Origin of the sequence: Peptoniphilus rhinitidis 1-13, assembly GCF_000246925.1 — a bacterium.
Classification (GTDB): Bacteria; Bacillota; Clostridia; order Tissierellales; family Peptoniphilaceae; genus Peptoniphilus_A; species Peptoniphilus_A lacydonensis.
This window is the reverse complement of sequence record NZ_BAEW01000008.1, coordinates 1-57,671: the sequence shown is the minus strand read 5'-3', so window position 1 is coordinate 57,671 and position 57,671 is coordinate 1. Positions and strand designations below refer to the sequence as shown.

Genomic DNA, 57,671 nt, shown 5'->3' with positions numbered 1-57,671 from the left:
TTTAATAAAAGATAATGTATTTAATAAAAGATAATGTATTGATAATAAAGGACAAAAAAATTGCCGAGATAACTCGGCGTGTAAAAGGAAATTAATTAAAAAGTGTATTAAATAATCTGTTATAAGTTTAGCATAATAAATTTATAAATACAAGGAAAAATTTAAAAATTATAAAAAAATTAAAAAAGGAGGAACTTTTTGTCCTCCCTATGTAAAACTAGAATATTTTATTATTTTTGTTGAGATAATTCTTCTGCCTTTGCAATAAAGGATTTATAAAGATTTAGAGCGTCTTCATTGTTATCGTCCATAATTAATTCTTCGGGATGAAATTGTAATCCCAAGAAATAGGATTTGTCAGTTCTAACTATTGCTTCAATAGTTCCATCGGAAGCTGTTGCTACAACTTTTAAATTATTCCCCAAATCTTTTATTGCTTGATGGTGCCAAGAGTTTACTTCGATAGTACCTGTTTTTCCAAAACCATCAGCTAAAATATTATCTGGCAAAACATCTATATCGTGTTTCACAAAAACTTTTCTTTCAGGATCTCTATGAATAATATCAGTAGGTCTTTGTGCTATTATATCTTGATATAAAGTACCACCTGATAAGATATTTGTAAATTGCATTCCTCTACAAGTTGCTATTGTAGGCTTATCTTCTTCCAATAAAGCTTTAAGTAAAAATTCATCAGATTTATCACGTCTAGGGTTTATATCTTCTAAAGTTGGAATTGGTTCTTCGTTGTAAAGTGCGGGATTTAAATCATCTCCTCCAGTTACTACGACTCCATCAACTTTTTTTATCTCTTCTTTTGCTTCGTCAAGAGATGTCATTTCTTTTAGAAATACAACTTTAGCTCCAGCTTTTCTTAAAGCATCAGCATACATTTGTGTATCTTCATCAACTTTGTCCTTAGAATTTTTATCAACTTTATCTGTTGACCAAGAAACGCCAATAGTTGGTGCATTTTTGTCTTCTTTATTAGAGCAAGCTGTAAACGTTAATATTGCAATTAATAAGAAGAGAATAGACATAATAATATTTTTTGTGTTAGTTTTTCTCATATTAAGCTCCTTTTTAAATATTATTTTCTAGTTCTACAAAGATAGTATATCGTTTTCAAAAAAATCTCGCAATAATTATGTTGAAAAATTATAAAATAATTAGCAGATAACTTGCAAGAGTGCTAAAAATATTGTATAATTTAATAGTCAAAGATAGTCAAATGATATTTTTAGAATTTAGAATTTTATTAAATATTTGAATTATTTATACTAAAAAACTAATTAAAATATATAATATAATTAGTTAATTTTATTTATAGAGATTAAATAATTTTTGATGGAAAAATAAAATATTTTAGAATTTTTGACAGTCCACGTGAGGAGGTTATTAGTTGAAATATAAAGATTATTATGAAATCCTTGGAGTTTCTAAAAACGCAGACGAAAAGGAAATAAAAAGTGCTTACAGAAAGCTTGCAAAGAAGTATCACCCAGATCTTCATCAAGGAGATGATGCTGCAGCAGAAAAATTTAAGGAAATTTCTGAAGCTTATGAAGTTTTATCTGATAAGAGTAAGAGAAAAAAATATGATACTTTTGGTTCTAATTATGATTTTAGTTCTGGATATGATTTTGACCCTTCTCAATATGGTTACACATACACTACGGGGGGAAGTGGAGCAGATTTCTCAGACTTTTTTGAAACTATTTTTGGTTCTAGTAGGTCAGGAGGAAATTTCTCCGGTGGTTTTAATATAAATGATATTTTTGGAGATTTATCTGGAAGAGGAAATGGAAGGACTGCAAACAAGACCAGAAATAAATTTGAGTCCGAGCTTTCTATTTCTATTAGAGAAGCCTATGAAGGAACTACAAAAAATGTAAATTTAACTTACAAACAAAAGGAATATGATATTGTTGTTAAAGTTCCAAAGGGAATAACTCGTGGGAAAAAAGTTAAGGTAAAGGGAGAAAAATTTGGACTTCCTGGAGATATTCTTTTTAAAATAAATATTCGCGATGAAAAGGATATGTCTTTAGATGGACTTGATATTACAAAAAAAGAAGACATTTATCCATGGGAAGCAGCCTTTGGAAGTAGCAAAACTGTTGAAACTTTAAATGGGAAGTTAAAATTAAAAATACCCGAAAATTTTGTTGGAGGAAATAAGATGAGAATTCCTTCAAAGGGATTTAAAGATTTAAAGGGAAATAAGGGAGATCTTTATATTTCTTTTAATATTGTAAATCCTAAAGATTTATCAGAAAAGCAATTAAAATTATATAAAGAACTTGAAAAAATTAGTAAATGAGGTGTTTAAATGAATTTTGAAAAATTTACTCAAAAGTCCCTTGAAGCTGTTCAAGGAGCATATAATATCGCTAAGGAATATGGCAATCCTGAGGTAAAAGAAATTCACATTAATTACGCACTTTTAGATGACAAAGAAGGACTTATACCAAGGGTCTTGACATATATGGAAAAAAATCCTGAGATGATTAAAGCGGATGTCTTAAAAATTATTGAAAGACTTCCAAAACAATCAGGTTCAGAAGTTTATGCAGATAATTCTTATAGAGAATTATTTACAAAGGCTGAAGATTTTATGAAGAAGATGGGAGATGAATATCTTTCTGTTGAACATATTTATCTTGCACTTTTAAATATGAAGGGAACTGGTTCCTCATCTATTTTTAACAAATATAAAATTGATGCAGATAGTTTTCTAAATTCTCTAAAAAAAATTAGAGGAAATCAACATGTAACAACTGACAATCCAGAAGGAACTTATGATGCTCTCAAAAAGTATGGTCAAGATTTAACTGAACTTGCAAGAGATGGAAAGTTAGATCCCGTTATTGGTCGTGACGAAGAAGTTAGAAATGTAATTAGAATTTTATCTAGAAGAACTAAAAACAATCCTGTTTTAATTGGGCCTCCTGGAGTTGGTAAAACTGCAATAGCAGGTGGACTTGCACAAAGAATTGTGTCTGAGGATGTGCCTGAAGGATTAAAAAATAAAACAGTATTTTCACTTGATATGGGTGCACTTATTGCAGGCGCAAAATATCGTGGAGAATTTGAAGAAAGATTAAAGGCTGTTTTAAATGAAGTGAAAAAATCTGAAGGAAATATTATTTTATTTATAGATGAAATTCACAACATTGTTGGTGCAGGAAAGACTGATGGGGCAATGGACGCATCAAATTTGTTAAAGCCAATGCTTGCTCGTGGAGAACTTCACGCAATTGGCGCAACAACTCTTGATGAATATAGAAAATATATTGAAAAAGATCCTGCTCTCGAAAGAAGATTTCAAAAGGTTTTGGTTAAAGAGCCGACAGTGGAAGATACAATTGCAATTCTTCGTGGTCTTAAAGATAAATACGAAATTTATCATGGGATAAGAATTGCAGACTCAGCTGTTATTGCTGCTGCAACTCTTTCTGATAGGTATATTACTGATAGATTTTTGCCAGATAAAGCCATTGATTTGATGGACGAATCCTGCGCAATGCTTAGGACAGAAATTGACTCAATGCCAACAGAAATTGACGAAGTTAGAAGAAAAATTTTGCAACTTGAAATAGAAAATCAAGCACTAAAAAAAGAAACTGATGAAGCGAGTATAGAAAGACTAAAAAAATTGCAAGTTGAGCTTTCTGAAGAAAAAGATCTTTTTGACAGATTGAAATCTAAATGGGAATCTGAAAAAAAGGCCCTTGATTCCACAAAAGATATAAAAAAACAAATTGAAGAAACAAATCACTCAATTGAAGAGGCCGAAAGAAATTATGATCTTGAAAAACTTTCTGAATTAAAATACGGAACTCTTCCAAAATTAAAGGAAGAACTTGCTAAAAAAGAATCGGAAACAAAAGATGAATCTACATCAATGGTAAAGGAACAAGTTACAGAAGATGAAATTGCTTATGTTGTCAGCAGGTGGACGGGAATACCAGTTGAAAAATTAAATAAAACTGAAAGAGAAAAACTTTTAAATCTTGAAGATATTTTGCACAAGAGAGTAATAGGGCAAGATAATGCAATTGAAGTTGTATCTGATGCAGTTTTAAGAGCAAGAGCTGGACTAAAAGATAGAAATAAACCAATTGGATCTTTTATATTCTTGGGGCCAACAGGAGTTGGTAAAACTGAAACAGCAAAGGCACTTACAGAAACGCTTTTCGATGATGAAAGGAATTTAATAAGGATTGATATGTCAGAGTATATGGAAAAACATTCTGTGTCAAGACTTGTGGGATCTCCTCCGGGATATGTTGGTTACGATGAAGGAGGACAACTTACAGAAGCAGTTAGAAGGAAGCCTTATTCTGTAATTTTGTTTGACGAAATCGAAAAGGCTCATCCAGATGTTTTTAATATTTTACTTCAAGTGCTAGATGATGGAAGACTTACTGATAATCAAGGAAGGACTGTTGATTTTAAAAATACAGTTATAATTATGACTTCAAATATTGGATCACACTTCTTAATTGATGGAATCGGAGAAGATGGTCAAATAACAGAAGATGCAAGAGAATCTGTAATGGGAGATCTTAGGGCGTCTTTTAGACCAGAATTTTTAAATAGAGTTGATGAAATAGTTTTATTCAAACCACTTCAAAGAGAAGAAATTTACGACATTATAAAACAAAGTATAAGAGAAGTTGAAAATAAATTAGAGGACAGAGATATAAAAATTGAAGTCACAGATTCTGCTCTTGAATTTATTTTAAATGCATCCTTTAGCCCTCAATATGGAGCAAGGCCAGTTAAGAGATATATTGAGCACGCTCTTGAAACAAAAATTTCAAAATTAATAATTAAGGGTGATGTTATGGATGGAGATACTATTTTAGTAGATGTGTATGCGGATGATTTATCTATAAAAGTAAAATAATTTTATTTTGGAACTTGCTAAATTTATTTTAGTGAGTTCTTTTTGTTTCTATATTGTTACAAAATATTAAAAAAATGTTAAAAAGAAAAAAGTTATTCTAGTTATCACTTTATTATCACAAAAGGGCTTTAAACTCAATCATAGTATAAATTAATAATTAATTTTATTAGGGGGAATTTAAATGAAACCATATAGTAAGAAATATTTAGCACTTGCACTTGCAGGTGTGCTTGTGACGTCAATGCCAGCTTCTATTTTTGCATCAAGTGGAGATTTATTAAAAGAGGCACAAAATGAAAAGTACTATAATTCAAAAAATGATAAAGACGATGATGACGAAAAAACTACTGAAGCCGATAGAAATAGAAGTAGAGTAAGAGATACAAGAAAAACTCTTGAAAAAGGTAAGAGATATGACATTGAAGATATAATAGACTTTCCTAGTGGAGCTAGAGTAGTTGAAGGAGAAACATCATTTAAATACAATGAAACTGGAAAACAAACAGAATATGTTACAGTAAAATTTAAAGATGGTTCTAAAAAAGAAATAACACTCACTTTTGATGTAGAAAAGAAAAGTGGTCGTTACGACGATGTTGACATCTCAAATGTAAAATACAATGGAAGAGAAATCACAGGTAAGACAGAACCTTATGCAGATATTTATATCGAAAGAAGTAGAAAAGATGACAGACATATTGGTGAAGCAGATAGAAATGGACGTTTTTCAATAAAATATGATATTTCAAAAGATGAAATTGTTTATGTTTATGCAGAAAAAGATGGAGATAAATCTAAAAGAGTAAAAATTGCTGGAGAAGAAGACGATTATATTAAAGGATCTGAAGTTGAGGCAAATGGCCTTAGTATAATGGGAAAAACTTTGACAGGATTTATTCGAAACCATCCTTATGAAAATATAAAAGTTTATTATGATGGAGAACTTTATGGAACTTTTAGAACTGATAAAAATTCATATTTTTCAGTTAAATTGAGAGATGATATTTCAAAAAGTGATTTTGACGATTTAAAATTCTACAAAGATAAAAAGACAGCAGAAAATGATAAATTGACTATTACTGAAGCTAAAGAAGGACAAAAACTTGTAAAAGGTAAAGCAAATGCAAAAGATACAATTACTGTTTATGATGCAAGTAATAGAAAATTAGGTAGCATTGAAGTAAATAACTCTGGAGTATTTACAGTATTCTTAGATAGAGAATTAATTGCAGGAGAAACTATAAAAGTTGAAGCAAAGACAGATGATGACGATGTAGAAAAACTTGACTACAAAGTTACAAAAAAAGCTATTCAAGATGAAAGAGTAATTTCATATATCGAAGGCTACCCAGATGAAACATTTAAACCACAAAATAATGTAACTAGAGCAGAAGCGGCTCAAATGTTTGCTACACTTATAAATGGTGGAAGCGGATTTGGATTTGGGGACAAGACAAAATTCTCTGATGCAAATGATGAATGGTATTCCGCTGCAGTAAATTATGTTGTTGAAAAGAAACTTATAAGTGGCTATCCTAATGGAACATTTAAGCCAAATGAAAGCATTACAAGAGCAGAGTTTGCACAAATGATTTCTGGATATATTAAAACAGAAAAGACAAATAAATCTGATTTTAATGACATAAAAGATCACTGGGCAAAGGATGCAATTGACAAATTAAATGGAAACAAAAATGTTAGTGGTTACCCAGACGGAACATTTAAACCAAATGAAAAAATCACAAGAGCAGAAGCTGTTACAATTTTGAACTCTGTATTTGACAGAAATACAAATAAGGATTCACTTAAAGATATTAATGTTTCATCTTTGACAAAATTTAGCGATGTAAAAGAAGATTTTTGGGCTTATTACAATATCCTTGACGCATCAAATGCGCACAATAGAGAAAGAGCAAATTCAAATTCTGAAGTTGATGTTTGGGTAGAAAAATAAATAAAAGATTTTTGACAAAAATTTAAGAATATAAATAAAAAGTGCAAGTAGAAAAATTTCTGCCTGCACTTTTTTTAATAAAATGTTAAAAGAGAATAAGAAAACAGCTATAAAAAACAATTAATACAATACTATGATATTTTATTTAGATAATTAAATGTATAATGGATATGTCAAAAATCAATTGATTATTGCAAAAGGCGTTACAGACATTTCATGAAATTGATTTTATAGAGTAATTCAGTTATAATTATTTTAATAAATAATAGTAGAAACTTATCAGAATATTGACAGATTCTGCCAAGGCCTTATCCAAATGGATTAGGTTTTTTATGGAGGTTTTATGAATAAGAAGTTTTATATTACAACGCCAATATATTATCCAAGTGATAATCTTCATATTGGTCATACTTACTGCACTGTTGCAGTAGATTGCGTAAAAAGATTTAAAAAAATGCAAGGATATGATGTGTTTTTCACAACAGGAACTGATGAACACGGTCAAAAAATAGAAGAAAAAGCAAAAGAATTTGGTATGGAGCCAAAAGAATATGTTGATGGCATAGTTAAGAATATAAAAAAACTTTGGAAAATTATGGACATAGACTATGATGCTTTTATCAGATCAACTGATGAGGATCACGAAAAAAATGTTGCAGATATTTTTCAAAAACTATACGATAAAGGTGACATTTATAAAGGAGAGTATGAGGGTTATTATTGTACTCCTTGTGAATCTTTTTGGACAGAAGCACAACTAGGAGAGGGACACACTTGTCCTGATTGTGGAAGAAAAACAGAAATTACTCACGAAGAATCTTATTTCTTTAGATTATCAAAGTACAAAGATAGACTTTTAAAATATTACGAAGATCATTCAGAGTTTATTGAACCTGCCTTTAGAAAAAATGAAATGATAAAAAGCTTTTTTGAAGATAAAGATGGATTAAGTGACCTTTCTGTTTCTAGATCAAGTTTTGATTGGGGAGTAAAAGTTCCCTTTGATGAAAAACATGTTATATATGTTTGGATAGATGCATTATCCTGTTACTTAACTGCAATTGGATATGGAAAGGACAAAGAACATTTTAATAAATTTTGGCCAGCAAATGTTCACTTCGTAGGAAAAGAAATTATTAGATTTCATGTAATTATTTGGCCTGCAATTCTGATGGCACTAGATCTTCCTCTTCCTGATAAAATTTTTGGACATGGTTGGATTTTATTTGATAATGACAAGATGAGTAAATCAAAGGGAAATGTAGTTTATCCAGAGCCAATTATAAAACTTTATGGAGTAGATGCTTTAAAATATTTTCTACTTCGTGAATTTTCTTTTGGTTCAGATGGTTCTTTTAATATAGAAAAATTCATGCAGAGATTAAATTCTGACCTTGCAAATGACCTTGGGAATTTACTTTCAAGAACAGTTTCCATGATTGGAAAATACAATGATGGAATAATTGAAGATAAAGGTGTCAGAGAAGAAGTAGATGATGATTTAGAAAATCTTGCAGTTTCTTTAATAGATGAAGTTGAATCTGCTATGGAACATTACGAATTTTCTGTAGCTCTTGAATCAATTTGGAGATTGATAAGAAGGACAAATAAATATGTTGATGAAACTGAACCTTGGAAGCTTGCTAAAGAAGAAGATAAAAAGGATAGACTTAATACGGTTTTATATAATTTGAGCGAAAGTCTTAGAATTGTATCTGTTTTAATCCATCCTTTTATCAAAGATACTTCACTTAAAATAAGAGAACAACTTGGCATAAATTCAGAAATAAACTTAGATGATGCAAGAGTTTTTGGTCTTATAGAAGATGGAACTAAGGTAAACAAAGGCGAAGTTATTTTCCCAAGACTTGACATAGAAAAGGAAATTGAAAAGTTTAATGAAGAAAATACTGCTCTTATAAAATCTAGAACAAATATAAATGCCAAAAAAGATACAGAAGAAGACATAAAAAAAGAAGTAGACATTGAAGATTTTGCAAAACTTGATATTAGAGTTGCAGAAATAATTGACGTAGAGGATCATCCAAATGCAGATAAACTTTATGTTTTAAAATTAAAAGTTGGCGATATAAATAGACAAATTGTATCTGGAATAAAAGAGTATTACAATAAAGAGGAATTAATTGGAAGAAGAGTTTTAATTATTGTAAATTTAAAACCAATTAATTTAAGAGGAGTTGAATCCAATGGAATGCTCCTTGCTGCCATAGATGATAAAGGAGATATATCCCTTGCATCAACTTTATCTGATATTAATTCAGGTGCAAAAATTAGTTAGGAGATAATATGATAGATTCTCATGTACATCTCGATGACGAAGCTTTTGATGAAGATAGAGATGAACTTATAAAAAATTTAAATGAAAATGGAATAGAAATTGTAGTAAATAATTCTTCAGATCTTAGTTCTTCAGAAAATTCTGTAAAACTTGCCAATAAGTATGAAAATATTTATGCTTCTATTGGAGTGCATCCTCATGAAGCGGAAAGCTATAATGACGATGTGGAAAAAAAACTTATTGAACTTTCAAAAAATAAAAAAGTTGTGGCAATAGGAGAGATTGGTCTAGATTATTACTACGATAATTCTCCCAGAGATATTCAAAGAGAAGTTTTTAAAAAACAAATTGCTCTTGCAGCGAAACTCAAAAAAAATATTGTGATTCACTCTCGTGATGCTTCAGAAGAAACTTTCGAGATTTTAAAAGAAGCTCATGAAAAATATGAATTCGTAGCACTTATCCATTGCTTTTCCCAATCTGTGGAGATGATGGAGAAGTATTTAAAGATGGGCGATTATATTGCCCTTGGAGGGGCTGTTACTTTTAAAAATTCAAAAACTCCAAAAGAAGTGGCAAAAAAGGTGGACCTTGAAAGACTTCTTTTAGAAACTGACTGTCCTTATATGACGCCAGTTCCATATAGGGGCAAGAGAAATGAACCTAAATATGTGAAATTCACTTGCAACTATATAGCAGACCTAAGACAGATAGAAAGTTCTGAGTTAGAAAAAATTACGGCGGCGAATACTAAGAGGTTCTTTGGGATATGAAAAAAGTAATTAAAGAGGTTATTGTAGCAGAGGGCCGTGATGATGAAATTCAAATAAAAAAAGCTGTTGATGCAGAAGTCATCACGACTCATGGATTTGGTTTTGGGAACAAATTAATTAATTTGTTAAAGGAGATTAATGAAAAAAGAGGAATAATAATTTTCACAGATTCTGACTATATGGGTTCACAAATAAGAAAGAGAATTGCAAAAGAAATCCCAAGTGCAAAACACGCTTATCTCTCCCAAAGTGTGTCGACAAAAGATGGAGATATTGGTGTAGAGAATGCAAGCCCAGAAGAAATTTTAAAGGCATTAGAATCGGCAAGAGCTACAAGTACTAATATGAACCAAGAATACACAATGAAAGATTTAATAGAAAATAATTTAATTAATTCTCCTGAATCAAGATATAGGAGAGAAAAACTTTCAGATATTTTAAAAATAGGATATGGAAATGGGAAAAAAACTCTTCACAAATTAAACTCCTTTGGGATTACTAGGGAGGAATTTGAAAAAGCCATGAAGGAAGTGAATTCTAATAGATAGATTATATAAACCAAAAAAGCTTTCAGAAGTTTTATCTAAATATGGATTTAGATTTACAAAGTCATTGGGACAAAATTTTTTAATAGATGGGAACATAGTTAGGAAAATTGCAGATGCTGCCGAAATAGATGAAGAGGACAATGTCATAGAGATTGGGCCAGGAGTGGGAACTCTAACAGAAGAACTTGCTCTTCGTGCCAAAAAAGTTGTGGCAATTGAAATTGATGAAAAATTAAGGGAACTGCATAAAGAAACTTTAGCACTAGAAAACGTAAAAGTTATTTATGGGGATTTTCTAGATATAGATTTAAAAGTACTTACTGAAAAAGAATTTGGGGATGAAAGCTTTAAAGTTGTAGCTAACCTCCCTTATTATGTCACTACACCTATTATTGAAAAGCTAGTTTTATCTAATACAAACTTAATTTCAATAACAGTTATGGTTCAAAAAGAAGTTGCAAAAAGACTTTCAGCAGGGCCTGGTGGTAAAGATTATGGATCTTTATCTGTTTTTATAAATTATTACACAGATTGCAAATATAGATTTCAAGTTCCAAGATCTGTATTTATGCCAAAGCCCAATGTAGATTCGGCAGTTTTAAGTTTAAAAATGAAAGATAGAGAAGAAGTTGATACGGATTTTTTATTTAAAGTAGTTCGTGCAGCTTTTACAACAAGGAGAAAGACAATTTTAAATTCTCTTTCCAATTCAAAATTAAATTACACAAAAGACGAAATAAAAAAAGCACTTGAACTAAGCGGCGTAGATGAGAGAAGAAGGGCAGAAACGCTTGATCTCAGGGAATTTATTGTCTTGAGTGTAAATTTTAAAAGCGTGGGGTAAATAAAAAATGAAGGAAAAATATATAGACGAAGTTTCGAAGAATGTTGAAGAAGACATATTAAGTTTTAACGAAAAAGAAAAGTTAATAGATTTGATTTCACAAATATTTAAAGCATTATCAGATCCAACTAGGATAAAAATAATCTATGCGTTGATGAAGGGACCACTTTGCGTTTCCGACATTTCAGTTTTGCTTGATATGAGTCAATCTTCAATATCGCATCAACTTGCATTACTTAGAAGCCAAAGCTTAATAAAGGTCAAGAGAAGGGGAAGACGTGCATATTATTCTCTTGACGATGAACATGTTCTTTCCATATTTAAAGATGGATTGGAACATGCAGAACATAAAATATAATAAAAATATTAAATTATTTGATTTAAATTCAAATATTAGAGTATAATAAGTTAATATAAGGAGGAATAAGAATGAGTAAAGTAACAGTTTATACAAGCAACACTTGCCCATATTGCACAATGGCAAAGGATTATTTAAAGGAAAAAGAAGTAGACTTTGAAGAAAAAAATGTGCAAACAGACAAAGAAGCTAGAAACGAACTTATGGCAATGGGTTACACAGGAGTTCCAGTAATCTGTGTAGATGACGAACAAATTGTTGGCTTTGATAAAAATAGATTAGATGAATTATTAAAATAATTTAAATTTTAGAATAGATGCCTTGAGCATCTATTTTTTTGGGAGTGAAGATGTGGATTTGGTATCAGTAATTTTAATTGGAGTTGGATTGTCCATGGATGCCTTTGCAGCTGCTATTTGCAAAGGTCTTTCAATTAAAAAAATTTTTTGGAAAAATCTTTTATAATAGCGCTATTTTTTGGAATATTTCAAGGATTAATGCCTTATATTGGTTATCTTTTGGGTTCTCTATTTGCAGAAAAGTTGCAATCAATAGATCACTGGATAGCTTTTGTTCTCTTATTTATAATAGGATCTAATATGATAAGAGAATCAAAAGACAAAACTTGTGAAATAGAAGATGATAAATTAGATATAAAAAACTTATTAATGCTTTCTATTGCAACATCAATTGATGCCCTTGCTGTTGGAATTTCATTTGCTTTTTTAAATATAAATATTGGAACAGCAGTTTTTATAATAGGAATTACAACTTTTTTAATTTCATTTATTGGAGTAAGAGTAGGTAGAGTTTTTGGCGTTGCCTTAAAGGATAAAGCAGAAATAGTTGGTGGATTAATTTTAATTTTTCTTGGGACAAAAATATTAGTTGAGCATCTCGGTCTTTTAGCTATTTAAAAAATTATATAAAATTTAGAACTCTCCAGATTATATATAATCTTTTGCCATTTGTATAGTAAAGAGCTTATATATAATTTGGAGAGTTTTTTCTAAAAGTTACTAAAATAAAATTGGAAAAATTTTAAAATCTAAATTATTATTACAAGTGAACTCATTCATTATATATAAGGATAAAAGCGCAAATCGAGTCGAAAAACATATTCCAAAAATATAAATTTAGAAAAAATTAATTTTAAAAATATGAAAAAATTTTACTTTCATTTAGTCAAAGATTTTGCCTCAAAAATATATTTTTTTTGAAAAATTAATAATAATGCTATCTTCTTTTAACAAATGTAATTTTTAGTTAAGAATTTTCACTATTTGTATTTTTATACAAATAAAACAAAAAGGCTTTCCTTTATTTTACTGTAATTTTCATGTATAATTAATTTGCAAAAGATTTAGATTAATTAATCATACATATAGATTTTAATTGAATTAATTTTAGGTCTTTGTTATAATGTTCTTAAAAGTTGGAATGGATTCCACAATATGAAACCACATTGGGAGGTGTGATAATGCTAGGAGATGTAAATCTTACCATGGGAGAAGCCTTAGGGGTAGCCTTGACTGGTTTTTGTGTAGTTTTCTTAGCTTTGATAGCTTTACTAATTGCAATAATTTTAATTAGTAAAATAGTTAATGCTATTGAAGGGAAATCCGCATCAGGAAAGTCTAACGATAAAAAGGCACCTGCACCAGTAGCAAAAAAAGCTGCTCCAGTTGATAATTCTATGGATCCCGCACTTTTAGCGGCGATAGTTGGAGCAATCAGCATGCAAGAAAAATCAAGAGTTGAAAGTTTTAGAATTGTTTCTATAACTGAAAAGAAGTAAAATTAAAATTTGAAATTATTCTATTATTTATACAAAGGAGAAATTAATGAAATATCAAGTTAAAGTAGATGGAAAAGTTTTTGAAGTAGAAGTTGAAAAAGTTGGCGGAGGATATCAATCTCTTACTCCTGGATCACTTACGGCAGCACCACAAGCACCGCAAGCACCAGTAGCACAACCACAAGCTCAACAAGTAACACCTGCACCAGCACCAGCGGCTCCTGCAGAACCAGCACCAGCACCTGTAGCTCCAGCAGCAGCACCAGCCGCATCAGGTGGAAGTGGAGATGTAGTTGCACCAATGCCAGGAACTGTTTTAAAAGTTAATGTCAATAGTGGAGATACAGTAGCATCAGGGGATGTAATTCTTATTCTTGAAGCTATGAAGATGGAAAACGAAATCGTAGCTCCATGTGCAGGTAAAGTTACACTTAATGTAAAAGCGGGAGAAACAGTAGATACTGACGCATTACTTGCAAGTGTAGAATAATTAGGAGGTCGAAACATGTTAAAAGAAACATTACAGGGGATACTCGCCGAATCAGGGTTTGCAGCCTTGCAATGGCAAAATGTCGTAATGTTTATCGTATCCTTTATTCTAATTTATTTAGCAATAAAGAAAGAATACGAACCACTATTACTTCTTCCTATTGCATTTGGTATGCTTCTTAGAAATCTACCATTAACAGGCTTAATGGACGTGGCAGATCCTTGGCAAAGTTCAGGTGTTCTTGCCATTATGTATAATGGGGTTAAGTCAAACTTATTTCCATGTTTAATTTTTATGGGCGTTGGTACAATGACTGACTTTGGACCACTTATTGCAAATCCAATTTCATTGATACTTGGATCAGCAGCTCAATTTGGTATATATGTTGCATTTTTAGTTGCGATAAAATTGGGCTTCACAGGATCAGAAGCTGCATCAATTGGTATTATTGGTGGGGCGGATGGGCCAACAGCTATATTTACAACATCACAACTTGCACCACATTTACTAGCACCAATAGCAGTAGCAGCTTATTCATATATGGCACTTATTCCAATGATTCAACCGCCAATTATGAAGGCACTTACTACTGAAAAAGAAAGAACTACAGTTATGAGTTCTTTGAGAAAAGTATCTAAATTAGAAAAAGTTATTTTCCCAATTGTTGTAGTAACTTTTACATCACTACTTCTTCCAGATGTAGCACCACTTCTTGGTATGCTAATGCTTGGAAATTTATTTAAAGAATCAGGAGTAGTTAATAGATTGTCAGACACTGCACAAAATGCGTTAATGAATATTGTAACAATTATGCTAGGAACAACAGTAGGAGCCACAGCTGATGGAACAACTTTCCTACAATTATCAACACTTAAGATTATTGCTCTTGGTTTAATTGCATTTTGTTTCGCAACAGCAGCAGGTGTACTTTTTGGAAAAATTTTATACGCAGCAACAGGTGGAAAGATAAATCCACTTATTGGTTCAGCTGGTGTTTCAGCAGTACCAATGGCAGCACGTGTATCACAAGTTGAAGGTAGAAAATATAACTCTACTAACTTCTTACTAATGCACGCAATGGGCCCTAATGTTGCGGGAGTTATTGGATCAGCCGTAGCAGCAGGTGTATTCTTAATACTATTTGGTCATTAATATATTCAGCTCCATTGTGGGCTGAATATTTATGTAATTCAAGTTATATGTTTATAAAGGAGGTTTTAACTTGAGTAAAGTAATGGAACTTAAAGACGCCATAGCAAAATATGTAGAAGATGGCGATGTAATTTCACTAGGTGGATTTACAACTAACAGAAAGCCTTACGCAGCAGTAAATGAAATTTTGCGTCAAGGACAAAAAGATTTTATCGTTGAAGCAGGCCCTGCAGGAGGCGACTGGGATACATTAATAGGAGCTGGCAGAGTAAAAGCATATATTAACTGTTATACTGCTAATTCAGGATATACAAATGTTTCAAGAAGATTTAGAGCAGCAGTTGAAAAGGGAGAACTTCTTATGGAAGACTACTCTCAAGATGTTGAAATGCAAAGAATTCATGCAGCTGCACTAGGACTTCCATATTTACCTGTTAGACTAATGATGGGTTCAAGTTTAGTGGACGAATGGGGAATATCTAAAGAAGATAGACAAAAAGTTGATAAACTTCCAAATGATAAATTTATATATGTAGAAAACCCATTCAAAGAAGGAGAAAAACTTGTTGCAGCACCAGTTCCTGAAATTGATACTGCAATTATTCACGTACAAATGGCTTCTCCAGATGGAACTACAAGAATTCTTGGAAACACATTCCACGATGTTGACATTGCCATAGCAGCTAAAAAAGTTATCGTTACTTGCGAAGAACTTGTAAGTGATGAATACATTAAAAACTACGATGCAGCTGACAATAAAATTCCTGGTTTTTGTGTTGACGCAGTAGTTCATGCACCATTTGGAGCTCACCCTTCACAATGTTATGATTATTATGATTATGATGCAGACTTCTACAAAATGTATAATGTAGAATCTAAAACAGAAGAAAACTTTAATGCATTCTTAGACGAATGGGTATACGGAGTTAAAGATCATGAAGAATATCTTAACAAACTTGGTGCAACAAGATTAATTGGTCTTAAGAATGTTCCAGGATTTGGTTATTCAACAGATGCACTAAAGAAGGGAGAAGATAGATAATGGCTAGATATGATAATTATACAAATAAAGAAATGCAAGCAGTTACAATTGCTAGACAAATTAAAGATGGTCAAATAGCAATTGTAGGAACAGGATTACCACTAATTGGTGCTTCTCTTGCAAAAGCAGTTTATGCTCCTAATTGTTACCTAATCGTTGAATCAGGACTTATGGATTGTGATCCAATAGAAGTTCCAAGATCAGTTGGTGACAACAGATTTATGGCACACTGTGGAGTTCACTGGACAAACGCAACTTATGTTGGATTCCAAGCAAATGAATGGAAACATGACAAGAAGAGAATGATTGCATTTATCGGTGGAGCTCAAATTGACCCTTATGGAAATGTTAACTCAACTGTAATTGGTGATTATCACCATCCTAAAACTAGATTTACGGGATCAGGTGGAGCTAATGGTATTGCAACTTATGTAAATACAATTATTATGATGCAACATGAAAAGAGAAGATTTATGGACAAAATTGACTATGTAACTTCTCCAGGTTGGATTGATGGTCCTGGTGGAAGAACTAGAGTTGGTATTCCTGAAAATGTTGGACCACAAATGGTTGTAACTGACAAGGGTATATTAAAGTTTGATGAAGAAACTAAGAGAATGTATCTTGCAGGATATTATCCTTCTTCATCTCCAGAAGATGTAATAGAAAACACAGGATTTGACATTGATGTATCTCGTGCAGTTGAACTTGAAGAACCAGATGAAGATGTAATCAAATTAATAAGAGAAGAAATAGATCCAGGCGAAGCTTTCATTAAAAGACCTGTTGAAGAATAAGAGGAGGATTTATGGGCCAATACTCACTTGCTTCATATTTTCAAAATATGAAGACAATTGGAAATCCATTAAAAGCAGTTGACGAAAATAACTTTAATGAATTAAGAGAAGTTGAAGAAGAAATAAGAGAATTTGCTGAGAAAGCTCTTGCTGCCGGCAAACCAGATGAAAAAGTAAATGAACGTGGAGAAATGACAGCTCTTCAAAGAATTGCTGAACTTATCGACGAAGGTACTTGGTGCCCACTAAATACAATTTATAACCCTGGTGACAATGATCACGGAACAACTGGTGTTGTTAAGGGACTTGCAAAAGTTGACGACAGATGGGTTTACATCGTTGCATCAGATAACAAGAAACTTGCAGGCGCATGGATTGCAGGACAAGCTGATGACCTTCTAAGAGCATCAGATACAGCTGAAAGACTTAGAATTCCACTAGTATATATACTAAACTGTTCAGGTGTAAAACTTGATGAACAAGAAAAAGTATATCCAAACAGACGTGGTGGCGGTACTCCATTCTACAGAAACTCAAGACTTAACCAATGTGGAGTTCCTGTAATTGTTGGCATCTATGGTACTAACCCAGCTGGTGGTGGATACCACTCAATTTCACCTACAATTATAATTGCACATAAAGATGCAAACATGGCTGTTGGTGGAGCTGGAATCCTTGGCGGTATGAATCCTAAGGGATATATAGATGAAGAAGGAGCAAATCAAATAGCAGATCAAACTGCTAACGCTAAGAAAACTACTCCTCCGGGATCAGTTGGAGTTCACTTTGCTCAAACTGGTTTCATGAGAGAATGTTATGTTGAAGAAGAAGGCGTACTTGAAGGTATTAGAAAATATCTTTCTATGCTTCCAAAATTTGATAGAGAATTCTTTAGAGTAGACGATCCAAAGAATCCACTATATGATCCTAACGACATGTATTCTTTAATTCCACTTAATGGTAAAAAAGCTTACGATGTTTATGACGTAATTGCAAGACTTTTTGACGGTTCAGAATTTATGGAATACAAAAAGGGTTATGGTAGAGAAATGGTAACTGGTCTTGCTAAAGTTAACGGACTTTTAGTTGGTGTTGTAGCTAACGTTCAAGGTCTATTAATGGGCTATCCAGAATACTACAATGATCCAAAACACATCTCAATTGGTGGTAAACTTTATAGACAAGGTCTTATAAAGATGAATGAATTCGTAACACTTTGTGCTAGAGATAGACTTCCTATAGTATGGTTACAAGATACTACTGGTATCGACGTTGGTGACGATGCTGAAAAGGCAGAATTACTAGGACTTGGTCAATCACTTATTTATTCAATCCAAAACTCTGATCTTCCACAAATGGAAATTACAATGAGAAAAGGTACTGCAGCAGCTCACTATGTACTTGGTGGACCTCAAGGTAATGACACTAACGCATTCTCACTTGGAACTGCAGCAACTGAAATCAACGTAATGAACGGAGAAACAGCAGCTACTGCAATGTACTCTAGAAGACTTGCAAAAGATAAAAAGGCTGGCAAAGATCTTCAACCTACTATTGACAAGATGAACGATTTGATTCAAGATTATGCAGAAAAATCAAAACCATTCTCTTGTGCTAAGTATGGACTTGTAGATGAAATAATAAACATGAACTTATGGAGAAACTATATTATTGCTTTTACAGAAAGTGCATATCAAGATCCAAAGTCAATTTGTCCGGTTCATCAAATGCTTACACCAAGAATAATTAGAGATTACGACAGATTAAATAATATTAAATAATATTAAATATATGACAATTTATTGGATAATCTTACAAGGATTATCCAATATTTTTGTATATGTACTCTGAGGTTACCATAAGTAAAAAATAACAACAAATATATATAAATAGTAAAGCCTAAAATCTCTTGAAGCCTTGTATATTCTTGTTTTAAGGGTTATGTCTTTTGACAAAGGTACATAATTATAGTAGAATTAAATACAGTAAGATATTAATATTAAAATAAAGAGGAGATTGTATGGCAGAAGCTATTTATACAATGGGGGTTGATATTGGTTCAACTGCCTCAAAAAGTATTATTTTAAAAGATGGCAAGGAAATTATTTCTACTTCTGTTATTGATGTTGGTGCAGGGACGAGTGGTCCTTCTAGGACAATTACTAAAACACTTGAAAAGGCAAACATGAAAAGAGAAGATATTTCCTATGTAATGGCAACAGGATATGGGAGAAATGCACTCCCTGGAGCAGATTTTCAAATGTCTGAACTTTCCTGTCACGCCAAAGGTGCTTATTTCTTATTTCCAAATGTTAGCACAATAATTGATATTGGTGGACAGGATGCAAAGGCTCTTAAAATAGGAGATAATGGAATGCTTGAAAATTTCGTAATGAATGACAAATGTGCTGCTGGTACTGGAAGATTCTTAGATGTTATTGCTAGAGTACTTGAAGTTGACATCTCTGAACTTGAAGAATTAGATGCGAAATCTACAAAAGATGTAAATATTTCTTCTACTTGTACAGTTTTTGCTGAATCAGAAGTTATTTCACAGCTTGCAAGTGGAGCAAAAATAGAAGATATAGTAAAGGGCATTCATGACTCCATTGCTGCAAGAGTTGGCTCTCTTGCAAAAAGAGTGGGATTAAATGATGATATTGTATTTACAGGTGGAGTTGCCTTAAACAAGGGCATGATAAGAGCTCTCGAAGAAAATACTGGACACAAGATCCACACTTCACCTTTATGTCAACTAAATGGTGCTCTTGGAGCAGCACTATTTGGATATCAAAAATGTAAATTGGAAAAATTAAAAGATAAAAAGGCTAATGCATAATTTATTTTAGGAGGTAAACTATGGCTGATAAAATTCAAAAAATACCAGGTAAAAAACCAAGACCAATCGAAGGAAATATTCCTGCAGCTCAAGCTCTAAGAAATGTAGTAGATAGAGTTTATGGAGCAGCATGGGATGCAAAAAAAAGAGGAGAATTAGTTGGATGGTCATCATCTAAGTTCCCAATTGAGTTAGCTAAAGCTTTTGGACTTCACGCAGTATATCCAGAAAATCATGCAGCAACAACAGCAGCTAAAAAAGACGGACTTAGACTTTGTCAAACAGCTGAAGACATGGGATATGACAATGATATCTGTGGTTATGCAAGAATTTCACTTGCTTATGCAGCAGGGGAACCTACTGACTCAAGAAAGATGCCACAACCAGATTTTGTACTTTGTTGTAACAACATCTGTAACATGATGACAAAATGGTATGAAAATATTGCAAGAATGCATGACATTCCAATGATCATGATAGATATTCCTTTCCAAAATACTGTTGATGTACCTGAAGAAAAAGTTGATTACTTAATGGGACAATTCGAATATGCTATTCACCAACTTGAAAAATTAACTGGAAAGAAATTTGATGAATCTAAATTTGAAGAAGCTTGTAAGATTGCAAATAGAACTGCAGCAGCATGGCTTAAAGCTTGTTCTTACATGGCTTATGAACCATCTCCACTTTCTGGATTTGATCTATTTAACCACATGGCAGACATTGTAGCTGCAAGGTGTGAAATTGATGCAGCAGAAGGATTTGAACTTTTAGCAGCAGAGTATGAACAATCTGTTAGAGAAGGTACTTCTACTTGGGAATATCCAGAAGAACATAGAATTCTATTTGAAGGAATTCCTTGCTGGCCAGGTCTAAGACACTTGTTCGAACCATTAAAACAAAATGGAGTAAACGTAACAGCAGTAGTATATGCACCTGCTTTCGGATTCCAATATACAACTGTAAGAGAAATGGCAGCAGCTTATTGTAAAGCTCCTTGTTCAGTATGTATTGAAGATGGTGTTGAATGGAGAGAAACAATGGCAAAAGAAAATGGTGTTTCTGGAGCACTTGTTAACTACAATAGATCATGTAAACCATGGTCAGGGGCAATGCCTGAAATCGAAAGAAGATGGAGAGAAGATCTTGACATCCCAGTAGTTCACTTTGACGGTGACCAAGCTGATGAAAGAAACTTCTCTGAAGAACAATACAAGACTAGAGTCCAAGGTTTAGTAGAAATTATGAACGAAAGAAAAGCAGATAGAATCGCTAAAGGCGAAGAAGTTTACACTAATTTCGAAAACACTAAAGAAACAGACTGGTCTAAGACTACAATTTAATAGAGGTGCAAAATGACTGATATACAAAATTTATTAAAAGAATTTAAAAATATAGCAGAAAGTCCAAGAGAACAACTTGACAAATATCTTGCAGAAGGTAAAAAAGCAGTTGGAGTATTCCCTTATTATGCACCTGAAGAAATTATTTATGCAGGTGGACTTGTTCCAATAGGAATATGGGGAGGACAAGGTCCAATAGATAAAGCTAAAGAATATTTCCCAACATTTTATTATTCACTAGCACTAAGATGTTTAGAAATGGGACTTGATGGAAGTCTTGACGGACTTAGTGCGTCAATGTTAACTACACTTGATGACACATTAAGACCACTTTCTCAAAACTACAAAGTTTCTGTGGGAAGAAAAATTCCAATGGTATTCTTGAACCATGCACAACACAGAAAAGAAGACTTTGGTAAAACTTACAATGCAAAAATCTTTAAACAAGCAGCAGAAAGGCTTGAAGAAATTTGTGGTGTAGAAATTACTGATGAAAATTTAAAGAAAGCTTTCGAAGTTTACAATGAAAACAGAGCTTTAAAGAGAGAGTTCATTAAATTATGCGGAGATTATTCAGAAACCATAAAAGCATCTGACAGATGTTATGTATTAAAATCTTCATATTATATGCTAAAAGATGAACACAACAAGATGCTTAAAGAACTAATTGAAGCTCTAAAAGCTATGCCAAAAGAAGAATGCAAGGGACCAAGAGTTGTTACATCTGGTATAATTACAGATAACCCAGCACTTCTTGAAGTTCTTGACAAATTTAACATTTGCGTAGTTGCAGATGATGTTGCAAGTGAATCAAGAGGACTAAAAGTTGATGTTGATACTTCAATTGAAGATCCATATATGGCTCTTGCAGATCAATTTGCAAGAATGGACGAAGATCCAATTCTTTACGATCCAGATATTTGGAAAAGACCAAAATATGTTGTTGACTTAGCAGTAAATAACGATGCAGATGGATGTCTATTGTTTATGATGACTTTTAATGACACAGAAGAAATGGAATATCCATCACTTAAAAAAGCTTACGAAAAAGCTGGTATTCCACTAATCAAAATGGGTTACGATCAACAAATGACTGACTTTGGTCAAGTTAAAACTCAACTTGAAACATTTAGTGAAATGGTAGAACTTAATAGAAACTGATTAAATAAAATTTAATTTAGATAGAGATCTCAATTGCGAAAGTAGTTGAGGTCTTTTATTTTGCAAAAAATAAAAAGTGCGGGATTGTAATATTTTACACTTAAAAAAAGTGCGGGATTATGATATTATTAAGATATAAAAAGTGCGGGATTGTAATGTTTTGCACTTAAAAAAAGTGCGGAATTACAAAATAAGGCTTATAAGGAGGATTTATGTTTAGAAGAAAAATATATAGAGAACTTTTAGAATGGAAAAATTCTTCAAAGTCGAAAACAGCACTCCTTATAGAAGGAGCAAGACGCGTAGGGAAGTCTACAGTCGCAGAAGAGTTTGCAAAAAATGAATATGAAAAATACATTTTGATTGATTTTGCTTATGCTACAGATTCGGTGAGAGATTTATTTAATGATTTATCAGATTTGGATTATTTTTTCTTGCAACTTCAATTGCAGTATGGAGTTAATCTCGTTGAAAAGAACTCTCTTATAATTTTTGATGAAGTTCAATTCAATCCAAAAGCTAGACAGGCAATAAAGTTATTGGTAGCAGACGGAAGATATGACTATATTGAAACAGGATCTCTAATATCAATTAAAAAGAATGTAGAAAACATTTTGATACCAAGTGAAGAACATAAAATTAATATGTATCCAATGGACTTCGAAGAATTTTTATGGGCAACAGGAGATATAGAAACTTCACAATTGTTAGAAAAAATTTATAAAAATAAAATTTCTATTGGACAAGAACAAAATAGAAATATGATGAGAAAATTTAGACTTTATATGCTTATAGGAGGAATGCCTCAAGCTGTACAAGAGTATATAAGTTCAAATAATTTGGAAATGGTTGATCGAGTAAAAAATGAAATAATAGAACTTTACGAAAAAGATTTTTACAAAATAGATTATACAGGACAGATTTCAGAATTATACGACAGTATACCTTCCGAACTTAACAAGCATTCATCAGCTTATCAAATAACAAGTGTCATAAAAAATGGCAACAAAGAAAGTATAATGTCGAAAATATCAGAATTGAAATCATCAAAAACAGTTTTAACTTCTTACAATGTTCTAGATCCCAATGTAGGACTTTCAAGCATGGCAAATAGAAATAAATTTAGGCTTTATTTAAGCGACACAGGTCTTTTAGTGTCACTTATGTTTAAAGATCGAGAGTTTACAGAAAATATAATTTATAAAAAACTTTTAAGTGATAAATTACAAACAAATTTAGGTATTTTGTATGAAAATGCAGTTGCACAAATTTTAGTGTCAAAAGGCTACAAACTTTATTATCACACATATCTTGATAAAATAAAAAAGAGAAATTATGAAATCGACTTTATTATTCCAAAAGAATCAAAAATATCTCCCATAGAAGTAAAATCATCTGGATACAAGGCGCATAAGTCTTTGGATAATTTTTCTGTCAAATATTCCAATAGAATAAAAGAAAAAATAGTAATATACACAAAAGATTTAAAGATAGAAAATAATGTGACATATCTTCCTATTTATTTAACTATGTTCTTGTAGATAAAAAAACTGTTGCCAAAAAAAGCAACAGTTTTTTGTTAAAGTTTTTTAAATCTTCAGCCTTTTTTTACAACAGTATTTTCTTCGAAAGCTCTATCGTCAAATTTTTCAATTCCAGCTGGCACATTTACTTCCATAATGTTATTTTTTCTGAAAGCATACATGTCAATTTTCTTAATGTTTTCTGGCAATTTAACTTCAGTTAAATTATTTTTGTAGAAAGCACTAACTCCAATAAATTCAACAGTGTCTGGAATATTAATTTCGCCAATTTGATTTAGAGAAAAAGCATTATCGCCAATGTATTCTACTTCTTTAGGCATTTTAACATCAGTTAATTTATTTCTGTAAAATGCATAAGAGTCAATCTTTTTAACAGCATCAGGGATAATAACTTCAGTTAAGTTATTTACGCCAAAAGCTTCATACTTAATTTCTTCAACAGTTTCTGGAATTACAACTGAATTAAGCTTTCTTCTAAAGAAACATTGTTCTCCAATAACTCTAATTTTTGTTCCATCAGGGCCTTCAGTAGGCACTACCATGTCAAAGTATCCATTTTCTTTTATTTTGTCTTTGCCTTTTCTTGTCATTCCTTTTAGAACATCGCCATCAAATATAAAATCGTCAAACTCCCAAGGTTTTTCCATAGTATGTATGTCCTCCCCTACATAAAATTTTTCTTATCTACATTATAACATAGTGTGCACAAATTATAAAGGAAGCTTGTAAAACAGACAAAGATGAACATTTTTTATTAATAAAGAAAACTTATTTACTAAAAGTTTGAATTAATTAAAATATCTTACTAAATATAAATAATATCTATTTAGTTGGGTAACAATATAATAAGAGAAATGAAAGAAGAATAAAATAGGAATAAAAATAAAGAAAAATTAAATAAGTAGTAAAATTTTCGTAAAATCCGCAGGAAAAGGTAATCTTGAGTTGACCTTATTTTATTTTGATATTATAATCTACTAAAGCAAAACAAAAATAAAGACTTTAAAGTGGAATGGTTAAATGCAAGAACTAAAAATAGGAGGAAGTAATGGATAATAAAAATTTTTTTGAAGATATGTTAGAAATGCAAAAGAATATTTTTGACAATCAAAAGGAAGCTTATAGTAAGTTTATGGAATCTTTCAATTTTGGAAATTTCAAATCCTTTGGACCAGATATGTTTGTAAATAGTTTTAAAAATCCAATGGAATTTTTCACTGATTATAAACAAATGAATCAAAAGTTTGAAGATAATTTCAAAGACTTTTTCAATCAAGTGCCTGGATATAAGGAATCAATGGAAAACTACAACAAGAATGTTGAATTTTTAAACAGACTATATCTTGCTTATGGCGACTTTTATAAAGATTTAGACATTGTTTCAGCACAAAATAAATTAATTGAATTATTTGAAATTTATAGCGACGAGTTAGTTGATATGTCTAAAAAGTATTTCTACAAGTTGATACCAGATAGTTATTACAGAATTGTGGAAAACTTCAATTTAGAAAAGTTTGTAAGACCAGTGGTTCAAAATTCTAAGAAATCAATTGACTTTTATGAAGAAGCTATTAAAAATAGACCTGAACTATTAGTTAAAGATGTAAGAGATTTTTATCAAGGAATTCTGGATAAAATTTTTGAAATGCCAACTATTGGTGTAAGTGATGGGGAAAAGATAAAGTCTAAAAAAGAACTTGAAAATTATCTTGAACTTGAATTAAAGCTTCTTGAATTTAATTTATTCTTGGAAAAGAAAAATCAAGAAACAGCACTAAAGGCTCAAAGGAATTATATTGATGGTCTTGAAACTGAAGCATCATTAGAAGATTTTTCTGATTTCTTCAGATTCTATATGAGAAATTTTGAAAGAGCTTATAAGGATCTTGTAAATTCTAGTGAATACAAAGAAAAGGCTCAAGAAATTATAGATATAGTTGAAAAAAATAAGGATGCTTACAGAGAAAGATTGGCAGAAAAGCTAAAAGACATTCCAGTTGCAACAGCAAAAGATGCTGAAAAGTTCTTAGGTGAAGTTGAAGATCTTGCAAGGGAATTTGAAAATGAAAAGCTTGCTAAGTCAAGTCTAGAAAATATTGTTACACAAAATAAGATCGATTCCGAAAAGGAAATTAGAGAACTTAGAGAAGAAGTTAGAAAATTAAAAGATGAAAATGCTAAGGTTAAAGCTGGACAAAATTTAGAAGTTAATAAAGAAATCGAAGATCTTAAGAAAGAATTAAAAGAAATAGAAACATTAAGAAAAGAAGTTAAAGAAGTAGAAGTTCTTAAAAAAGAAATAGAAGCTTTGAAAAAGTCAAACAACAACACTAAGACTAAATAAAAGTGAATAAATTAACTGGTGATATTTTTCATAAAACCATCTCCTTAAAATCTGCAGGGAAGTCTGCAGATTTTTTCTGCAAAAAATGGTTATAAATTTAAATCTTATATAGTATATAAAGTAATTAGATTAAGAGTTAAAAAGTTTAGAGGACAAAATGATATATTTAGATAATTATAAATCTCCATTAGGAAATATTTTAATAGCATCAGATAAATGCGGTTTGACAGGCCTTTGGTTTGAGAATCAAAAATATTTTAAAGAAAATTTAAAAGAAGATGTTATTTTTAAGGAAAATAATTTTATAAAAGATACTAAGGACTATCTTGATATTTATTTTTCTGGGAGAAATCCAAGTTTTACGCCAAAAGTTCACATGATGGGTACAGACTTTAGAAGAGATGTTTGGAAAATTTTACTTGATATACCTTATGGAAAGACTACAAATTATAAAAGTATTGCACAAAAACTTGTTGAGGAAAAAGATTATAAGAAAATGTCTTCTCAAGCAGTTGGTGGTGCAGTATCACACAATCCAATTTCTATAATAATCCCCTGCCACAGAGTTGTTGGAAAAGATGGCAATTTAACAGGATATGCTGGAGGAATAGATAGAAAAATTAAACTTCTCGAATTGGAAAAGATTGACATAGAAAATTTCTTTTTGCCTAAATAGAAGTGGAAAATTTTAAATTTTAATTTTGTTTTTATACTTGAAAAAATTTTTTATTTGAGTTATTATAATAGTGTTAGCAGAATAGAACAATGAGTGCTAATTATTTATTGGAGGTTGAAATAGATGAAACTTAGACCACTTGATGATAAGATCGTCATTAAAAAAATTGAAAAAGAAGAAACAACTACTTCAGGAATTGTACTTCCTTCTTCAGCAAAAGAGGAATCAAATATAGCAGAAGTTGTTGCAACAGGAAATAAACTAGATACAGATGAAGATATGAAGGGCCTTGTAAAAGTGGGCGACAAAGTTATTTTTTCAAAATATGCAGGAAATGACATTGAACTTGATAAGGAAAAATACACAATTATTAAATTCCAAGATATCTTGGCAGTAATTGAATAAGGAGAGATAAAATGGCTAAGGAAATTAAATTTTCAGAAGATGCTAGAAAAGGATTAATTAAAGGAATAAATACTCTTGCAGATACAGTTAAAGTTACTCTTGGACCTAAGGGTAGAAATGTAATTTTGGACAAAGAATATGGAACGCCACTTATTACTAATGATGGTGTAACTATTGCAAGAGAAATTGAATGCGAAGATAAATTTGAAAACATGGGAGCTCAACTTTTAAAAGAAGTTGCCACTAAAACAAATGATGTAGCCGGTGATGGTACTACAACAGCAACTCTTCTTGCACAAGCAATTATAAGAGAAGGAATGAGAAACCTTGCTGCAGGTGCAAATCCAATGGTTCTTCAAAAAGGAATTGAAAAAGCAGTTGATAAGGCAGTTGAAGAAATCAAAAACTTTTCAACAGAAGTTTCTTCAAAAGAAGCTATTGAACAAGTAGCATCTATATCTGCTGCTAATGAACAAGTTGGAAAACTTATTTCAGAAGCAATGGAAAAAGTTGGAAATGATGGTGTAATCACTGTTGAAGAATCAAAATCAATGGGAACAAGCCTTGACGTAGTTGAAGGTATGCAATTTGACAGAGGGTATCTATCTCCATATATGGTTACAGATTCTGATAAAATGGTTGCAGAATTAGAAGACCCATATATTTTAATTACGGATAAAAAGATTTCAAATATTCAAGAAATTTTGCCACTTCTTGAACAAGTTTTACAAGAATCAAAACCACTTTTAATTGTAGCTGACGACATTGAAGGTGAAGCACTTGCTACACTTGTTGTAAACTCACTTAGAGGAACATTAAATGTTGTTGGAGTTAAAGCTCCAGGATATGGCGACAGAAGAAAAGATATGTTACAAGATATAGCAATCTTAACTGGTGGACAAGTTATTTCTTCTGACCTAGGTCAAGATCTTAAAGATGCAACAATTGATATGCTAGGGTCAGCAGCAAAAGTTAGAGTTGAAAAAGAACTTACAGTTATAGTAAATGGAAATGGCGAAAAATCTGAGCTTGACAACAGAATCAGCCACATTAAAAATCAAATTGAAGAATCTGATTCAGAATTTGACACAGAAAAATTACAAGAAAGACTTGCAAAATTATCTGGTGGAGTTGCAGTAATTCAAGTAGGTGCAGCAACAGAAGTTGAACTTAAAGAAAGAAAACTTAGAATCGAAGATGCACTTGCAGCAACAAGAGCAGCAGTAGAAGAAGGAATTGTTGCAGGCGGCGGAACTGTATTAATTGATTCAATAGATGCAGTATCAAAGGTAGTTGACGAATTGGAAGATGACGAAAAAACTGGTGCAAATATTATCTTGAAGGCATTAGAAGAACCACTAAGACAAATAGCAGAAAACGCAGGGTTAGAAGGCTCAGTAGTAGTAGAACAAGTAAAAACAAAAGAAAATGGAATTGGATTTGACGCATATAAAAAAGAATATGTAGATATGAAAAAAGAAGGAATAGTTGATCCAACAAAAGTAACAAGATCAGCACTCCAAAATGCAGCAAGCGTAGCATCAATGATATTAACAACAGAAGCAGCAGTAGCAAATATAAAAGAAGACGAACCAGAAATGCCAGCAATGAATCCAGGCATGGGAATGATGTAATTAATGGTAGTTTCAATCGTGACTGGTCACGATTGAAACGGTTTTTAAGCTGAAGGCGACAGAAGGGAGCCTAAAGCTATGAAGAACCTTATTCAGAAAAATAAGGGAATATAGATTTTTGGCGAGCAAAAATCTATGGAAAGACTTATCACGATTTCTGAGAAATCGGATCAAGTCTTAGTCAAAAATGTGACCAAGTAGGAAACATTTTTGAGTGATTTGGATATAAAGAAGTTAACTAAATAAGAGTAGGAAGTAGTCTTAAAAATAAGGCTACTTTTTTATATTCATACTGAGAGGGCGACTGCAAAAAACGACTGAAATGGAGTTTATTTAGAGAAATGAGATATTAAGAAACAAAAACTTAAACAAATAAGCTATGAAAAATCACTGTCTTTTAAATTATTTTAAGTAGTGTTTAAATCTAGTAAAGAAGAGTACTTATATTAAGAGGTGTTATATGTTTATTAATTATATAAAAGCTTTTGATGACAATTATATTTGGACAATTGAAAAGGACTATAAAATTATTGTGTTTGACCCTGGCGAAGCAAGTCCTGTAATAAATTATTTGAAAGATAAAAATCTTGATTATATTCTTTTAACTCACAAGCACAGTGATCATGTAGGTGGAGTGGCTGAACTTAAAAATAAATATGGATCAAAAGTTTATGGGCCCATTGAAACTAAAGAGTACAATAATGTTAATTTAAAAGATGGCGATGAATTTGAACTCTTGAGTGAAAATTTTAAAGTGATTTTAACAGGTGGACACACGAAAGGACACATTTCTTATTTGATGGGAGATAATTTATTTTGTGGAGATGCACTTTTTCTTGCGGGTTGTGGTAGAGTTTTTACAAAAAATTATAAAGCATCCTACGATGGACTAAGGAGATTAAAAAAGCTTGATGATAATACAAAAGTTTATGCTGCTCATGAGTACTCTCTTAATAATTTAAAATTTGCAAAATCTGTGATTTCTAATGAAGACTTGGATAAGGAATATGAAGAAGTAAAAAATTTGAGAAAAGAGGATAAAATTACACTTCCTTCAACAATTGGAATAGAGAAAAAAATAAATCCTTTCTTCATAGCAAAGGATTTAGATGAATTTATAGATTTTAGAAATAAAAAGGATAATTTTTAAATTAAAAGATAAGTTAAAAGTATAAAAGTGTTGGCGACAAACCAACACTTCTTATATTGCATAAAATTATATTAGCCAATTCCCCCTAGGATTGCTCCTGCAATGAGAGCCACAAGAGCGGCTGTTACATATACATATTTAGCTAGAGGATAATACCAACTGCCAATTTTTTTGCCAGAACCTTCATTTACTGCGTCAAGGGCATAATCTTTTCCTGCAACCCATAAGAACATTATTCCAGCAAGAGCAGCTCCAAGTGGACAAATATAGATTGAAATGAAATCCATCCAACCACTTACTATTGCTTGGATAAGTATTGCTACAATACATCCTATTACGTGAATTATAATTGTAGAATTTGCTCTTGATAAATTAAATTGTTCTTGCAAACATGCCACTGAAGTTTCATAAAGATTAATAAGAGAACTTATTCCTGCAAATAATACGCAAATGTAAAATATTATCCCAATAATTCTTCCAAAGGGCATTCCATTGAATACATTTACTAAAAAAATAAACATAAGTCCTGGGCCGCCTGTATCAAGAGGAGCATTGGCTGTTGCCATAGCTGGGATAATTACAAAAGCTGCTAGTAGAGCTGCAATTGTATCAAAAACAGCTACATTTCTAGCTGATGATGGTATATTTTCTTTTTTGCTGAGATAAGACCCATATATAACGGTTCCACTTCCTGCAACTGAAAGAGAGAAGAAAGCTTGTCCAAAAGCAAATATCCAAACTTTTGGATTTTTTAATCCTTTGGGGTCAACTGTAAAAATATATTTATATCCATCATTTGCACCTTCGAGAGTTATTATGTAAATTGCAAGTCCGACAAATAAAATAAATAATAGTGGCATCATAAATTTGTTTGCCTTTTCAATTCCATTAGAAACTCCCATAACCATAATTGCAAAACTTGCTATTATAGCTATTACAATCCAAAGATTTGCACCGCCTGCTGAAGCAGTTTCGCCAAAAGTAGAACCTATCAAGTCCATATCTTGTCCCATTTTATAAAGTTTACCTGATAGGGATAAGTATGTGTATTTAAAAATCCAACCCATTACACAAGTGTAACCTATTGAAAGAGCGAGAGAACCAAGGACAGGGATAAGTCCAATTATTTCGCCAATTTTTTTATTATTCCATTTAAGCTTGGTGCATTTTCCAAAGGCACCAACTGGGCCAGCTTCTGCTGATCTTCCAAGTGCCATTTCAGAAATTACGCCAGTAGATCCTATAAGTATTACAAAAATAAAATATGGTATTAAAAAAGTCATCCCGCCATAGGTCGAAACCATTATAGGAAATCTCCAAATATTGCCCATTCCTACAGCAGAGCCTATACACGCAAGTATAAAACCCCATTTACTTTGAAAACCATCACGAGTTTTTAAATTGCTTTCCATAAATTTTCTCCTTTTGGGTAGTATAGTGATGCCCCCACCTTTGTTGGAAGGGGCATAAGTTTTAAACTTTACAATATTTTAATTTTTACAATGAAATTATTTTTGATTAAATTTTATGCTAATTATTTTTCATCTTCAGAAGGCTCGTAAGTTTCTAAGAATGCGTGGAAGTGACGCATAGGGAGATCTTTTCCCTTAACTATTCTAATATTAGGAATAGTAGATCTGTCTTCGTAAAGAGCTTTGACAGCGGCAATTACATAATCCATATGTTCCTTAGAAAGTTGACTTCTATTTACTGCAAATCTAACAACATTTGCAACTTCTGCTTGTTGTTCTGGAGTTTTTAGATCGTATTCCATAGAATAATTGCCAAGTTCTGCAGTTCTAATTCCATAACGTCTAATTAACTCAACAGAAAAACCTTGACCAGCAAAAGTTTCTGGAGATCTCTTGTTGTCGAAGAATTCATCCATGTTTATATAAACTCCGTGACCACCAGCAGGAAGCACAACTCCTTTGACTCCGGCTTTATAAAAACCTTGAGCAAGATATTCACATTGTTTAACACGAGCATCAAGATAGTCGAATTTAGATGCTTCATAAAGACCAGCGGCAAGAGCCATAATATCTCTACCACTCATTCCGCCATAGGAATCATTTCCATATGAAGAAATTTGTTTAACCTTTAAAAGAATTCCAACATCTGTCTTAACAGAGCCATCTTCGTTGAAGTCAGAGAATTTTTTCCAGAATAAACCCTTATCTCTAAAAGCCAAAACTCCACCCATATTTGCGTGTCCATCTTTTTTAAGAGAAGCAGTGAATCCATCGCAATAAGAGAACATTTCTTTTGCAATTTCTGGGATAGATTTGTCAGCATAACCTTCTTCATTTACCTTGATAAAGTAAGCGTTTTCTGCCCATCTTGCGGCATCAAACATATAAGGAATGTCATATTTATGAGCAATTCTTGAACATTCTCTAAGATTTGCCATAGAAACTGGTTGACCACATACAGTGTTATTTGTAATAGTTGTATAAATTAGAGGAATATTTTCAGGCCCTAAATTTTCGATTAGTTCTTCTAATTTTTTTGTGTCCATGTTGCCCTTAAATGGATTTTTTTCATAGTGACCATTTTCAGGAACTTCCCACAAAAGTTCTTTGTTGTAGAGATTTCTTGGAATAGAACCCATTTGTTTAATATTTCCCTCAGTAGTGTCAAAGTGACCATTTGAAGGAATAGTATAAGTTTTTCCAGGTTCTCTACTATTTAAAATCTTTTTTACAAGTTCAAATAAAACTGATTCAGCAGCACGACCTTGTTGAATAATAAAAGTATTAGGTCTTTCCATTTGAGCAGAACCACCGTTAAAAAGACCACCTTCATATTCACAAAGGTAAACTTCGTTCATTAGTTTTTCCACATCAGTGCAATCAGTTCTTATAAGGTCGATAATTCTCTTTTGATCATCGCCTCTTTCAAAGACATCTCTAAAAGTGTCTAATAAAACATAATAACCTTTATTTCTTCCATAAGATTCATCGCCCAAAAACATAGCAGACCATTGAGAATCTGTCATGGCAGTTGTGCCAGAGTCAGAAAGCATATCAATAGTTAGCATTCCGGCAGGGAAGGCAAATTCATTGTAGTGAGTAGCTTTAAGAGCTCTTTCTCTTTGCTCAACTGTTACATTGGGAATATTTTTTGTCACATAAGTATAAGAATGTGGCGTAGGTACATCTAATTGGTACTTTTTCATAAAATAACCTCCATATAAATAAAAAATGATAAATTTACAGAGGAACCCCGGTCATTGACAAAAGTCAACTAGCGGACAGTATCCAAATTGAGAACCCCGGTTATCAAAAAGTTGATTGTAAATTAGCGAAAATTATTAAAATTCCACTAGCAAAAATAAAACATTTGATGAGCGGTCAGCACTCATAGATAAAGAACATTATCTATGCAATAGTTTATAACAATGAATAACCAAAGTCAATAATAATCTATATTGCAGGAATTAGAATTTTAAAAAAGTAAAACTGTTTTTGGATAGTAAAAAATCTCCAAAAAAATGGAGATTAAAAATAAGTTTTTTATTTTACTATTAATAATTTATTAATTATTTTTCAACAGATGCAGAATAGTTTTTTTCAATTGAATCATCAAGAGTTTTTGTAAATTCTTCGTCATTTTGATTTACATTTAGTCCTTCTGTCAAAGCCCTTGAGTAAGATGCAATTACATTTTTATTTTTTCTAAGTTTTTCATTTGCAAAATCTCTTGAGTATCCACCAGAAAGTGCTACAACTCTAACTGTTTGGCCATAATTATATAAATCTTCATAAAGATTTTCTTTTTCAGGAAGGGTTAATTTAAACATTACATAATTTTCTTTGTCAAGTTTTTTAAGACCTTCAATTAAATATTTTTTAAGTATTTCTTCTATTTCAGCTTTCTTTTCTGCGTGTATATCAACTTCTGGTTCAATTATAGGCACAAAGCCTGCGTTGGAAATCTTAATGGCATATTCAAATTGTTGTTCCACAACTCGTTTAATAGACTCTTCATTTAATTCCTTTATAACAGAACGCATCTTTGTTCCAAAAATATTTCTTTCTTTTGCATTTTCTAGAAGTTCGTCAATGTGTTTAAAAGGTTTCATAAGTTGAACGCCATCTTTTAATTCATCAAGCCCTTCATCGATTTTTAGAATTGGAACTATATGTTTTTCTTCCCAAAGATAATCTCCAGTGTATTTGTCAGAAACTTTTGAATTCATAGTGACTTTAAATAAAATTGCAGCTAAAATTCTATCGGATGTGAAAGATTCATTTGTTATAATTCTCTTTCTCATTTCATGTACGCATTCAAACATTTCTTCTTCATTAGAATAAGCATCTTCTTTTACCCCATAATTTAAAAGTGCTTTTGGTGTAGAACCACCTGATTGATCAAGCGCTGCTATAAATCCCTTTCCATTTTTCATTCTGTCAAATTGTTCTTTATTCATTTTTACCTCCAAAACTCTAGACTTATAATTACTTCTAATTATATAATATGTAGACAAAGTTGACAAATGACAAAGTTTTTGAGGTGAATATGAATTATTACGCAGTAAGAATTGGAAGAAATCCTGGAATTTACAAAACTTGGGATGAGTGTAAGAAAGAAGTTGCAGGTTTTAAAGGTGCAAGTTTTAAAAAGTTTTCTAAATTAGAAGATGCAAGAAGCTTTATAAATGAAAAAGAAGAGGCAAAAAGAGAAATAGCAAAAGATGACGAGCTAATTGCCTATGTAGATGGTTCTTATAGAAATTCTGATAAAAGCCACTCTTATGGGGTATATATGTACAATGATGAGGAAGAATATTCTTTTTCCAAAAGATTTTTTGAGGATTCAAAAATGAGAAATGTATCTGGAGAGATAAAAGGTGCAATGCGTGCCATGGAATTTGCAGAATCAATTGGAAAGAGAAAGATTTATCTTCATTATGATTATGAAGGCATAAGGTCGTGGGCTCTTGGATATTGGAAGGCAAACAAAGAAGGAACTATTTTTTATAAAAAATTTTATGACGAAATAAAAGATAAATTAGAAGTAAAATTTATAAAAGTAGAAGCACACACAGGAGTTAAGTACAATGAACTTGTGGACAAACTTGCAAAGGAGGCAAAATGAGAAAATCTTGGGATGAATATTTTATGGAGATAACTAAAATGGTAGCTACAAGGTCTACTTGTGATCGTGCCTTTGTAGGTTGTGTTCTCGTAAATTCTGACAATAGAATTATTTCAACAGGATATAATGGATCTGTCACAGGAAATCCTCATTGCGATGAAGTGGGGCACACTATGCGTGACGGACACTGCATTGCAACTATACACGCAGAGATGAATGCACTTTTGTATTGTGCAAAAGAAGGGATTTCTGTTAAAGGGGCAAAAGCTTATGTGACACATTTTCCATGCTTAAATTGCACAAAGGCACTTATACAAGCAGGAATTTCAGAAATAATCTACAAAGAAGCTTATAGAGTTGATGACTATGCTTTAGAATTAATCAAAAAAAATAATATAAAACTAAAACAAATTTAGAACAAGATTGGAGGAAAAGATGAAAGGATTTGCTGAAGAATTTAAGGAGTTCATTGCAAAAGGAAATGTAATGGACATGGCAGTTGGAGTTATAATAGGTGGTGCTTTTGGAAAAATAGTTTCAAGTCTTGTTGAGAATATTTTGATGCCACTTATTGGAATTTTAATTGGAGGAGTCAATTTTTCTGATCTAAGTGTAAAAGTTGGCACAGCAGAAGTAAAATATGGAATATTTTTGCAATCTGTATTTGACTTTTTAATTATTGCACTTGTCATATTTATAATGGTAAAACAAATCACTAAAGTGACTAATATGTTTAAAGAAGAAGAAACAGAAGAGCCAACAGAAAAAACTTGTCCATTTTGTAAATCTAAAATCGCAATTGATGCAACAAGATGTCCACATTGTACATCTGAACTTGGAAGTGCAAAATGAAAGAATGGGGTTTAGTATTAGAAGGTGGAGGGGCAAAGGGAGCATACCAAGTGGGAGCTTATTTTGCCCTTATGGAAATGGGATTTAACTTTTCCAAAATTGTGGGAACAAGCATTGGTGCTTTTAATGGTGCAATGTTTTCTCAAGGAGATGCCTTTAGATGCTTTAATCTTTGGAAGAACCTCGATTTTGAATCCTTTGAAGACGAAGTGAAAGAAGCAGAAGAAAATGAGGCCCTTCTAGATAAAATAGTTCAAAAGTTAAAAGATCACGATATAAAAATTCCTGAAATTAAAAAGTCACCCTATCCACTTTTTAGGTTAGTGGATAAATATATAGATGAAGATAAGCTTAGAAATTCTAGTATAGATTTTGGACTTTGCACTGTGAATGTATCTGATTTTAAAGTTGAAAAACTATTTAAAGAAGATATTGAAGAAGGACTTTTAAAGGACTATATAATTGCATCTTGTTATCTTCCCTTATTTAAGATGAAACCACTTCATGGAAAATATTTTTTGGACGGAGGATTTGCCTCACAAGCTCCAGTTGATATGATTGACAAATCCAAAATGGATGCCGTTGTAATAAGACTTCACAATAGTCCGCCTAGAAATGAAATTAAGGCAAAATATATAATAAAACCAAGTAAAAAACTTGGCTCAAGCATGGATTTTAATAGAGAAAAATCTGATGAGCTTATAAAAATTGGATATTTTGATGCCTTTAGAGAGGTAAAAGGCTTGAAGGGAGAATATTATTATATAAAACCAGTATCGGAAGAAGACAGTTTAAAATATATTTACAGGATGTTAAAAGACAGATTTGAAAGTTCTGAAAGTGAAGTTGTGAGAAAAATTTTTGAAGAACATGCTCCCAAAGTAGCAGAAGAATTTGACCTTCCAGACAATTTTAAATACGATGAACTTTTATATAGACTCTTGGAAAGAGAAGGAGAGAGGAAAAATCTAGATAGATTTAAAATTTATTCAGTAGAAGACTTTATGAAGGAGTTAGAGAATGGCTTTTGACATTGATTTTAAACTTATGAAAATAAAATCAAAACTAAAAAACCAAAAACCATCTCCCATAGATATTGAAAAGTCCTTTTCCGTCATGATTCCTTTAATAAAGAGAAAGGGCGATGTGCACCTTCTATTTGAAAAAAGAGCCTTAACTCTTAGAAATCAGCCTGGAGAAATTTCTTTTCCAGGAGGTCGCATTGAAGAAGGAGAAACTCCAGAAAAAGCTGCCATAAGAGAAACTTGCGAGGAACTATTAATAGAAGAAAATGAAGTAGAAGTTTACTCAGAGGGGGATTTTCTTGTAAATCCATATTCTGCAATTATCTATACTTTTTCAGGTGAAATAAAAAGAGATTTCTATGAAATAAATCCCTCAAAGGATGAAGTTGATAAAGTTTTTACAGTCCCACTGAAATTTTTCATAGAGAATGAGCCAAAGTCCTATCATTTAAATTTAAATGTAAATAGAAGTGAAGACTTCCCTTATCACTTGATACCAAATGGAGAAAATTACAAATTTAAAAGAGGAAGAGAAGAAGTTCTCTTCTATGAATATAATGGCGAAGTAATCTGGGGATTTACGGCAAAAGTTGCAAGACGATTTGCTGAAAAATTAAAAAAATAAACCCTATAAAATAAAAATTAAAATAAAGACAATATAAAAAGTTAAAATTGTAATATAAATGTAATACAGGATACAAAAACTCTAAATTTCAACGTTTAGAGTTTTTTATATTTTTATTTTGAAATATTTATAAAAATTCAGATAAAAAGAATAGCTTAATTTAGCGATTTTGTAGAAGAATTACAAAAAAGTAACAAAAAATTGACAAAAGAAGGATTTTCTAATATACTTTTATGAGGTTGAAAGAGGTTACAAAAAAGTAACAAAATTTACAAAATTGTAACGATTATGGAGGTTATTTTTTGAATAGAAAGAACATTTTTAAAAATGCGAAATTTATTTTAATTGCCCTAGTGCTTGTATCAGTCTTGACAATGGGTTTTAATACAGCTCTAGGTAGTGACGTAGAACTAGATATCAATGGAAATACTAAAACAGTGTTTACATATGAAAAGACAGTGGGCGACTTTTTGAAAAAAGAAGGAATAGTTGTGACAAATAAAGATTCAGTTAGTCCAGCAGTTGACGAAGAGATTACAAAGGATACTAAAATAGTTATAACTTCACCAAAATCTTATCATATAAAAGATGGAAACAAGACACTCATTGCAGAAACAAGTGGATACACAGTTTCAGATGTACTTGAAAATTTAAATATAAAATTAAATAAACTTGACAGAGTTTCCGTTTCTCTTGACGAAATAGCAACAGAAGGAATGGAAATAAAAATTGATAGAGTTGAAGAAGAAAATGTAGAAAACAAAGTAGAAATTCCTTTTGAAACAGAAACTCGTGAAAACAATGAAATGTTAGAAGGAGAAAAAAATATAATAACAGAGGGAAAAGCTGGAGAAAAAACTGAAACTGTAAAAAATACTTATGTAAATGGAGCTTTAGAATCATCAGAAGTTTTGAAAAGTGAAATTACAAAAGAACCTGTAAAAGAAGTAGCTGAAGTAGGAACAAGAAAAGCACCAGCAGCACCTAATGGTAAATCTGCAAAAAAAGTAATAGTGATGCAAGCGACAGCTTACGATCCAACAGCAGGATCAACAACTGCAACGGGAACTCGTGCAAGGGTTGGATCAGTAGCAGTAGATCCAAAAGTAATTCCTCTTGGATCAAAATTATACATTGAATCTATGGATGGATTCCAAAGTTATGGCTATGCAACGGCAGAAGATACTGGCGGAGCAATAAAAGGAAATAGAATTGATTTATTCTATGGCTCCAATAGAGAAGCAAATAATTTTGGAAGAAGAAATGTAAAAGTATATGTGCTTGATTAATTAATAAAATCAAAGGCTCTGGAAACAGGGCTTTTTTATTTTGAAATTTTTATCTTTTGAATAAGATAAGAAAATATAGAATATAAAGTTGAAAATAAATAACTTCTTCATTTAAAAGAACCTTTATTTAATTTATAATATATTTGAGGATGATTTTATGAAATTAGAAGAACATGAACTTGTCGATAGATATATTTATTATCTCAAGAGATACATTCCCTATGACAAACAAAAAATGGCAGAGAATGACTTTTTAGAAATATTAAGAGAAAGACTTCCGCAAATTTACACAGAAGATGACATAAAAAAAGAACTAAATAAAATGGGAAATCCCTACGAATTTGCAAACACATACACAGAAGGTGGCAAATTTCTTTTAAGTGGCAAAAATTATGAACTCTTTAGGTCTTTTTTGAAGATGCTCACAATTTCAGCTGCAATAGGAATAATATTATTTATCCTAAATTACTTCAACAGATTTATAAAGACAGATGTCTTTGAACTTCTAAAGAAAATAGTAGTAAATATATTTGCACTTAGCCTTTTACCATCGTGGATATGTGAAAAAATAAAAGCAACAAAAATTTTAAAAGCGTTAGTAGAAGATTGGGACATAGATAACTTATATGAATCAGTTGAATTAAAATTTGAAAAGTATCAAATGGGATTTTTAATTTTAAACTTTTCCATGTACTTTATGCTCCAAATCTATATAATAACAGCGAGTATTGACATTTCAGAAATGACATACACCTTTGTCATGTTTTTATTTTTTATAAATGTACTTCGCTTTAACTTGAGATTTTCAGAGAACACAATATTTTCAAAAATAATGTATTTGGAGTACTTTGTAGATTTGTTTACCATAATGAGTTTCACCATTATGACGAGATTTTTTATACCAAATGTGTTTATGATAAAGATTATAATATTCTGCAATGTGCTTAACTTAATCTCAAACACTTACACTATTTCTAAGAGTAAAAATATATTGGAGTCGAGAAAAAGAAGAAAAAAAAGTAGAAAGAAAAATAATAAGAGAAGATAACCTTGCAGTGGCGAGGTTATTTTTTATGCCCAAAGTACTAAAATTGTATTCAGCTTAATAGAAATAGAAAAAAATCTTATAAAGCAAAAAATAATATGGATAAAAAGATAAATACAATAGATATAAAAATAAGACAAAAGTGAAAAATAAAATTTATTGCAAAAATGTAACCCCTTTGTTATAATTTTACATACGGTCGCAAGACCTTTCTATTGGGGCTAGAAGATGTTTCAGTAAAAACAATTGCTACATAATATTTCAAAAGAATTTCACGAACTTCGTTTATGTAATGTAATTGTAATTTTACAAAAGAACTTTCTAGTGTATAATAGAAACATAAGAGGAACATGACAACTAAATAAAACCGAAATAAGGCGATATTTATTTGTCACCTCTGAGTCGAGATAGTTCAGTCTCGGCGACAAAAGTTTAAGACTTTTGTAGAATCTACAAAATTTTTAAGGAGGTCGAAAGACAAATGAACAAGAAAATTATTTCTCTAGTACTAGCACTAGTAATGGTACTAGGATCATTCACAAGTGTCTTCGCCGCTGAAACAAAAAAAGATGATGCTAAAGCAGAATCTAAAGAAAAAGTTGAAAAAGTAGTTGGAAAAGATAACAAAATCCAATACATTATCGACAAAAAACTTGTTGAAGGCTACGAAGATGGAAACTACGGACTTGATAAAAACATCAAGAGATCCGAAATCACAAGATTACTTGTACTAGCTAATGGTAATGAAGAATTATCAAAACAATTACAAGGATCAATGCAAGTATACAATGACGTTAAACCAGAACACTGGGCTAACGGAGTTATCACAGTAGGTACAACAGTACCATCTGATGCTAACGGAATTGCAATGCTAGCAGGATACCCTGATGGATCATTCAAACCAGAAAATGATGTAACTTACGCTGAACTTGCTAAAATGTTAGTAGTTCTTGCAAAAGAAGATTTAACAGCTGATATGGTTAAAAACGCTACTTGGGCATCTTCTTGGATGACTTGGGCAGCACAACTTGGAATTCTTGACGATGTAACAATTGCAGATTCTAACAAAGCAGCTAACAGAGCAGATGCATTCACTATGATTTACAATGCTCTTTACAAAATGCAAGAATTCAAGAGAACACCTTCTAACGAAACTAGAGGTATTGTTTCTAACCTAACTAATAGCAAACTTACTCTTAACCAAGATAAAGACAAAGAATACAAAATCACAAGCGATACAGTTATCGTAGATGGCGACAATGGTAGAAAACAAATCGTTAAAGTAAAAACTGTTGACAATCTTGATCTTTACAAAGGATCTCTAGTAAGAATTCTTACTAATGATAAAAACGAAGTAACTCACATCCTTGAACTTGGTAACCCAGAAGACTTAGCTAAAAGTAACCACAACGGTCTTTTAGATGAAGACAATAACATCTGGGAAGGCGTAGCAGATGCAACTGTAAAAACTGATTATTACAAAGACATCGTAACAATGAAAGATGTTAAACAAAAAGACATCAACAAAGCTTACGCTACAATCAAATTAAACTCAAGTGCAACAAAAGGTAAATACATCAAATTCTTTGATGCTAAAGAAAAACCAATAAGAGAATTAAAAATTAATGACAAAACTGAAGTTTATGTAGCTAATCCTTATAACAACATTATGAGAGAAGTTAAAGACATTAACGAAGCACTTTCATTAATTGGTTTCCACAACTACAAAGACGATTACAAAATCGCTAACGTATACGCTGGATTCGACACAGATGATCACAAATCAGCTGTAAAAGGATATGATTCTGAAAGAAACACAGCTAGAGTTATCGTATTTAACGTAGTATCTAAAGATAACGATGGAGATCGTTACAGAGTAGTTCAAGATTCTTCTTCTAAATACTCAAATACACTTGAAGACGTAGACGGTAAACTTTATGACAGAGATAATGTTCTTAACAAAGCACACTTCCCACTAAACTATGGTGACAAGTATGACGTTATAGAACTTCGTGGTGATGCTATTGAAAAAATAATCGATCACAGCGAAACTAAAGATTACCCAGTAGTTAAAGTAGAAAAAGTATTTGACAATGATGAAATCAAAGTAATTGATAGATTTGACAACGAAACTCTTCTTTATGTAGGAGACGCTGACATCTTCAATGCAAAACAATATAAAGACCTTGAAAAAGGAGATTATCTACAATTTGCAGCTAACGATAAGAATGCAAGAGATATAGATGCAGTATCTATTTTCGAACCATCTAAATATATCGAAGACAAATTTGATGAATCTGGATCAGTTCTTAACGTTGTTAATGGAATTGAAGGACACACTGTTGTAGGAACAATCAAATGGGTTGGAGAAAAAGAAGTAGAAATTAAGGTTGAATCTGACAATTGGGATAAAGATCTTAACAAGACTACTAAGACTTACAAAGTTGACAAAGAACTTGCTACTGTATTAAAAGACTATGTAGGCAAGGAAGTTATCTTTAAAGCTGAAAACAAAAAACATGATGACAATGTTAGAGCTTATGACTTTAGATTAAATGATGGAAAAGAAACTCCAATCAAACCTAAGTCAAATAAGAATATGACAGATCTTGAAAAAGCTCTTAATAAATATTACGAATCTAAGTTAGATAATGATGCTAAAGAAGCATTTGAAAAAGCTGTAAATGATGCAGATGCAACTTATGCTGAAAAGAAAGCAGCTAAAGAAAAAGCTCAAAAATATTTCGATGAAGTTTATACTCCAGCTAAAGATGAAGTTGATAAATTAACTCCAGTTCTTACTGATAAAGCAACTAAAGAAGAAGTTAAAGCTGCTAAAGAAAAATTAGCTAAAGCTGAAGAAAAATTAGCTAAAGTTAAAGATTCTGAAGCTAAAGATGCTCTTCTAGCAACTGTAAAAGCTTACAAAGAAGGTATTAAAACAGCTGAAGATGCATTAGCATTAGAAGAAAAACAAACTGCTTATAATAATTATGCAGACGCTGTATTTGCAAAATTAGAAGGTCTTAAAGTAAAATCTTCTGATTCAAAAACTGAATTTGAAGCAAATGTTAAAGCTGCAGTTGCAGAAGCAATTAAAGGTTTAGAAGCACCAGCTGACGCTAAAGTTGTTGTTGGTGACGTTGATGCTACTGCTAAAACTGTTAAAGTTAAAGTAGTATCTGACAATGTTAAAATTGACCAAACTAAAGGTGCTGAACAAGAAATTACTTTAACTGTAAAATAATTAGTCTAACTAATTAATAAAGATAAAACCTGAGGAAAACCTCGGGTTTTTCTTTTTTTTACATAATTAAAATATATAAAAAAGTTTATAAGACTTGCCATTTTCTTATAAACTTTTTTTTTATAAACATATTAATTTTTACAGATGTATTTAATCTAATTCGTTAACTCCTTTATTAAATAAATACTTATCTTTTTCTTTCGCACTTATTGTTAAATTGACTCTAGACATATAATCAAATTCTTATAGGGGATAATTGTAAGTTAACTTATATGTAATTTATTAAAAATAAGTTTAAATATATGTTTGACAAAGTAAAACAAAAGTTTTATAATAAAATTACATTAACAATAAGGAGGCATTAAATGAAGAATAATAGTTATGAAGATTTTAACAGAGTGCTAAATTCTGCTCTTGTTGGGGAAGAGAGATCAAAGGTGAAACTTGTAAACATGCTAGATCCACTAATTAAATCGTCAATAAAAAAATATTGCCCTATTAAAAGGGAGTATGAGGATCTCTATTCTGACGGAAGAGCAATGATACTTTTTTCTATTGAAACTTTTAACCACAAGAGCAATTTTTTGCATTTTGTAAAGTTAAATCTCAAATATTTTTATCTTGATACATATAAGTATCTTTTAAATGTGGAAAATGACATAAGAGAGAGCGAGGTAAAAAATGATAATAGTGAGGAAGGTGAAATTACTGTTTTTGATACTCTAGACAGTGGCATAGACATTGAAGGAGATTATATTTATAGGGAGAGGGAGGGAATTTTAAGAGATGCGATGAATTATCTTAGTCCAAGGCAAGGTCTTGTTGTGAGATTATTTTATTATGAGAGGATGAGTCTTTCTGAGATTGCAGATTTTCTTGGTATTTCTGTGAGGACTGTGGTAAATCTAAAGTCAAAGGCCATAGAAAATATGAAGAAGTTTGTAGGTGTTTATTATGATTAATTTAGGAGGTTTTTATGTTAGTTGAAAAGAAACTTATTAAGTTTAATTTTGTGCCAAGACGTGGCATGGTGAAGCCTGTTTTTATTGTTGTGCATGACACAGGAAATACTAATGTTGGGGCAGATGCTCTTAATCATTATAAGTATTTTAATGGTGGAAACAGAAATGCTTCTGCTCATTATTTTGTAGATGACAAAAGGATAGTTGAAACTGTTGAAACTACTAATGTTTCTTGGCACTGTGGAGATGGGCATGGCAAGTATGGAATTACAAATAATAATTCTATTGGTGTTGAGATTTGCGTAAATAGTGATGGTGATTACGAGAAGGCACTTGAAAATGCTAGAAAGGTAATTAGATTTCTTATGGATTTTTACAATATTCCCCTAAGTAAAGTTGTGCGTCATTTTGATGCGTCACACAAGATTTGTCCTCGTTCTATGAGTGCAAATAATTGGGAAAAGTGGTGGAAGTTCAAAGAAAGTTTGTAATTAAAAAATTTTTGAACTTTTTTAAAATTAGGATAGTAACTTTTCACCTTTTTTTCTATATACATAATAGGAGGTGAAAATAATGGCTGTTAAAACTTTAGAAACTAAGTGCAAACTTAGAACTGTTGTATCAGATGATTCTACTGGCAAAGTTAAGAGAAGAAGTATTACTGTTAGAGATATAAGTCCTAATGCTAATAATGAAAATCTTTTAAAACTTTCTATTGATCTTAAAAAATTAGTAGAAGGAGATCTTGCTGGCACTGTAAAAGTTGTTGAAGAATCTCTAGCTGAAGAAGCTTAATTATTTTGTGTAAGTTGTAAATTTGTTATTGAAGGAAGGAGAATTTATGGATATTAAAAGAAATTTAAGACTAAAACTTGCAGACAATGATGGGAACAAATACAATCTGAATATTTCAGATCCCAGCGAAAATGTGTCCAAGGCACAAACTGATCTCGTTGGAAGTGACATTGTAGACAACGGATTAGTTATGGGAAAAGCTGGTCCTTTAAAATCTTATAGTGGTGCAACTATGATCACTACAACTGAAAAGGAAATATGATTATGGAGGAATTAATCTCAACTATTTCAAATATAGGATTTCCCATTGCAATTTCTTGTTATCTCTTGGTGAGGCTAGAGAAAAAGATGGAAGAGTTAAATGAAGCAATTGTCGAGCTGAAAAATGCTCTTGAGAGATTTGGCAAATAGCCATCAAAATAATTGATTTAAATCAAATTTTATTATTAATAATTTAAATTATTGTACATAGGGCTTAGGCCTATTTTTTTTGCAAATTTTTTACATAAAAATGTCTGTTAGAGATTTGCTCCCCAACAGATATTATAGAGCCCAAATTAATGATATATGGGTTATGTCTTACAGCTTAAACCATATATTTTTTATGGTAAAAACATAAAAAAATTCTCAATCTAAAATTATCAAAGGTAGAGTTTGCTATGGAGGTCTTGACTTATCACCGACAAAAGAATTAATGAAACTTATACTTGAAAGAAAAATTGCCATTGAGGTCATCCAGTTCTAAGGTGGATGATGGATAATATCTTTATACGAACTGATCCTGCTGGAAATATAAAGACAGACAAAGAAAAAACCACAGAAAAGATAGTCGGAGTTATCGCTACAATTATGGCTTTTGATAGGCGATAAAATGTGGGAATGATACAAGTGAATCGGTTTATGACGATGGAGGGTTGATAGTGTTTTAATGTCGCCATTTTTGATTTATCATACATAAATTTAGTAAAATGGCGATATTAATCTCGCCAACATTGATTTATATACGCCAATTATGGACACATATTACTAGAAATACCACCAAAGTTAAGCATATTGAGTTTTATTGGATTTTTAAAAGGGAAAAGTAGCATAATGATATATGAAAAATGGGACAGCTTAAAATATAAATACAATAGAAGAAAATTTTGGTGTCGAGGATATTATATAGACACAGAATACAGGAACACAAAAGCAATAAAAGAGTATATTTAGAATCAGCTCAAGGAAGATGAATTGAGTGCTCAGATAACAATGGATAACACAGCCCCATTTAAGAGTTAGCGAGTAAAAATTGCAAGCGGTAAACAAAAAGCAACTTTGAGGAGTAGCTAGTAAAAAAGGTTATTCGGACCGCAAAGTCAAAACTACCATCTACGCTATGGATTTTTATTTATAAATTTAACTGTATATACACTTGACTTGTCTAATCTTAGCTTTTGTAATATAATTTTATTCAAAATTTATTAGGAGATAGGATAAAATTGAAAGATTTAGAAAAGTTAAATTTTGATGAAAAATTAGAAAAATTAAAAAAATTAAAGGAAGAAGGGGACGCAGTTATACTTGCACATTATTATGTAAATGAAGACATACAAGCCATAGCTGATTACATAGGAGATTCTTTTTTTCTAGCTCAAAAGGCAACTGAGCTCAAGAAAAGGACAATAGTTATGGCAGGAGTTTACTTCATGGGCGAGAGTGTAAAAATTTTAAATCCAAGTAAAACTGTATTGATGCCAGATATCGGAGCAGATTGCCCCATGGCACACATGATAAGTGTCGAAAAAATTAAAGAGATGAGAGAAAAGTATGAGGATTTGGCAGTTGTAACCTATATAAATTCTACTGCTGAAATTAAAGCTTATTCAGATATTTGTGTGACATCTTCAAATGCTGCAAAAATTGTAAATAAATTAAAGGAAAAAAATATATTTTTTGTACCAGATAAAAATCTTGGCAACTACATAAAAAAATCTTTGCCAAATAAAAATGTTATTTTAAATGATGGTTGTTGTCCTGTTCACGATGAGATAGATGTTAATGATGTGAGAGCTTATAAGGGAAAGGTTAAAATTTTAGCTCATCCTGAATGTAGAAAAGAAATTTTAGACTTAGCTGACTTTATAGGATCTACAAAGGCTATTATAAAGGAATCAGGTAAGTATGATGATGTATTAGTTGTTACAGAGGAAGGAATTTTTACTGAGTTGAAGAAAAAATATCCAAATATTAATTTAAGAAAATTGAAAAAAGAAGCAATTTGTAACGATATGAAAAAGCTAACTGTTGATAAGGTTATTAGAGCAATTAAAAATAATGAAAATCAAGTCGAAGTAGATAAGGAAATTAGTAAGAGAGCTTTAATACCGCTAAAAAGAATGTTGGAGCTAGGTGCATAAGATGAAAAAATATGACATTTTAATAGTTGGATCAGGATTGGCAGGGGTTAGCACAGCCTTAGAATTAAGCAAAAACTATAAAATTGCCATTGTGACCAAGAAAAAGTTAGAAGATTCAAATTCATATCTCGCTCAAGGTGGTATAAATGTGTTAAAAGATGAATCTGACAGAAAAGCTTTTATTGAAGATACAATGAAGGCAGGTCACTACAAAAATAATTTGCAAGCTGTGGAAAAAATGGTAGATATGTCCAAAGATGCAATAAATTTTTTAGTTGACCTTGGGGTTAAATTTACTATGAAAAATGGAGACTTTGATTATGCAAGAGAAGGAGGTCATTCTGTCGCGAGAGGTCTTCATATAGAGGATGAAATAGGTAAGGGAATTTTAGATGTTCTCTACAAAAGGCTTAGAGAAAGAACTAATATAGATATATTTGAAGATACACCAATCGTGGACTTAATTGTAAAGGAGGGTAAATGTTATGGTGTAAAATCTTGTGATAAAATTTTTATTTCTACAAATGTAATTCTTGCAACTGGTGGACTAGGTGGGATTTTTGATAGGAGCACAAATTTTTCTCATATATGTGGCGATGGATATGCCATGGCTATAAAAAATGCTGTCAAATTAAAGGATATTTCCTATATTCAGTTTCATCCTACTTCTCTCTACGAAAAAGGGACAGAGAGACAGTTTTTAATTTCTGAATCTGTAAGAGGCGAAGGTGCTCTCTTATTAAACCACAAGGATGAGAGATTCACTGATGAAATGAAACCTAGGGATATTGTGTCAAAGGCAATATTAAGGGAAATGGAAAAAGAAAATGTGGACTTTGAATATTTGTCAATGAAATCACTAGGTGAGGATAAAATTACAATGAGGTTTCCGATGATATTCAATGAATTAAAAAATAGGGGAATAGATGCAAGATATGAAAATGTTCCTATTGTCCCATGTCAGCATTACACTATGGGCGGTATTGAATGTGACATGAATGGAAGGACTAATATAGAGGGGCTCTTTGCGGTTGGAGAAGCTGGCAATGTCGGTATTCATGGCTCAAATAGACTTGCTTGCAACTCACTTTTAGAGTGTGTAGTTTTTGGAAGACTTTTGGCAAATTATTTAAATGTAAATAAACTTGAAGATAGGGAAATAGATTTTCAAATAGATAAGGAAAAAATTGATGGAGAAAAATATTCTAAGATTATTTTTGAAAGGATAAGAGAAGATGAGAGAGCTAAAGCCAATAGTAATTGACAAGTTTATTATTTGTGCTCTAAGGGAAGACATGACTAATGGTGATATTACTACAGATGCAATTTTAAAAGATGAAATGGCAGAAGTAAGTTTATTTTCAAAAGATAGAGGAATTATTGCGGGTCTTGATGTATTTAAGCGTGTATTTGAAATATTAGACGAAGATGCAAGTTTTGAATTTAATTTTTCTGATGGCGATGAAGTTAATAAATTTGAATTAATAGGAAAAATAAAGGCAAAAGCTAGGGCAATCTTAGAAGGGGAAAGAACTGCTTTAAATTATTTGCAGAGGATGAGTGGGATTGCTACTTATACTAGAAAAATTGTAGATACCCTTGATAGTGATTCTGTAAAGATTTTAGACACGAGAAAGACTACACCAGGCATGAGAATTTTTGAAAAATATGCAGTAACTCTTGGGGGTGCTTATAATCACAGATATAATTTGTCTGATGGAATAATGGTAAAGGACAATCACATAGATGCAGCTGGCGGAATAAAAAATGCAGTTGAAAAAGTAAGAAGAGTAAATCCCTTTGTCAAAAAAATAGAAGTTGAAGTTGAAAATTTTGATGAACTAAAAGAAGCACTAGAAGCAAAGGCTGATATAATTATGTTAGACAACATGAAGATATCAGAAATAAAAGAAGCTTGCAAGATTATTAATAAGAGGGCGATAATCGAGTGTTCTGGTAATATTAGCCTTGAAAATATTAACAATTATAAGAACTTAGACATTGATTATATTTCATCTGGTGCCATAACGTACAAGGCTGGAGTACTGGACTTATCTATGAAGAATTTAAAAATTTATTGAGGGAAATATGAAGGAACCAGAAATACGAAGAGATGAACTATTAAAATATCTATTTGAAAACCAAAGACCAATATCGGGAGAAAAATTGGCAGAAAAATTTGAAGTTACTAGGCAAGTAATAGTTCAAGATATAGCAATAATTAGAGCTAGCGGAAATAATATTGTTTCAACTAATAGGGGTTATTATCTAAACGAAGAGAGAACTCAAAAAGTTTTCAAAGTTAAACATAACGATAGAGAAATAAATAAAGAATTAAATGCAATTGTAGACCTTGGTGGAAGAGTAAAAGATGTAATAGTCCACCACAAAGTTTATGGTGAGATAAAAAAAGACTTAAACTGTTCATCTAGGAGAGATGTAAAATTATTCTTAGAAAAGATGAATGAAGAAAAGTCAAAGCCCTTGGATGTTTTGACTGGTGGAGTTCACTTCCACACAGTTGTCGCAGAAAATGAAGAAATAATTGAAGAAATAGAAATTGTTTTAAAAGAACTTGGATTTTTAATAGAGGATTAATAGACTTATCGAATGTCATAGTAAATGTCTTTGATGTGAAACATATGGAAATAAAGTCTTTTTAGATGTACCAGCAGAGATAAGAGATGAGAGAAGTTATTAATGTTGTTTATAAAGACTTTTCTGAATATAGAGCTAGCGGAGTCTTTAAATATGGTGGAGTAAATTATAAGACTAGTAGTACAAATTATATTCGACTAGCAACTCAACCAAAAGAAGAAGTGAAGTATGTTAAAACTCAAAAATATAATGTAGCAGAAGAAAAACTAAAAGTTTAGTTATGAGATGTGCCTTCTTTACTGGCAAACAGTAAGGAGGGCATTTTATTTTATAAATTTTACAAAATTTCACCAGTATTTCACACATTGTAAAATATTTTACACAGAATTTACAATTGTTATCTTTTCAATTTACAAATTATTCCTATAATAACGTTGAAATTAAGAAATTATTTTAAAATTATTGAAAGGATGAAGGTAATGGAATTAAAAAAGATTGGTAAAGTTGGAGTTATTCTTACACTTGCAGCTTCTCTTGTAGCTTGTGGAGGAAATAACAAAAAGGAAGAAACAGCAAATTCTACTAAGGAAAATGCAAAACAAGAAGAATCTGGAAAGAACGCAGCTGATCTTGGAACTATTAATGTAATTTCAAGAGAACAAGGTTCTGGTACTAGATCTGCTTTTACTGAACTTACTGGCGTGCTTGTAAAAGATGGTGATAAAGAAGTTGACAACACTTATGAAGAAGCTGCAGTTGAATCTTCTACTGATGCAGTTCTTACGACTGTACAAAATGACAAAGGATCTATTGGGTATATTTCTCTTGGATCACTTAATGACGATGTAAAGGCTGTTAAAGTCGAAGGAGTTGAAGCTACTCCAGAAAATATTAAATCTGGAGATTACAAACTTGCAAGACCATTTAATGTTGCTTACAAAGCTGATGTAGATGAAAAAGCAAAAGATTTAATTACATTTATTATGTCAGACGAAGGTCAAAAAATTTGTGAAGAAGAAGGTTATGTTGGAGAAAAAGCTGGAAAAGCTTATGAACCAATTGACAGCGATGCTCACATTACAATAGCAGGATCTACTTCAGTTACACCTCTAATGGAAAAGCTTGCTGAAGCTTACAAAGTTAAAAATCCAAATGCTAAAATTGATATTCAATCTAATGGTTCTTCTGCTGGTATGACTGCTGCAATGGAAGGAACTGCTGAACTTGGAATGGCTTCAAGAGAACTTAAAGATGAAGAAAAGAAAGAACTTGAATTCACAGTTATAGCAAGAGATGGTATTGCAGTAATTGTAAATAAAGACAATGACGTTGAAGATTTAAGTATGGATCAATTAAAAGACATCTTCACTGGAAAATTAACTGAATGGTCTGAAGCAGGAAAGTAATTTATAAGGAATGAAAAGAATGGAAGATACTAATAAAAAAGTTCTCCATAAAGAAAATCAAAGAAAATCATTTACAAAGGAAGAAGTATTTAAATATTTCTTCCTAATTTGTTCTATACTGTCAATTTTTTTCTTACTATTGATATGTGTATTTATTTTTAAAGATTCTTTTGGTTTTATTGCAAAAATTGGAGGAAAAAACTTTTTACTAAATGACAGTTGGGCACCTATGAATGTGCCACCAAGTTATGGAATACTCCCAATGATTATAGGATCGGTTATGATAACTTTCTTGTCATGTGTGGCAGCTGTTCCTATTTCAATTATGGTTGCTTGTTACTTGGCATTTGACTGTCCAAATAAAATTTATAGAATTTTAAAGCCTGCACTAAATTTAATGACAGGAATTCCATCAATTGTTTATGGTTTTTTTGCTCTAACAATTATAGTGCCAATCAATAGATCGATTTTTGGTGGAACTGGTATGAATATGCTTTCTGCAGCGATTTTACTTCTCATTATGATCTTGCCAACAATTATTTCTATGGCAGAATCATCTCTTAGAACTGTTCCAAAATCTTTTTATCAAGGATCACTTTCACTTGGAGCAACTCACGATGAAACTATAACAAGGGTAATGGTGCCTGCGGCCAAATCAGGTATTTTTGCAGGTATTATTCTTGGAGTTGGACGTGCAATTGGCGAAACAATGGCGGTTATTTTAGTTGCAGGAAATCAAACTAGACTTACGTTTAATCCACTAAAAGGAGTAAGAACTATGACTACTAATATAGTAATGGAAATGGCTTATGCAGCAGGCGAACATAGACAAGCTCTTATAGCAACAGCAGCGGTTCTATTTATATTTATTCTTATTATAAATCTTGGATTTTTTATCTTAAAGAATAGGAGTGAAAACAATGGTTAAATATGTTACTATTGCTATTTTATTAATAATAATTGCTGCAGTTAGTTTTCTTCATCATGCAAAGGGATTGTCTTTTTATAGAATTTTTACAAGGCTTTTTTCTGGTATGACTTTTGCAGTTCTTGTGTTTATAGTTCTTTTTGTTGTATTAAAGGGTGCGATGTCCTTTAGACCAGAAATGCTTTCTTTTAAATATACTACGGAGAATGTTTCAATGGGACCTGCTATTGTAACTACACTTTTGACAGTTTTGCTTGCAATTTTATTTGCATCTCCAATTGGAATTTTTACAGCTATATTTTTAGTTGAATATACGGATGTTGAAAATAAACTTGTAAAGGCAATTAGACTTGCCACAGAAACTCTTGCGGGAATTCCTTCAATTGTATATGGACTTTTTGGTATGCTATTTTTTGGACTTAAACTTAAACTTGGATTTTCAGTAATTTCAGGTGTTTTGACAGTGTCAATAATGATACTACCAATAATAATGAGGGCAACAGAAGAGGCTCTGAAATCTGTTCATCCATCAGTTAGACAGGGTTCCTTTGCACTGGGAGCAGGAAAGTTAAGAACGATTTTTAAAGTTGTACTTCCAATTGCAATTCCAGGAATTTTATCTGGAATAATTTTGTCAGTGGGACGTGTAGTAGGAGAAACGGCTGCGCTAATGTACACTTTGGGAACTTCGACATCAATGCCAACATCTTTAAATGTATCATCAAGAACTCTTGCGCTTCATATGTATGTACTTTCATCTGAAGGGAAACATGTTGGAGAAGCATATGCAACAGGAATGGTACTTTTAATACTTGTTCTTATTATTAACTGGTCATCAACAAAGCTTGCAAATAAATTAAGTGAGGTAGAATAAATTGAACTCAAAAATGAAAGTAGAAGATTTAGATTTATATTATGGAGATTTTCAAGCTCTTCACAATATAAACCTTGATATAAGAGAAAATGAAATATTATCTTTTATAGGGCCTTCTGGATGTGGAAAGTCAACCTTATTAAAATGTTTAAATAGAATGAATGACTTGGTTGTAGGTTGTAAAATAGACGGAAAGATAACTCTAGATGGTGAAGATATTTATAGAAAAAACTATGATGTAAATAAACTTAGAAAAAGAGTGGGGATGGTTTTTCAACAACCAAATCCATTTCCAATGAGTATTTATGAAAATATTGCTTATGGACCAAAAACGCATGGAATAAAAAACAAATCAGAATTAGATGAAATAGTAGAGTCATCACTTAAACAAGCTGCCATTTGGGAAGAAGTAAAAGACGAATTAAATAAATCTGCACTTTCTCTTTCAGGCGGACAACAACAAAGGCTTTGCATAGCAAGAGCAATTGCAGTAAATCCAGAAGTCATCTTAATGGATGAGCCAACTTCTGCTCTTGATCCGATTTCTACAGGAAAAATTGAGGATTTGGCACAGGAATTGAAGGAAGATTACACAATTGTAATGGTAACTCATAATATGCAACAAGCATCAAGAATTTCTGACAAAACTGCCTTTTTCCTTCATGGTATTATTGTAGAGTATGGAAACACAATAGATGTATTTACAAATCCAAAGGAAGAAAAGACAGAATTATATGTTACAGGAAGGTTTGGCTAATGAGAAAAAAATTTGACGAAGAACTTAGACATTTAAATAATTTACTTTTAGAAATGTCCATGTTAATAGAAAGTTCTATAAAAAAAGCAATATCTTTGTTAGATGAAAAGGATGAAAAAGTTGCAGAAGAAGTTTCAGATTATGAAGAAAGAATAGATGTCTATGAAGGAATCATTCAAAAGCAATGTTTAAGACTTTTTGTTGAACAACAACCAGCAGCAGGAGATCTTAGAAGAGTTTCAGCTGCTCTAAAGATGATTACAGATATGGAAAGAATTGGCGATAATGCAAGAGATATTGCAGAAATTTGCATGGTTCTTCCAGATGATTATGATACAAATAGGTTTCCTCTTGTAAAACAGATGGCAGAGGCGACTATTAACATTGTAAATAATTCTATTGATTCCTTTGTAAATTTAGATATTGATTCTGCAAATAAAATAAATGAAGAAGATGACGAAGTAGATAATTATTTTGTGATGATAAGAGATGAATTAATTGATATAATTAAATCAGATTTTGACCCTGCAGCTGCTATTGACTTTATAATGATTGCAAAATATTTGGAAAGAATTGCAGATCACGCTGTCAATATTGCTCAGTGGGTAATATTTTCTATAGAAGGATGATTTAATGCTTATTTATGTTGTTGAAGATGATACTTCCATTTTAAAACTAATAGAATATTCTCTTAGAAGTAAGGGTTATGAAGTGAATTGTTTTGAAAATGGAAATGACTTTTTTGAAAAATTAAACGAGAAAAAGCCAGATATTGTACTTCTTGATATAATGCTTCCAGACATTGATGGAATTGAGATTTTAAAGAGATTAAAAGAAAAAGATGATAATGAAGATATCTGGGTAGTTATGATCACTGCGAAGACTTCTGAGTATGATATTATATCTGCACTTGATAGTGGTGCTGATGATTATATTAAAAAGCCTTTTTCAGTAATGGAACTTTTGTCGAGAGTTGGGGCAATTGCAAGACGAGCAAGTACTAGTGAAAAAGATAAAAACATCTTAGAATTTAATGGAATTGTCATGAACAATTTAAAGAGAGTTGTTACAATAGATGGCAAAGAAGTTGAGTTTACTTTTAAAGAGTATGAACTTTTAAAATATTTAATTTTAAATAAAAACATTGTAATATCTCGTGAAAAACTTTTGAATTATATTTGGGGATATGATTATGAAGGCGAAACTCGCACTGTGGATATGCACATAAAACTTTTAAGAGATAAATTAAAGGAAAAGAGAAATTATATAAAGACGATTAGAGGCGTGGGATACATGCTTTCAGCAAAGGATTAGAAATGAAAAAAAGATTTTTTAAATATCTTCTTGGAATTTCTCTTTTAACACTTTTTCTCTCTACAATAGCTTCAATGTTTATTTATTATTCTGTATATGTAGATAGATCCAATAAAGATCTTTCAAATATTGTAATGTCAATTGGAGAAACTTTAAACAGAATTGATGATGATGAAGATTATTTAAAGGACTTGGCAAAGAAAAAGAGGGATTTTAGAATTACTCTTATAAAAGAAGACGGAGATGTCATTTTTGATTCTTCAAAAGATCCCAAGCTTTTGCCAACTCATAGCGATAGACCAGAAGTTATTAAGGCAAAGAAAAGTGGATTTGCATCAGTTGAAAGATACTCTAATACTCTTTCAAAAGACCTTTATTATGTCAGCTTGAAACTTGATGATGGAAATATAATAAGAGTTTCAAGAGAAATGGATAATCTTTTGGGAGCATTTACTAAAGTTCTTCCAATAGATGTAATTATGTCCATTTTAGTTTTTATAGTTGCAGCACTAGTGTCAAAAAGACTAACTAAAAAAACTTTTGAACCTCTTAACAATCTTAAAGAAGATCTGACGAATATAAATACTGAAAAATTTCCAGAAATTAGTCCCTTTATAAATAAAATAAACAAACAAAATAAAACAATAAAGGATAATTATAAAGAGATTAGAAGAGAAAGGGATACAATTGATACCATTTTGAAAAATATGAAAGAGTCACTTATAATAATCGACGAAAATAAAAATTTACTCTCTGTAAATAATTCTGCAAAAGAACTTTTTAATTCAAAAAGAGAATTAATTGGAGAAAATATTTTAAATTTAATAAGAGATGACGAACTTTTAAAATTAATAGACGATGCTCTTATGGGTAAAAGCGTAGAGTCCATTACAAATATTGGAAATAGAGAATTTAAATTCTATGTAAATCCAGTTTTCGAAGATAAAAAAGTTCGTGGCGTAGTGATTTTACTTATTGACGAAACTGAAGAAATTAGAGCATTAAGACTTCGTGAAGAATTTTCTTCAAATGTTAGTCACGAGCTTAAAACTCCACTTACTTCAATTTGTGGATTTTCTGAACTTTTAGTAAATGGAATGGTTGATGAAGAAAATAAAAATGAATTTTACAAATTGATTTATGACGATTCAAAAAGACTTTTAAATTTAATTGAAGACATAATGAAAATTTCTGGATTAGAAAGTGACGAAGCTTTCTCAAGAGAAGAAATTGATTTAAGGGAACTTATTTCAGATATTTTAAAAGCACAAAGAAACTTAATTGAAGAAAAAAACATTTCTACAAAAGTAACAGGAAATGGAAAAGTCTTTGAAAATAAAACCATGATGTGGGAACTTTTTGCAAATATTATCAACAATGGACTCAAGTATAATAAAGACAATGGGAAATTAGATGTAAAAATAGATGAAAGTGAAGAAAATTATGAAGTGTTGATAACAGATACAGGAATAGGGATTCCTTCAGAAGATCTTTCAAGGATTTTTGAAAGATTTTATCGTGTTGACAAGTCTAGATCACGAAAGATTGGGGGAACTGGACTTGGACTTTCAATTGTAAAACATGTCTTGCAATCAATTGATGGCAAGTTAGAAATAAGTTCTAAACTTGGAATGGGAACTAGTTTTAAAATAATTTTGAAGAAAAATAGAGATAAAATTGAAAAAGAATAATAAAAAAAGGCTGGCTTGTAATAGTCAGTTTTTTTGTTGTTTCTATAATTATGATTAGTAGTAAATCTCCAGTATATATTGTTAAATAAAACGATTGTTTTTTGGTATAATTAAAATGTATTAATTGATTAACAAGTACTTGTTTTTAATTTAGATAATAGCATATTTTATATAAATAGAGGATAAAATGAAAAAACTAATTGATTTAAATTATAAAAATTTAATAAGATCAAAATGGTTTTTATTCTTTTATGGAATTAGTATCTTTACCTTTGTTTTTTATATAGTAATTTTAGATTTTTTTAATAATTCAAACTTAGTAAATTTCATGAGTATAACTCTATTTAGACAAATGGTTTGTTTTGTAATTTGTTTTTTTATAGGTGCTAGTGAAATTTTAAAAAGTGAAGATGTTGAGTTATCTTATCCAATTTCTATTGCTAAAATGAGATTAGCAAAGTATATATCTATACTTTGCTTTTCCATATTTTATATAATTATAGATATAGCATTTGTTTTACTTTCTGGATATATTCTAAAATATGATTTAGCATATTTACTTAATATAGTTTTGGATATAATAATTATAGATTTTTGTTTTATAAATTTGGCGATAATTTTAGGACTTACTACAGCAAGTATATTTAGGTCAAAACATTGCTATATAATGATTGGTATTTTTTTGTATATTTTTAGTC

General features: G+C 31.3%; 56 protein-coding genes and 1 pseudogene. 52 read left to right on the top strand and 5 right to left on the bottom strand.

Translation table 11 applies throughout. From position 1 onward, the window contains the following. Nucleotides 1–230 precede the first annotated feature (230 nt). Nucleotides 231–1,070, bottom strand: coding sequence for a gamma-glutamyl-gamma-aminobutyrate hydrolase family protein (locus RH95_RS06185; protein ID WP_010246129.1), 840 nt, complete (start codon nt 1,068–1,070; stop codon nt 231–233). 332 nt (nt 1,071–1,402) lie between these two features. On the opposite strand from RH95_RS06185, the gene RH95_RS06180 reads away from it, so the two are divergent. The 20 genes from RH95_RS06180 to RH95_RS06085 all read left to right on the top strand — a co-directional run bounded on the left by RH95_RS06180 (nt 1,403) and on the right by RH95_RS06085 (nt 23,854). After that, complete coding sequence (locus RH95_RS06180; protein WP_010246126.1) at nt 1,403–2,323, top strand: DnaJ C-terminal domain-containing protein; 921 nt, start codon at nt 1,403–1,405, stop codon at nt 2,321–2,323. A gap of 9 nt (nt 2,324–2,332) precedes the next feature. Beyond that, nucleotides 2,333–4,915: an ATP-dependent chaperone ClpB gene (gene clpB, locus RH95_RS06175; RefSeq protein ID WP_010246123.1), complete on the top strand. Its 2,583-nt coding sequence runs from the start codon at nt 2,333–2,335 to the stop codon at nt 4,913–4,915. A 181-nt stretch (nt 4,916–5,096) separates the two neighbouring features. After that, a complete protein-coding gene (locus RH95_RS06170) occupies nt 5,097–6,869 on the top strand; it encodes an S-layer homology domain-containing protein (RefSeq protein WP_010246120.1) in 1,773 nt (590 codons plus the stop codon). A gap of 343 nt (nt 6,870–7,212) precedes the next feature. After that, nucleotides 7,213–9,168: a methionine--tRNA ligase gene (gene metG / locus RH95_RS06165; protein WP_010246118.1), complete on the top strand. Its 1,956-nt coding sequence runs from the start codon at nt 7,213–7,215 to the stop codon at nt 9,166–9,168. An 8-nt stretch (nt 9,169–9,176) separates the two neighbouring features. Further along, entirely contained in the window at nt 9,177–9,941 is a 765-nt protein-coding gene (locus RH95_RS06160; RefSeq protein WP_010246115.1) for a TatD family hydrolase, read from the top strand. After that, nucleotides 9,938–10,489: a ribonuclease M5 gene (gene rnmV / locus RH95_RS06155; protein ID WP_010246112.1), complete on the top strand. Its 552-nt coding sequence runs from the start codon at nt 9,938–9,940 to the stop codon at nt 10,487–10,489. The genes RH95_RS06160 and rnmV overlap by 4 nt, the downstream gene beginning before the upstream one ends. Next, the gene (gene rsmA, locus RH95_RS06150; protein WP_026038601.1) at nt 10,482–11,333 is read left to right on the top strand and encodes a 16S rRNA (adenine(1518)-N(6)/adenine(1519)-N(6))-dimethyltransferase RsmA; all 852 of its coding nucleotides are present in this window, start codon (nt 10,482–10,484) and stop codon (nt 11,331–11,333) included. Before rnmV ends, rsmA begins: the two co-directional genes overlap by 8 nt. A gap of 7 nt (nt 11,334–11,340) precedes the next feature. After that, nucleotides 11,341–11,691 carry an ArsR/SmtB family transcription factor gene (locus tag RH95_RS06145; protein WP_010246105.1) on the top strand — a complete coding sequence of 117 codons (351 nt, stop codon included), beginning with the start codon at nt 11,341–11,343 and terminating at the stop codon, nt 11,689–11,691. A gap of 71 nt (nt 11,692–11,762) precedes the next feature. Beyond that, nucleotides 11,763–11,990, top strand: coding sequence for a glutaredoxin family protein (locus RH95_RS06140; protein WP_010246102.1), 228 nt, complete (start codon nt 11,763–11,765; stop codon nt 11,988–11,990). Nucleotides 11,991–12,137: 147 nt separating this feature from the next. After that, a complete protein-coding gene (locus tag RH95_RS06135; protein ID WP_010246096.1) occupies nt 12,138–12,608 on the top strand; it encodes a manganese efflux pump MntP in 471 nt (156 codons plus the stop codon). 563 nt (nt 12,609–13,171) lie between these two features. Further along, a complete protein-coding gene (locus RH95_RS06130; protein WP_010246093.1) occupies nt 13,172–13,489 on the top strand; it encodes an OadG family transporter subunit in 318 nt (105 codons plus the stop codon). A 46-nt stretch (nt 13,490–13,535) separates the two neighbouring features. Further along, entirely contained in the window at nt 13,536–13,979 is a 444-nt protein-coding gene (locus tag RH95_RS06125) for a biotin/lipoyl-containing protein (protein ID WP_010246090.1), read from the top strand. 15 nt (nt 13,980–13,994) lie between these two features. Further along, nucleotides 13,995–15,131, top strand: coding sequence for a sodium ion-translocating decarboxylase subunit beta (locus RH95_RS06120; RefSeq protein ID WP_010246087.1), 1,137 nt, complete (start codon nt 13,995–13,997; stop codon nt 15,129–15,131). Between the two features lie 70 nt (nt 15,132–15,201). Next, nucleotides 15,202–16,173 (top strand): glutaconate CoA-transferase subunit A, encoded by a 972-nt coding sequence (gene gctA / locus RH95_RS06115; RefSeq protein WP_010246085.1) that lies wholly within the window; start codon nt 15,202–15,204, stop codon nt 16,171–16,173. Then, complete coding sequence (gctB, locus tag RH95_RS06110; RefSeq protein WP_010246082.1) at nt 16,173–16,970, top strand: glutaconate CoA-transferase subunit B; 798 nt, start codon at nt 16,173–16,175, stop codon at nt 16,968–16,970. Before gctA ends, gctB begins: the two co-directional genes overlap by 1 nt. An 11-nt stretch (nt 16,971–16,981) precedes the next feature. Next, nucleotides 16,982–18,751, top strand: a complete 1,770-nt coding sequence (locus RH95_RS06105) for an acyl-CoA carboxylase subunit beta (protein ID WP_010246079.1) — start codon at nt 16,982–16,984, stop codon at nt 18,749–18,751. Nucleotides 18,752–18,990: 239 nt separating this feature from the next. After that, nucleotides 18,991–19,809 (top strand): acyl-CoA dehydratase activase, encoded by an 819-nt coding sequence (locus RH95_RS06100; protein ID WP_010246076.1) that lies wholly within the window; start codon nt 18,991–18,993, stop codon nt 19,807–19,809. A gap of 20 nt (nt 19,810–19,829) precedes the next feature. Next, the gene (locus tag RH95_RS06095) at nt 19,830–21,152 is read left to right on the top strand and encodes a 2-hydroxyacyl-CoA dehydratase subunit D (protein ID WP_010246073.1); all 1,323 of its coding nucleotides are present in this window, start codon (nt 19,830–19,832) and stop codon (nt 21,150–21,152) included. A 12-nt stretch (nt 21,153–21,164) separates the two neighbouring features. Continuing rightward, entirely contained in the window at nt 21,165–22,313 is a 1,149-nt protein-coding gene (locus RH95_RS06090; protein ID WP_010246070.1) for a 2-hydroxyacyl-CoA dehydratase subunit D, read from the top strand. A 212-nt stretch (nt 22,314–22,525) separates the two neighbouring features. Then, a complete protein-coding gene (locus tag RH95_RS06085; protein ID WP_010246067.1) occupies nt 22,526–23,854 on the top strand; it encodes an ATP-binding protein in 1,329 nt (442 codons plus the stop codon). Nucleotides 23,855–23,910: 56 nt separating this feature from the next. On the opposite strand, the gene RH95_RS06080 is transcribed toward RH95_RS06085, so the two are convergent. Then, nucleotides 23,911–24,504, bottom strand: a complete 594-nt coding sequence (locus tag RH95_RS06080; RefSeq protein ID WP_010246064.1) for a leucine-rich repeat domain-containing protein — start codon at nt 24,502–24,504, stop codon at nt 23,911–23,913. Between the two features lie 401 nt (nt 24,505–24,905). On the opposite strand from RH95_RS06080, the gene RH95_RS06075 reads away from it, so the two are divergent. The 5 genes from RH95_RS06075 (at nt 24,906) to gloB (ending at nt 30,066) form a co-directional block, all read left to right on the top strand. After that, on the top strand, nt 24,906–26,201 hold the full coding sequence (locus RH95_RS06075) for a hypothetical protein (RefSeq protein WP_010246061.1): 1,296 nt from the start codon (nt 24,906–24,908) through the stop codon (nt 26,199–26,201). 157 nt (nt 26,202–26,358) lie between these two features. After that, nucleotides 26,359–26,877: a methylated-DNA--[protein]-cysteine S-methyltransferase gene (locus RH95_RS06070; protein WP_010246058.1), complete on the top strand. Its 519-nt coding sequence runs from the start codon at nt 26,359–26,361 to the stop codon at nt 26,875–26,877. A 123-nt stretch (nt 26,878–27,000) separates the two neighbouring features. Next, a complete protein-coding gene (locus RH95_RS06065; RefSeq protein ID WP_010246055.1) occupies nt 27,001–27,282 on the top strand; it encodes a co-chaperone GroES in 282 nt (93 codons plus the stop codon). Between the two features lie 11 nt (nt 27,283–27,293). Further along, nucleotides 27,294–28,916: a chaperonin GroEL gene (groL, locus tag RH95_RS06060; protein ID WP_010246050.1), complete on the top strand. Its 1,623-nt coding sequence runs from the start codon at nt 27,294–27,296 to the stop codon at nt 28,914–28,916. Nucleotides 28,917–29,376: 460 nt separating this feature from the next. Then, the gene (gene gloB / locus RH95_RS06055) at nt 29,377–30,066 is read left to right on the top strand and encodes a hydroxyacylglutathione hydrolase (RefSeq protein WP_010246048.1); all 690 of its coding nucleotides are present in this window, start codon (nt 29,377–29,379) and stop codon (nt 30,064–30,066) included. Nucleotides 30,067–30,137: 71 nt separating this feature from the next. On the opposite strand, the gene RH95_RS06050 is transcribed toward gloB, so the two are convergent. The 3 genes from RH95_RS06050 to RH95_RS06040 all read right to left on the bottom strand — a co-directional run bounded on the left by RH95_RS06050 (nt 30,138) and on the right by RH95_RS06040 (nt 34,498). Continuing rightward, nucleotides 30,138–31,478 carry a sodium-dependent transporter gene (locus tag RH95_RS06050; protein ID WP_010246045.1) on the bottom strand — a complete coding sequence of 447 codons (1,341 nt, stop codon included), beginning with the start codon at nt 31,476–31,478 and terminating at the stop codon, nt 30,138–30,140. A 122-nt stretch (nt 31,479–31,600) separates the two neighbouring features. After that, nucleotides 31,601–33,244, bottom strand: coding sequence for a tryptophanase (locus RH95_RS06045; RefSeq protein WP_010246042.1), 1,644 nt, complete (start codon nt 33,242–33,244; stop codon nt 31,601–31,603). Between the two features lie 363 nt (nt 33,245–33,607). Beyond that, a complete protein-coding gene (locus RH95_RS06040; protein ID WP_010246039.1) occupies nt 33,608–34,498 on the bottom strand; it encodes a fructose bisphosphate aldolase in 891 nt (296 codons plus the stop codon). Between the two features lie 89 nt (nt 34,499–34,587). Between RH95_RS06040 and RH95_RS06035 the strand changes: the two genes are divergently transcribed. The 27 genes and pseudogenes from RH95_RS06035 to RH95_RS05915 all read left to right on the top strand — a co-directional run. After that, nucleotides 34,588–35,166: a ribonuclease H1 domain-containing protein gene (locus RH95_RS06035; RefSeq protein WP_010246036.1), complete on the top strand. Its 579-nt coding sequence runs from the start codon at nt 34,588–34,590 to the stop codon at nt 35,164–35,166. Beyond that, nucleotides 35,163–35,582: a deoxycytidylate deaminase gene (locus tag RH95_RS06030; protein WP_010246034.1), complete on the top strand. Its 420-nt coding sequence runs from the start codon at nt 35,163–35,165 to the stop codon at nt 35,580–35,582. Before RH95_RS06035 ends, RH95_RS06030 begins: the two co-directional genes overlap by 4 nt. A 19-nt stretch (nt 35,583–35,601) precedes the next feature. Further along, nucleotides 35,602–36,018 (top strand): large conductance mechanosensitive channel protein MscL, encoded by a 417-nt coding sequence (mscL, locus tag RH95_RS06025; protein ID WP_010246031.1) that lies wholly within the window; start codon nt 35,602–35,604, stop codon nt 36,016–36,018. Then, entirely contained in the window at nt 36,015–37,049 is a 1,035-nt protein-coding gene (locus RH95_RS06020) for a patatin-like phospholipase family protein (RefSeq protein ID WP_010246028.1), read from the top strand. The genes mscL and RH95_RS06020 overlap by 4 nt, the downstream gene beginning before the upstream one ends. Next, complete coding sequence (locus tag RH95_RS06015) at nt 37,039–37,668, top strand: NUDIX hydrolase (RefSeq protein ID WP_010246025.1); 630 nt, start codon at nt 37,039–37,041, stop codon at nt 37,666–37,668. The genes RH95_RS06020 and RH95_RS06015 overlap by 11 nt, the downstream gene beginning before the upstream one ends. Nucleotides 37,669–37,970: 302 nt before the next feature. Further along, a complete protein-coding gene (locus RH95_RS06010) occupies nt 37,971–38,957 on the top strand; it encodes a resuscitation-promoting factor (protein WP_010246021.1) in 987 nt (328 codons plus the stop codon). Between the two features lie 157 nt (nt 38,958–39,114). Beyond that, complete coding sequence (locus RH95_RS06005) at nt 39,115–40,005, top strand: hypothetical protein (RefSeq protein WP_010246018.1); 891 nt, start codon at nt 39,115–39,117, stop codon at nt 40,003–40,005. 478 nt (nt 40,006–40,483) lie between these two features. Further along, nucleotides 40,484–43,249: an S-layer homology domain-containing protein gene (locus RH95_RS06000; protein WP_010246015.1), complete on the top strand. Its 2,766-nt coding sequence runs from the start codon at nt 40,484–40,486 to the stop codon at nt 43,247–43,249. A gap of 365 nt (nt 43,250–43,614) precedes the next feature. Beyond that, nucleotides 43,615–44,211, top strand: a complete 597-nt coding sequence (locus RH95_RS05995) for a sigma-70 family RNA polymerase sigma factor (RefSeq protein ID WP_010246012.1) — start codon at nt 43,615–43,617, stop codon at nt 44,209–44,211. Between the two features lie 14 nt (nt 44,212–44,225). Further along, nucleotides 44,226–44,702, top strand: coding sequence for a peptidoglycan recognition protein family protein (locus tag RH95_RS05990; protein ID WP_010246009.1), 477 nt, complete (start codon nt 44,226–44,228; stop codon nt 44,700–44,702). Between the two features lie 82 nt (nt 44,703–44,784). Beyond that, the gene (locus RH95_RS05985) at nt 44,785–45,006 is read left to right on the top strand and encodes a DUF1659 domain-containing protein (protein ID WP_010246006.1); all 222 of its coding nucleotides are present in this window, start codon (nt 44,785–44,787) and stop codon (nt 45,004–45,006) included. A gap of 46 nt (nt 45,007–45,052) precedes the next feature. Further along, the gene (locus tag RH95_RS05980) at nt 45,053–45,268 is read left to right on the top strand and encodes a DUF2922 domain-containing protein (protein WP_010246003.1); all 216 of its coding nucleotides are present in this window, start codon (nt 45,053–45,055) and stop codon (nt 45,266–45,268) included. Between the two features lie 2 nt (nt 45,269–45,270). Then, on the top strand, nt 45,271–45,417 hold the full coding sequence (locus RH95_RS09360) for a YvrJ family protein (RefSeq protein WP_010246000.1): 147 nt from the start codon (nt 45,271–45,273) through the stop codon (nt 45,415–45,417). A 606-nt stretch (nt 45,418–46,023) separates the two neighbouring features. Then, nucleotides 46,024–46,287: pseudogene (gene tnpA / locus RH95_RS09810) on the top strand (IS200/IS605 family transposase); the annotation flags it as partial. Between the two features lie 200 nt (nt 46,288–46,487). Continuing rightward, a complete protein-coding gene (gene nadA, locus RH95_RS05975; RefSeq protein ID WP_010245994.1) occupies nt 46,488–47,405 on the top strand; it encodes a quinolinate synthase NadA in 918 nt (305 codons plus the stop codon). 1 nt (nt 47,406) lies between these two features. Continuing rightward, entirely contained in the window at nt 47,407–48,669 is a 1,263-nt protein-coding gene (locus RH95_RS05970; protein ID WP_010245991.1) for an L-aspartate oxidase, read from the top strand. Next, nucleotides 48,641–49,486, top strand: a complete 846-nt coding sequence (gene nadC / locus RH95_RS05965) for a carboxylating nicotinate-nucleotide diphosphorylase (protein WP_010245989.1) — start codon at nt 48,641–48,643, stop codon at nt 49,484–49,486. Before RH95_RS05970 ends, nadC begins: the two co-directional genes overlap by 29 nt. Before the next feature lie 7 nt (nt 49,487–49,493). Beyond that, on the top strand, nt 49,494–50,003 hold the full coding sequence (locus tag RH95_RS05960; protein WP_010245986.1) for a transcription repressor NadR: 510 nt from the start codon (nt 49,494–49,496) through the stop codon (nt 50,001–50,003). 86 nt (nt 50,004–50,089) lie between these two features. Beyond that, nucleotides 50,090–50,281 (top strand): hypothetical protein, encoded by a 192-nt coding sequence (locus tag RH95_RS05955; protein WP_010245983.1) that lies wholly within the window; start codon nt 50,090–50,092, stop codon nt 50,279–50,281. 201 nt (nt 50,282–50,482) lie between these two features. Next, nucleotides 50,483–51,409, top strand: coding sequence for a substrate-binding domain-containing protein (locus RH95_RS05950; protein WP_010245980.1), 927 nt, complete (start codon nt 50,483–50,485; stop codon nt 51,407–51,409). Nucleotides 51,410–51,419: 10 nt separating this feature from the next. Further along, the gene (gene pstC / locus RH95_RS05945) at nt 51,420–52,337 is read left to right on the top strand and encodes a phosphate ABC transporter permease subunit PstC (protein WP_010245977.1); all 918 of its coding nucleotides are present in this window, start codon (nt 51,420–51,422) and stop codon (nt 52,335–52,337) included. Further along, nucleotides 52,330–53,211, top strand: a complete 882-nt coding sequence (gene pstA, locus RH95_RS05940) for a phosphate ABC transporter permease PstA (protein WP_010245974.1) — start codon at nt 52,330–52,332, stop codon at nt 53,209–53,211. The genes pstC and pstA overlap by 8 nt, the downstream gene beginning before the upstream one ends. Before the next feature lies 1 nt (nt 53,212). Further along, entirely contained in the window at nt 53,213–53,968 is a 756-nt protein-coding gene (pstB, locus tag RH95_RS05935) for a phosphate ABC transporter ATP-binding protein PstB (RefSeq protein ID WP_010245972.1), read from the top strand. Continuing rightward, the gene (gene phoU, locus RH95_RS05930) at nt 53,968–54,597 is read left to right on the top strand and encodes a phosphate signaling complex protein PhoU (RefSeq protein WP_010245969.1); all 630 of its coding nucleotides are present in this window, start codon (nt 53,968–53,970) and stop codon (nt 54,595–54,597) included. The genes pstB and phoU overlap by 1 nt, the downstream gene beginning before the upstream one ends. 4 nt (nt 54,598–54,601) lie before the next feature. Beyond that, nucleotides 54,602–55,282 (top strand): response regulator transcription factor, encoded by a 681-nt coding sequence (locus tag RH95_RS05925; RefSeq protein ID WP_010245966.1) that lies wholly within the window; start codon nt 54,602–54,604, stop codon nt 55,280–55,282. Between the two features lie 2 nt (nt 55,283–55,284). After that, nucleotides 55,285–56,973: a sensor histidine kinase gene (locus tag RH95_RS05920; protein ID WP_010245964.1), complete on the top strand. Its 1,689-nt coding sequence runs from the start codon at nt 55,285–55,287 to the stop codon at nt 56,971–56,973. Between the two features lie 187 nt (nt 56,974–57,160). Further along, nucleotides 57,161–57,671, top strand: a 511-nt coding sequence (locus RH95_RS05915) for a hypothetical protein (RefSeq protein ID WP_010245961.1), incomplete at its 3' end; no start/stop codon positions are given.

What these genes read in the sequence shown, in the direction of transcription:
- RH95_RS06185 (WP_010246129.1), bottom strand. Translation starts at nt 1,070, where the DNA reads ATGAGAAAAACTAACACAAAAAATATTATTATGTCTATTCTCTTCTTA.
- clpB (WP_010246123.1), top strand. Translation starts at nt 2,333, where the DNA reads ATGAATTTTGAAAAATTTACTCAAAAGTCCCTTGAAGCTGTTCAAGGA.
- RH95_RS06170 (WP_010246120.1), top strand. Translation starts at nt 5,097, where the DNA reads ATGAAACCATATAGTAAGAAATATTTAGCACTTGCACTTGCAGGTGTG.
- metG (WP_010246118.1), top strand. Translation starts at nt 7,213, where the DNA reads ATGAATAAGAAGTTTTATATTACAACGCCAATATATTATCCAAGTGAT.
- RH95_RS06160 (WP_010246115.1), top strand. Translation starts at nt 9,177, where the DNA reads ATGATAGATTCTCATGTACATCTCGATGACGAAGCTTTTGATGAAGAT.
- rnmV (WP_010246112.1), top strand. Translation starts at nt 9,938, where the DNA reads ATGAAAAAAGTAATTAAAGAGGTTATTGTAGCAGAGGGCCGTGATGAT.
- RH95_RS06145 (WP_010246105.1), top strand. Translation starts at nt 11,341, where the DNA reads ATGAAGGAAAAATATATAGACGAAGTTTCGAAGAATGTTGAAGAAGAC.
- RH95_RS06140 (WP_010246102.1), top strand. Translation starts at nt 11,763, where the DNA reads ATGAGTAAAGTAACAGTTTATACAAGCAACACTTGCCCATATTGCACA.
- RH95_RS06130 (WP_010246093.1), top strand. Translation starts at nt 13,172, where the DNA reads ATGCTAGGAGATGTAAATCTTACCATGGGAGAAGCCTTAGGGGTAGCC.
- RH95_RS06125 (WP_010246090.1), top strand. Translation starts at nt 13,536, where the DNA reads ATGAAATATCAAGTTAAAGTAGATGGAAAAGTTTTTGAAGTAGAAGTT.
- RH95_RS06120 (WP_010246087.1), top strand. Translation starts at nt 13,995, where the DNA reads ATGTTAAAAGAAACATTACAGGGGATACTCGCCGAATCAGGGTTTGCA.
- gctB (WP_010246082.1), top strand. Translation starts at nt 16,173, where the DNA reads ATGGCTAGATATGATAATTATACAAATAAAGAAATGCAAGCAGTTACA.
- RH95_RS06105 (WP_010246079.1), top strand. Translation starts at nt 16,982, where the DNA reads ATGGGCCAATACTCACTTGCTTCATATTTTCAAAATATGAAGACAATT.
- RH95_RS06100 (WP_010246076.1), top strand. Translation starts at nt 18,991, where the DNA reads ATGGCAGAAGCTATTTATACAATGGGGGTTGATATTGGTTCAACTGCC.
- RH95_RS06095 (WP_010246073.1), top strand. Translation starts at nt 19,830, where the DNA reads ATGGCTGATAAAATTCAAAAAATACCAGGTAAAAAACCAAGACCAATC.
- RH95_RS06090 (WP_010246070.1), top strand. Translation starts at nt 21,165, where the DNA reads ATGACTGATATACAAAATTTATTAAAAGAATTTAAAAATATAGCAGAA.
- RH95_RS06085 (WP_010246067.1), top strand. Translation starts at nt 22,526, where the DNA reads ATGTTTAGAAGAAAAATATATAGAGAACTTTTAGAATGGAAAAATTCT.
- RH95_RS06080 (WP_010246064.1), bottom strand. Translation starts at nt 24,504, where the DNA reads ATGGAAAAACCTTGGGAGTTTGACGATTTTATATTTGATGGCGATGTT.
- RH95_RS06075 (WP_010246061.1), top strand. Translation starts at nt 24,906, where the DNA reads ATGGATAATAAAAATTTTTTTGAAGATATGTTAGAAATGCAAAAGAAT.
- RH95_RS06070 (WP_010246058.1), top strand. Translation starts at nt 26,359, where the DNA reads ATGATATATTTAGATAATTATAAATCTCCATTAGGAAATATTTTAATA.
- RH95_RS06065 (WP_010246055.1), top strand. Translation starts at nt 27,001, where the DNA reads ATGAAACTTAGACCACTTGATGATAAGATCGTCATTAAAAAAATTGAA.
- groL (WP_010246050.1), top strand. Translation starts at nt 27,294, where the DNA reads ATGGCTAAGGAAATTAAATTTTCAGAAGATGCTAGAAAAGGATTAATT.
- gloB (WP_010246048.1), top strand. Translation starts at nt 29,377, where the DNA reads ATGTTTATTAATTATATAAAAGCTTTTGATGACAATTATATTTGGACA.
- RH95_RS06050 (WP_010246045.1), bottom strand. Translation starts at nt 31,478, where the DNA reads ATGGAAAGCAATTTAAAAACTCGTGATGGTTTTCAAAGTAAATGGGGT.
- RH95_RS06045 (WP_010246042.1), bottom strand. Translation starts at nt 33,244, where the DNA reads ATGAAAAAGTACCAATTAGATGTACCTACGCCACATTCTTATACTTAT.
- RH95_RS06040 (WP_010246039.1), bottom strand. Translation starts at nt 34,498, where the DNA reads ATGAATAAAGAACAATTTGACAGAATGAAAAATGGAAAGGGATTTATA.
- RH95_RS06035 (WP_010246036.1), top strand. Translation starts at nt 34,588, where the DNA reads ATGAATTATTACGCAGTAAGAATTGGAAGAAATCCTGGAATTTACAAA.
- RH95_RS06030 (WP_010246034.1), top strand. Translation starts at nt 35,163, where the DNA reads ATGAGAAAATCTTGGGATGAATATTTTATGGAGATAACTAAAATGGTA.
- mscL (WP_010246031.1), top strand. Translation starts at nt 35,602, where the DNA reads ATGAAAGGATTTGCTGAAGAATTTAAGGAGTTCATTGCAAAAGGAAAT.
- RH95_RS06020 (WP_010246028.1), top strand. Translation starts at nt 36,015, where the DNA reads ATGAAAGAATGGGGTTTAGTATTAGAAGGTGGAGGGGCAAAGGGAGCA.
- RH95_RS06015 (WP_010246025.1), top strand. Translation starts at nt 37,039, where the DNA reads ATGGCTTTTGACATTGATTTTAAACTTATGAAAATAAAATCAAAACTA.
- RH95_RS06005 (WP_010246018.1), top strand. Translation starts at nt 39,115, where the DNA reads ATGAAATTAGAAGAACATGAACTTGTCGATAGATATATTTATTATCTC.
- RH95_RS06000 (WP_010246015.1), top strand. Translation starts at nt 40,484, where the DNA reads ATGAACAAGAAAATTATTTCTCTAGTACTAGCACTAGTAATGGTACTA.
- RH95_RS05995 (WP_010246012.1), top strand. Translation starts at nt 43,615, where the DNA reads ATGAAGAATAATAGTTATGAAGATTTTAACAGAGTGCTAAATTCTGCT.
- RH95_RS05990 (WP_010246009.1), top strand. Translation starts at nt 44,226, where the DNA reads ATGTTAGTTGAAAAGAAACTTATTAAGTTTAATTTTGTGCCAAGACGT.
- RH95_RS05985 (WP_010246006.1), top strand. Translation starts at nt 44,785, where the DNA reads ATGGCTGTTAAAACTTTAGAAACTAAGTGCAAACTTAGAACTGTTGTA.
- RH95_RS05980 (WP_010246003.1), top strand. Translation starts at nt 45,053, where the DNA reads ATGGATATTAAAAGAAATTTAAGACTAAAACTTGCAGACAATGATGGG.
- RH95_RS09360 (WP_010246000.1), top strand. Translation starts at nt 45,271, where the DNA reads ATGGAGGAATTAATCTCAACTATTTCAAATATAGGATTTCCCATTGCA.
- RH95_RS05970 (WP_010245991.1), top strand. Translation starts at nt 47,407, where the DNA reads ATGAAAAAATATGACATTTTAATAGTTGGATCAGGATTGGCAGGGGTT.
- nadC (WP_010245989.1), top strand. Translation starts at nt 48,641, where the DNA reads ATGAGAGAGCTAAAGCCAATAGTAATTGACAAGTTTATTATTTGTGCT.
- RH95_RS05960 (WP_010245986.1), top strand. Translation starts at nt 49,494, where the DNA reads ATGAAGGAACCAGAAATACGAAGAGATGAACTATTAAAATATCTATTT.
- RH95_RS05955 (WP_010245983.1), top strand. Translation starts at nt 50,090, where the DNA reads ATGAGAGAAGTTATTAATGTTGTTTATAAAGACTTTTCTGAATATAGA.
- RH95_RS05950 (WP_010245980.1), top strand. Translation starts at nt 50,483, where the DNA reads ATGGAATTAAAAAAGATTGGTAAAGTTGGAGTTATTCTTACACTTGCA.
- pstC (WP_010245977.1), top strand. Translation starts at nt 51,420, where the DNA reads ATGAAAAGAATGGAAGATACTAATAAAAAAGTTCTCCATAAAGAAAAT.
- pstA (WP_010245974.1), top strand. Translation starts at nt 52,330, where the DNA reads ATGGTTAAATATGTTACTATTGCTATTTTATTAATAATAATTGCTGCA.
- phoU (WP_010245969.1), top strand. Translation starts at nt 53,968, where the DNA reads ATGAGAAAAAAATTTGACGAAGAACTTAGACATTTAAATAATTTACTT.
- RH95_RS05925 (WP_010245966.1), top strand. Translation starts at nt 54,602, where the DNA reads ATGCTTATTTATGTTGTTGAAGATGATACTTCCATTTTAAAACTAATA.
- RH95_RS05920 (WP_010245964.1), top strand. Translation starts at nt 55,285, where the DNA reads ATGAAAAAAAGATTTTTTAAATATCTTCTTGGAATTTCTCTTTTAACA.